The organism is Legionella steigerwaltii (assembly GCF_001468065.1).
Taxonomy (GTDB): Bacteria; Pseudomonadota; Gammaproteobacteria; order Legionellales; family Legionellaceae; genus Legionella; species Legionella steigerwaltii.
Genome location: NZ_LNYZ01000001.1, coordinates 57,672 through 115,342 on the forward strand (window position 1 = coordinate 57,672; position 57,671 = coordinate 115,342).

The window sequence follows — 57,671 nt, forward strand, 5'->3', positions numbered from 1 at the left end:
TAACCAGTACATCAAACTATAGCTTATATTCAATCAGAATTAAGTTTTTTGGGAGAAATGAACCCTGAGCCGAACGACACATCGGCTCAAATAACCCTATGTTAATTCGTAAGTGATATTGATTCGGAGCAATACTCATCATAGAACTCCTCCATACCTACATAGAGTTCTTTTAATTCTTCTATATCATAAATTCCCTTTTGAGCTTTTTGAGTTAGCTCATCGTATTCATTAATATATTCCTCAAATAGATCCTTTACTGCGGGATCATCTTTTTTTCGAACTCTTTGGATTTCTACAATGAAATCGTCTAATTTTGTTTTTATTTTCACATACTCTTCTTTGCTTCCTAGAATTTTCACTTTAGTTTCTGGCTTATTTAGAGATTTATATAACAAATAAATCGCAATTAATCCGATAGGGATTAAAACAATGGCTGCTATATATACACCTGCGTTAGATGTCTCTGTCTCCTGAATAGGGCATACATCCATATCCTGATTTCCAGCACATGGAGCTATGGCTTGTGGCGGCTCTGTGGGGAGTCGATATCTGGGTGTTTCATAAGACCAGTTGGGCTGGTGATAATCATCATCAACAACAAGCAGTTTTTTATTATGCTCGAAAAATGACGGGCGTGATTTAGGTTGTGGATGAGACTTTTGCTGGGAACTTGGTTGTGGTAATAATGGCAATTTATCCGGTTTTTGAGGCGGTTTAAGACCTTTAAGTTCATATTGGAATTTGATCCAACCATGCATCGAATCCATCAATACATTTAATTCTTGAGCTTGTCCGACAAGCGTAGCAAAATCAGAACCCTGTATTATAGGACCATTCAAATGACCAATAACTTGATTTACTTGTTGTTTGAGGACTTGGTTCGTTTTTGCAAGTTCTGCAGTTGTAGAGGGAAAATGCGCTAAATTATCTTGATTGCCTATGAATGTATTTAATTTTTCTCGTTCCGATGTGATCCATTTTTTTATACCAGACAAACTCATATAGGAGAAACTTTGTTCCTCTTGAATTGCTTTGTGATAGGCTTGTGTATTCGCCTGAATTATTTTTTCAATGTGTACAGATGATTCATCAATAAAGGACTCAGTTTCTCTTAGTAGTAAAGATAATTGCTCCTTAAATTGAAAAACGGTATACACTTCTCCAGCTTGTTCTAATAATCCTATGGTTTGAGTAATGACTTTTTGAAACTGGTCTAGTTCATTTAAATCCGTTACTGCTTTGGCATAATGGTCGAGTACTTCTTCCTGCGTAGTAATTAATTGGAAATCAGGACAATCTTTGAGCTGCTCACCTGTTAATTGTAATCCAGGCATAGAATTCTCTACGAGGGAAGTGGAACCTTTGCTACACTCTTTTGCGGCTTGTGTAGGATAGGCTTTCAGATCATCAGTAGGTGGCGCAATTGAGAACGTATAAGGGTGAGGATTAACTTGATTTGTATTCAGAGCAAAATGTAAAATTCTGTTGCGCTCGGTGGATACTTGATCAATAGTTTTTGATAACTCACCAAGCCGATCTCTTAATAATTGTGACTCTATTTTATGCGTTAATTGAGGGTGGATGTCATCATCAATAGTACTGCGAAAATTGGCTAAAAACATTCGATCGGAGCCTGCAAAAGGGGAAATGTCCTTTTCTATAGTCCGTACGTAACGAGCAACATGCTCCAATTGTTCTCTTGTTTGTTTCGCGCTGGGATTTTGGCTGATTCCTTTCAGGATATGATTCAAATCCAGTAAGAAAAAATTCATGGGCTGATTTAAATGTTCTTTGGGTAACTCCTGATTTCTTACTAGTAAGTAATCTCCAGTTTTTTGCATTAACTCATACAAGATAGGCCATTGTAAGAGTTGGCTATCAATGGGTTGGACGTGAAAATCATCTCGGGTTAACACGTGACGCGTTTTATATGCATTGGAGTAAAACCAAGAGCGTTCATAGACATTAATTAATGCTTGCGAATCCTCGGCGAACCAAGAACTTGAACTGGACAAATAATCAGGATGAATTCCTGAATTGGCGCGAGTTTTAATTATCCATTCTCTTTTGGCTAATTCCTCTTCGGTATAACAGGATGCTGAATGGAGCCAAGAACGATAATGATATTGCTGGGGTTGATATGGGGTGTATTCCTTCTTTTCCTTTGTCATACTTCTCACTCCTTGAGATAGAATAACCAGAAGCTATTGTGCGGTTGCTAACTAAATAGAATATTTTTGAATCAATTTAATTTGATAACATGCTTTAGGCGAATATGCAACTGCATACAATCGATCAAGGGAGATGTGGTTTAAACTTTTCTTTTTTGTTAAATTATATTTTTTAACCTGAATGAGTCGCTTATGCCTTCTTTTGATATTGTCTCTGAAACCAATATGGTTGAATTACGTCACGCGGTTGATAATGCTGTACGTGAAATGGGTACCCGCTTTGATTTTCGTGGAGTTGAGTCAAGCATAGAACTTAAAGAGCTTACGGTGACGTTACGCTCCGAATCAGATTTTCAAGTCAGACAATTAGAAGATTTGTTTCGAAATCACTGCAGTAAACGTAATCTCGATGCTTCTGGAGTGGATATAGAAGATGAGCCGGTACACAGCGGAAAATTTTATTCCCTTAATATGACGTTTAAGCAAGGAATAGATCAGCCAACAGCCAAAGACATTGTGAAATGCATTAAAGATTCCAAGGTTAAAGTTCAAGCATCCATCCAAGGAGACAAAGTTCGTGTTACTGGAAAAAAACGGGATGATTTGCAAGAAACAATTGCGCTTTTAAAAAATTCAAATATTAAATTGCCATTACAGTATGAGAATTTTCGAGATTGATTTTCTTAATTACCCTCATCCGCCCTTCGGGCACCTTCTCCCCTGAGGGGAGAAGGGAATTAATGCCATTAAGAATCCCCTCTCCTACTTGTGGGAGAGGGTAGGGGTGAGGGTTGTTTCTAATTCACAATTTCATCAATTTTGGCGGAAATCCTTGCTGATAAATAAGGATCTTTTTTTGCAAGACTACGGGCAACTTTCAGTTGAGCGACTGCGGCTCTTTTTTGTCCTTCAAGAAGCAAACATTGGGCCTGAGTAAAATAGGCGTAGCTCTTTTGATGTGATTGAGCCTGTGCTCGAGCTAATTCACGACATAAAGGCAGATCTTGTTTGTACTTTCTACTTCCTTTAAGTAAGAGGCTTGTTGCTTTTTCATTTTGATTCGCAGCTAATAAACCCTGAGCATAGGCCATCAGAGCTGCATAATTATCTGGATAATTTTTTTGCATTTCCTCCAATCGAGAGAGTGCTGCTTTATGCTGGGATAATCCTGTTTCAGTTTGTGCCATAGCAATTTGAAAATAAAGATTATTATTTTGTGCCAATAAAGGGCTTAAAATAGCAGATGCTTTTGCATAATTATTTGTATTGATTAAGGCAAGGGCATGACCGTATTGGCAGGCCTGGACAGGGGTCTTTTTACTGCATTGATGTTCATAATAATCCAGCAATGCTTTAGGTTCTCGAGTGACCGAAGTACGAATCAATTCTTTGACTAATGGATAATCAAGGGAGTCTGTGTATTTTTTGCGCGAAAACTGCGTCGTACGGTTTTCTGCTTCGGCTATCCTGTCTCCGTCCAGAGGATGGGTACGCAGAATTGCTGGGACATTTGCAGTGTAATAATAGCGCGAATTTTCCTGCATTTTCTTAAAAAAAGCAGCCATACTGTGAGGATTATATCCTGCCTTAATCAGCATATCGATTCCAATTCTATCTGCCTCCTTTTCTTTGGAGCGCGTAAAATTGATGTTATCTTGAGAAAATCCTGACAATGATCCCATCATTCCAGCCATTCCAACTGTAGGATTGATGATACCTAAGGCAGCAGATGCCAGTAAGGAAGCGAGCATGGGAATACGCATTTGTTTTTGATGTTCGATGGCTCTGTACAGGTGATGCAAACGCACATGCGCGATCTCATGCGCCATTACTCCTGCAAGTTCACTTTCACTATCCGAAGTTAAAATAAGTTGTGAATTAATACCTATATGCCCACCAGGACCTGCAAACGCATTGATTTCATTTGATTTAACTATAAAGAAATCGGGTGATTTAATATGGCCGGCACGAGCAAGATTTTTTCCAATACGATTAATGTATTGGCTTGCTAACGGATTTCGCTCCACACTTTCTGACTGATTGATCTGCTGTACGAATTCTTTTTCTAATTGCTCCAGTTCACTTGTTGAGTATGGAGACAACCCCTCAGCAAAGGAGGGTTGGACAAGAATACTTGCTAACAGTATCCAACAGATGTTTTTCTTAATTTTCAATTTAATCATTAGGCTACTCAAAAATTGAATAATTTGTTATCATTCACGCATCGTAACTACTCATCCCCTCTCGTTATCCCATGGCTTGCCTTGGGAAAACGGCTATTAGTGCATGAGCGGTTACCATGCATCTTTAGAAAGGTACTAAAACAATGCACAAAACGTTTTTGCTCGCAGCTCTTGAACAGGCCCGTCTTGGACAAGGCCACTGCGCCCCTAATCCTTGTGTTGGCGCCGTTGCTGTGCAAAATGGAGCTATTATAGCACAAGCATGTCACAGAGGTGCAGGGACTCCGCATGCAGAACAATTATTGTTAACACAGATCCCTCCTAAAATGCCAGGGATCAGTCTATATATTTCTCTTGAGCCTTGTAATCATTGGGGGCGAACGCCGCCTTGTGTCGATGCGATTATTCAACATGGGGTAGATGAAGTTGTTTTTGCTTATTTGGATCCCAATCCAGTAGTAGCTAAAAATAATTCAACAGAAAAATTACGCGCCCATGGGATAAAAGTGACACATTATCCTGTAGATGAAATTACTGAATTTTATAAAAGTTATTCTTATTGGACTTTGACTCAAAAGCCAAGAGTAACAGTGAAAATAGCGCAAACATTAAATGGTAAAATTGGTCGCACAGTAGGGGAGCGTGTTATTTTGTCTAATGCCTTATGTAGCGAATTTACGCATCAAATGCGCGCTGCAGCAGATGTGATTCTTACAACTGCCAGAACAGTGCAACTGGATAATCCCAAGATGAATGTACGTTTAGGCCAGGAAGAGCAGGCAAAGCCTGTTGCAATTGTTGATAGACAGTTAAGTCTTAATAAAGAGTCTAAAATTTTTTCGGCGGCTGCTCATTGTCATGTGTATCATTGTAATGATCGAGAATGCTCCTATCCCAATAGTACTTTGCATTTTATGCCCATGAAAAATGGAGAAATGGATTTAAGTGCTATAATCAGCCACCTAGGAGAGTTAGGATTTCATGATGTTTGGGTAGAAGCAGGTGGTGCTCTTTTTAGCGCACTCCATCAAGAAGGGTTAGTTCATCGAACTTATTTATATATTGTTCCAAGTATTTTGGAACACAATGCAGTTTCAGCATACCAGCAAAGTGGGATATTTAACCGAGCGCATACAGTTTCTTGGCATGCTATGGGCGACAATATGATAGCATGTCTGGATTGGCTGGAAGATTAAATGAACACTGGATCAAATGAGGTCGCGTTATGAAGTATTCATTAGCAACAATAGAACACGCAGTGGAAACACTCAAAGCCGGTAAAATGGTTATTTTAATGGATGATGAAGATAGGGAAAATGAAGGAGATCTGGTTGTGGCGGCAGAACATGCAACTCCAGAAGCAATCAATTTTATGTCTCGTCATGGTTGTGGGTTGATCTGCTTGTCTATGGCTGATGAACTGATTGATAAATTACATTTGCCAATGATGGCACAAAATAATAAATCGCCTTATGGTACGGCGTTTACTGTATCCATAGAAGCGGCACAAGGCGTATCGACGGGTATTTCAGCGAAAGATAGAGCTCAGACGATTCAAGTTGCCATTAATCCTGAAAGCGGGCCAGCCGATGTTATTTCCCCTGGGCATGTTTTTCCTTTACGTGCTAGGAAGAAGGGCGTGTTGGAGCGACCTGGACAAACAGAAGGTAGTGTTGATTTGGCAAAACTTGCTGGTTTAACACCTGCGGCAGTGATTTGTGAAATTATCAATGAAGATGGTACCATGAGCAGGCGCGACGAGTTGGTTTTATTTTCTCAAAAACATAATATCCCTCTGGTTACAATCAAGGATTTGATAGAATACCGAATTCGTCATGAAGTTTTAGTCAGCGCTGCTGCTTCAACACGTATTCCTTTGCAAAACAAAGGCGATTTTAATATGACTGTGTTTGCAAATGAACTTGATTGCGCGGAGCATTTTGCTTTAGTAAAACCACCTATATTTGCCAATCGAGTGCCTTTAGTGCGCATTCATTCAGAATGTATTACTGGCGATATTTTTGGTTCTTGTAAGTGTGATTGTGGCAAACAATTGGAACAGTCTCTGTCACTGATTGCAGCTGAGGGAGGCGTTTTAATCTATTTACGCCAGGAAGGGCGAGGAATTGGTTTAGCGAATAAACTAAAAGCTTATGCCTTGCAGGAGCAAGGTTGGGATACTGTTGATGCGAATCATCAACTGGGTCTTCCTGTTGACAGCAGGGATTATGCTATTGCTTATCAAATACTGAAATATTTTGGTATTGATGCAATAAGGTTATTAACGAATAACCCATCAAAAATTGCTGCTGTTGATCGTTATGGAATAAAGGTTATGGAGAGAGTGCCTTTAGAAATAGAACCTACTAAGGAAAGTCACAGATATTTAAAAACTAAAAAAGAGAAAATGGGACATTTGTTGGCAATAAGTTAAGTTGGTTTTTGATTTATTGTAGCCTGGGTGAAGCGAAGCGGAACCCGGGACATCTGTAGTAAAAACCCTGGGTTCCGCTTCGCTTCACCCAGGCTACAGTAGAACCTGAATTTCTTATTTCTCTATTGAACAGTACTTAATTAGCAGGATAAAAGGTCAATTATGACAAATTTTATTTTTATTACAGGTGGTGTGGTCTCTTCCTTAGGAAAGGGTATTGCAGCTGCGTCTCTCGCCGCTGTTCTTGAGGCACGTGGTCTTACAGTAACACTCATTAAGCTTGATCCTTATATTAATGTTGATCCTGGAACTATGAGTCCATTCCAGCATGGCGAAGTTTTTGTAACCAATGATGGTGCAGAAACAGATCTGGATTTGGGACATTATGAACGTTTTGTAAATACAACGATGACAAAGCGTAATAATTTTACTTCTGGGAAAATTTATGAAACTGTCATTAAAAAAGAAAGAAAGGGTGATTATTTAGGGGGTACTGTTCAGGTTATTCCTCATATAACTAATGAGATCAAGCGATGCATCAAATTAGGTGCTGATGGTTTTGATGTGGCAATGGTTGAAATTGGTGGAACTGTTGGTGATATTGAATCATTACCTTTTCTTGAAGCAATTCGTCAAATGCGTATTGAATTAGGTTCGCAAAGAACTTTATTTATACATCTGACATTAGTGCCCTACATTGCAACTTCAGGCGAAACAAAAACAAAACCAACACAACATTCAGTGAAGGAATTGCGTTCAATAGGTATCCAACCTGATATTTTGATTTGTCGCTCAGAAAAAGCGTTACCTATGTCTGACCGAGCTAAAATTGCATTGTTTACCAATGTGGAAAAAGATGGGGTTATTCCTCTTGAGGATGCACCAAGTATTTATCAAATTCCAAGGATATTACACGAGCACGGACTTGACGACATTGTTGTGAAGAAACTCGGGCTAAATGCCAAACCAGCTGATTTAAGTGAATGGGATCGTGTTGTAGCGATGCAAGCCACACAAAATATGACTGTAAAAATTGCTATGGTCGGGAAGTATATTGAGCTGAATGATGCATATAAATCAATTAATGAGGCTTTGCTGCATGCTGGTCTTCATACCCAAACTAAAGTTGAAATTGTCTATTTAGATGCTGAGTTGATTGAAAAACATGGCGCCGAGCTTTTGGAAGGTATTGATGCCATTCTTGTTCCAGGCGGCTTTGGGGAGCGCGGTGTGGAAGGGAAAATTAAGGCAATCCAATATGCTCGAGAGCATAAAGTTCCTTTCCTGGGAATTTGTTTGGGAATGCAAACTGCCGTGATTGAATTTGCCAGAAACGTTGTTGGCTTAAAGGAAGCAAATTCTACGGAGTTTAATAAAAATACAGCATATCCTGTGCTGGGATTAATCAGTGAGTGGATGGATGTGGATGGCTCAAAACAACTTCGTGATGAACATGGCGATTTAGGTGGTACGATGCGTTTGGGAGCCCAGATGTGTCAATTGGCAGAAGGTACATTGGCGCGTAAGGTCTATGGAACATCACAAGTAATCGAGCGTCATCGTCATCGTTATGAAGTCAATAATAAATATGTTGAAAGTCTGGTTGAGCATGGATTAATTATATCTGGCCGCTCGGCAGATAATTCTTTAGTTGAAATGGTGGAGTTAGCAGACCATCCTTGGTTTTTAGCCTGTCAATTTCATCCAGAGTTTACATCAACTCCGAGAGCAAGCCATCCACTCTTTAAACAGTTTGTGCTTGCTGCTCGCGAGAAACATCAAGGAAAAAATTAAAAATGAAATTATGTGGATTTGAAGTAGGTTTAGATAAGCCTTTATTTTTAATTGCTGGACCTTGTGTCATTGAAAGTGAAGAGTTGGCATTGGAAACAGCTGGGTATTTAAAAGAACTATGCAGCCAGTTGCAGATTCCTTTTATATATAAATCTTCATTTGATAAAGCAAATCGTTCTTCTATATCCAGTTATCGAGGCCCTGGTTTTGAAAAGGGATTGTCGATTTTGGAAAAAGTTAAAAAACAGGTGGGAGTCCCTGTTTTAACTGATGTTCATGAAGATACACCCTTACTGGAGGTGTCTAGTGTTGTTGACGTGTTACAAACTCCGGCGTTTTTATGCAGACAAACCAATTTTATCCAAAAAGTAGCGTCAATGAATAAACCCGTTAATATCAAAAAAGGGCAGTTTCTAGCTCCTTGGGAAATGAAACATGTTATTGCCAAAGCAAAAGCATGCGGTAATGAACAAATTATGGCGTGCGAGCGGGGTGTGAGTTTTGGATATAATAATCTGGTTTCAGATATGCGTTCATTAGCGATTATGCGCGAAACAGAGTGTCCTGTTGTTTATGATGCAACTCACTCAGTGCAATTGCCTGGAGGAAATAATGGTGTTTCCGGTGGTCAGCGCGAGTTTGTTCCTGTGCTTGCTCGAGCTGCAGTAGCGGCGGGTATTTCAGGATTGTTTATGGAAACGCATCCTGATCCAGATAAAGCTTTAAGTGATGGTCCTAACAGTTGGCCTTTAGCTAAAATGAAGTCTTTGCTTGAATCATTAAAAGCGCTGGATGCGGTATATAAAAGTATGGGAGAAATTGAGTAATCAATTTCTTCCTCATCAGTTCCATGCCTATGGACTATAATATACATAAGGTGTTTTTCTCGAGAATATTATGGGACATCCTAGATGGCAGGCCATTATAGACAAATTTAAGCTTGATCCAAATGACACTCCAGAAGAAGCAAATGCGATTGGGGTTAACGAACCTCAAATGGACGCTCCTTCGAACTCTGGACTAACGGAATTACCTGATCTTGATCCATTGAACCGCAATAAGTCCGATCCAATTGATACAACTACGGAAATTCAAGAAGCTGGGCTCCATAATAGTCAGAAATGAGACATATAGTCAGGACACTTTATTCCGATTTTTTTTGTCAGCTTTTAATTTCTCGCTTTTTTTAAATTTTGCAATCACTTCTCTCTATACACGTTAGAATAGTAGGCTATAGAGCACAACAATACTAATCTTACAGAGTGAGTTACGGTGACAATTTACTTGTTATTGCGTCTGAAATGTCTAAGTGGTTGGAATATTCCGCCTCTTCTGCGGCAGTCATCCCATTTGCATCTCTTATTTCTAGCTCTACCGTTGGTTCTTCAATCAGCGTATCAACCGTATTAGCATGTCCTTTAGCTGCAGCCATTATGAGTGGTGTAAATCCTGTTCTCTCAGTCGTAACATTCGGATTAACACCAGGTATCTTAAGCAAATATTTTACCAAACTGTCATAGCCTCCAGCGGCAGCGGCTGTTAGTGCTGTATCACCAAAATGATCGCGTTGGTTTAATAGCGGGCCACGAGCCTGCTCATTGACCTTTCTTAGAATCGCTGTTACGCCCCATTTATGCCCCTTCCTACAGTGTTCAACTAGTTCTGATATTATCTCTTCAGGAGCACCTAAACTACCATTTCTCGTAGGCTTCATTGTCTTTCTCCTAGAATTAGTTTATTGATATAACTTGTTTGTAAAATAATTAGCAATATAACTTAATTTTACCAAGAAGTTCAATATACTAACACTCATTTAATCATTATGTGTTAGAGTCCAAGCTTATCCATTGCTTCTCCTCGCAAGTCTTTTGGTCCTTCCGGTATATTTACTTTAAATTCCTCTATCAAATCATAGAACTCCATAATTTTAAAATCATCTACACTCGGTTTATTCTTATACTGGGATTCTTGTTCTTCCAGGTACACATCCACCACATGCGGCGGATATTTTTTTCTCGTATACTCTTCTAAGCTTAGCAATTGAAAAAGCACGTCATTAAGTTTATTTATCAATTCGGGGTCTGTACCGTCAGGCAACCCATGAAGTGAATCGACGATTTTTGCCATAAGTTCGATGTGATTCGCGGCTTCTTCGTAAAGTTTTTTGATCTTTTCCTTGTGTTTTTCTTGCCTGTATGTTTTGGGATGTTTTTTATCAAAGGCATCAATTTCACGTTGCATTTTTTTAGGTAGGTCTGATAAACATTTTAGGCCACTATTCATCACATCAAGAATATGCTTCTGACGACCCGGTGTTATAGGTCTGTGCGACTCGTGTTTCTTACCCTTCCACATTCCAACATTCCTTAAGTGGGATGTACGTTCTGCTCTAGATAATTCTTGAGCTTTATAAGCCGACTCACTTTGTACCGCCAAACCTACAGATTGTGTTTTGAGCAAAAGGAGTTGTTGTTTTGGATTATCGAGTAGATTACGTAATTCATCATCTGTACGTTGCATTAATGCAGCACTTCCTCGTTCAGGATGATGGAGTTTGCTGTGAATAACACGACGTCGTTCAGCAACATCTCCTAGTAAGCATATTTTTGCACTTTCTTTCTCTGCTTTAATGCCGCACATAGCTGATCCCACACCACAAGCTAATGCTAACACACCTAAAGTTATGCCTGTTGCGAGTCCGGGTACGGTTGTTCCTGATTGCCCCAATTCAACTGTACTAGGTGCTTCTGGATTTAGTACATATGGACTAAATGTGGTAGTACCGATTGCGTAGATTCCTAATGCAGGCCCAACTGTAACATTCATGAAATAATCAGCTCCCTCGAGTGCTTTTTCTAAGTGTGGTCTATCCATCAGTTGGGACGGTTTCAGATGGTGAAATGAGGATGAAAACATATTTAAAGCGTCACTTCTCAGATATTTAAGTGTCGCAGCTCCTGAACTGTATATCTTTTTTTCTTGTTTACTTTGGTTGTCTGATGCAGTAATTTCTTCATTATCCACTGTGATTTTTAATCCTTTGTTCTTTATATCTGCTGATATTCCTGTTTTTAAGGCTTCGACCAAATCTTTTTGTAAGGGCAAATTGTGCTTGGTCACCAGCTCATTATATGTCTCAATGGTGTAAGTCAACGCAACATGTACATCTGCTAACATTTCTGTTTTTATCTCGTGTTCTATATTTGTACTGATATTGATCTGATGCGCAAGTGATATTAAACATTCAGCATTTGAAGCTAACCCGGCGGCTGCTTTATGCAGCAGATCTTTGTTATTATCCACGGGTATATGTCCTGAAGGCATTCCTTCGAGAGGCTCAAGATTCGCCATGGCGCGAGCTGTTCCTATTTGAGCAGTGCACATTATTGTAAATTGTGATGAGATGAGTATTGCGGTATAAGGATCGAATGGTGATGCTGGAGTGAGGCCAGCAGCAACTTGTAAGGCTGCATCGGCGGCGTTCTCACGAATCATATCTTCCAGCATAAGAAAATAAGCACCTCTAGTCTCTGCAAATTTACTTTGTAACATTATATCCATCGGTTTTTTAAAGCTTTCTTCGAGTTTTTCGCCAGGTTTTGTGTACTTTTTATGCATTCTTTGATAGTCAGCTCCTCGAGGTCCTCCGAACAGCCAAGCAAAAGTTTCTGGAGATTTAAGCTGTGCTATGCCTGGATTCATATGTGTCGACGTGTTTAAACTAGAGTACTCAGTTATTACTCCCAGTACTCTATCCACTCTCTCTTGAAGTTTTGCTTTAGCGATCTCATACCCTCTATATGCTCTTATTCCACCATAAATTCCGCCTGCTATGCCTCCTACGATCCCTGCAGTGATGGTTCCCCACACAGGCACAACACTGCCACCCGCGCCACCAATAATCATTCCTAAGCCTGCGCCAGCTAAAGTCAGTCCAACTCCAGCAAGTGCTTCCTTAGCTAAACTGAGTTTCCTTGCCTTTTCTGCTGCTGTTGTCGCTTGCATTGCTTGAATTACATGTGCTTGTACTATTTTAAGTTGTTTTTCTACTTCTGCTTCCATAATTGGATCATAAAGTGGATCACCATTTTTATCTTTCTTTTGCTTCCATTCTTCTCTTTCTTGCTCCAAGGCTTCGAGTTTTTTATTGTATGCATCAATAAATTCATCCGCTTTTTTCTTTTGATTAGGTTCCTTAAAATACGAGCAGAATTTTTCTTTTATCGTCTCATCTATTTTAGGTTCTTTAAGTTTTTCTACAATTTGGTCATATTCCTGCATATGCTTCACCCAACTGGATGATTTGCTATCCAATACCTGACCTGATCTTAGATCTTTACCCGCTGATATAAGTTTTTGTTCTGCGAGCTTAAAGGCATCTGGCTCGAGTATGAGCTTCCATTCAGAGTTTCTTTTTAGTTCACCTAATTCGTATATTGCTTCATTGTATCTTTTAACGAGAGAAGTTAAGTTTATTTGTCTCTGTCTATCATAAGGCATTTCTTCGAGCATTTTATCCAAAAACACTTTTTTGATTGGTTCTAGTGGCATAAATTGTTCCTTAAACTCAATCTTGCTCAATACTGAAAATATAAAGCTGCATGAGTTTTGTTTTTCATAAGTTTATTATACTACCTAAATGAGTATTTTTTATTCTAAATGGTGATTAAGTATCATTTTGATGACTTTTTAACGCTTTTGGATAAAATTGAATTGATAGCGAATATGCTATGAGCAGAACTTTATGATGATCTTTTCGGGGAGGTGGACATGAAGGATGGGGGCTATTATTTAAAAATAGGTTCATCTTTAGACTGAAACTGGTGTTCAATCGATAACCAATGTCTTTCTATTGAATGAAACCTCTCCTAATTGTAGGAGAGGTCAATAAAGATTAGCTGATATCGCTCATAGTTGAGACCGCGTGATAACCAGCATCAACGTGAACAACTTCACCAGTAATCCCTGAGGCTAAGTTAGAGCATAGAAATGCTGCGGTATTTCCAACTTCCTCAATAGTAACGTTTCTATGGAGTGGGGTAATGTTGGCATAGGCACTCTGGATTTTACGAAAATCCTTAATTCCAGCAGCGGCGAGCGTCTTGATTGGTCCAGCTGATATGGCATTAATACGAATGCTTTTTTGGCCCAAACTTGCAGCTAAATAACGTACAGATGCTTCAAGACTTGCTTTAGCGACACCCATAACATTATAGTTAGGCACTGCTTTTTCTGCGCCATAGTAAGATAGCGTTAAAAGGGAGCCCTCAGTACCTTCCATCATGGGTAAAGCAGCCTGCGCCAGACCTATTAGGCTGTATGCACTGATATCATGAGCAATTCTAAAACCTTCACGTGTGCAGGATTCTACAAAGTCTCCACTAATTTGATCTGCCGGGGCGTAAGCAACTGAATGAATTAAGATATCCAAGTGGTCCCAATGTTTGCGGAGGTTGGAAAAAAGGGCTTTAATTTCTTCATCGTGAGCTACATCGCAAGGAAAGGTCAATGTAGAGTTGAATTCAGCTGCCATTGATTCTACGCGATCTTGCAAACGCTCATTTTGATAAGTAAACGCTAATTCAGCTCCTTGCTCATGAAACGCTTTGGCAATGCCATAAGCAATAGATCTATTGCTAGCTAGACCAATAATGAGTGCCTTTTTACCTGCTAAAAATCCCACTATTCTCTCCTCAATTAAGTAGTGTGTGATGCTAACAATTCACGCATCTTCGCTTGAATCATTTCGATAGCAATCCTATTTTCTCCTCCACGAGGAACAATGATGTCAGCGTAGCGACTGGATGGTTCAATAAACTGCAAGTACATAGGACGTACAGTTGTTTCATATTGATGCACTACTGACTCAAAAGTTCGATGCCGTTCAACCACATCTCTTTTTAAACGTCGGGTTAAACACACGTCTAGAGGAGTAGACATAAAAATCCGAATATCCATTATTTCTCGTAACTCTTTATCGGTGAAGAGTAAAATGCCTTCAAGAATAATAATGGCATGCTGACCAATGGTTCTGGTTTCCGGCAAGCGCATGTGCTTGGAGTGAGAATAAATTGGAATTTCAACCGGCCTACCTTCTCTTAATTGCCTTAAGTGCTCACAAAGTAAAGTATGGTCAAAAGAATCGGGGTGATCGTAGTTTATTCTTTCTCTTTCAGTGAAAGGCAAATGGCCATTATCTTTGTAATAGGCATCTTCAGAAATAACTACTACCTGTTCTGAGCCAAGCTCATTAACAATAGTATTTGCTAAGAGACTTTTACCTGATGCAGAAGGGCCTGAAATCCCAATAATTATAGCTTGTTTATTCATGATGATATCGTTAGAAATTTCGTGCAAATACTAAAGGTTTTTTGTGTTAAATTCAATCTTTAATTAGGATTTACTTGTTAAGCTGCCTGGTTTTTGAAGGCTAAACACATCAATCTTCTTATATAAGTTTAGTTGATTTTGATAGATAAAATGTAGCCTGGGTGAAGCGTAGCGGAACCCGGGATCCGAGATTAATTATTCCCGGGTTCCGCTACGCTTCACCCAGGCTACATTTCTGATTTTGAGGGGTAAAAATATAATCACATTTTAATTAAAAGCAGATACTACTTCTGGTAAAGGGTGACCAACAGCCGCAGATGGATTTTTAATCATGAGCACTGCAGATAAAGTGGGTGCAATATCTGTTGTATAAGTCGGTCGAAAAATACGTTGCGCTTTAAAATATGGGTGTACAAAGAGTAAAGGCACATAACTATCGTATTGCCAAGGACTGCCATGAGCAACGCGATCCTTACTTTTTGTGCCATACGATTGATTTGGTGGTTGAATGAGGTAGATATCCCCAGAACGCTCTGGAAAATACATTTTGTTCACTTTAGTGCTCAACCAATCCTTTTCAATATCAGTAACAGGTAACGCATACGCTTTGAATATTCCTGGTCTTAGAGTTAAAGCTTGCGCAAGAGAATGTTTCACTTCATTCAGTTTCAATTTATGCTGATTTATTACTTTATGATTAAGATAGATATATGGCGGCATGATGGACATCAGGGTTTGCTCTGGAAGCTTATATTGTTTTTTCAGTACAGTGCGGATGTATTGTTCCATTTTAGGGATATCAATGGGGTTAATTTCATTTATATGATGTGCTTTGAGATAAGTTGGTCCATCATTTACACCATGATCTGCAGTAAGCACAATGAGGGTATTATTTAGACCCACTTGTTTGTCAATGGCAGCGAAAAGATGGGCTAGTGTTTTATCTAATTCCAATAAATTGTCTTCTGATTCAAGACTATTGGGGCCAAATTGATGGCCGATTGCATCAACACCAGAAAAACTAATACCTAAATAATCAGTTTTTCCAACGGATTGACCTACCCGTTCTTCGGTTAAAAGTTGCTCCGCAAACTCTGCAGTTAATTGATCCGCTTTAGGGGTTCTGGATAGTGCTTTAAAATATTCAGGGCTCGGAGATTGCGTTATATGGTGTGGGAAGGTTTGACCAAAAAGCTCATCTTCATGATGGAAGATTGGGGAATTGGCATTTTGATATTCAGGCCTGGACCGGCCAAGATTCCAATCGTAGTCTTTGGGTTGGTAGTTTTTGTTCCAATTTTTAACCCATTGAGGATATTGAGCATAGTAATAAGTACTGGTAATAAAGCCACCATTGGTCGTATCAAACCAAAACGCTTTGCCAGCATGCCCCGCAAGGGCTATTGCTGAACGATCTTTTAAGGATACTCCGAAGACTCGTCCTTTTTGAGAGAGTATCACTTCATCGCTTAAAGTTGAGGCATATAAATTCTTTGGAGAGCGTCCTGGAAGAGCAATACGTGTATGTGGTGTACTTAATATATTGGTTTTCAAATCTTCCATGCAATAAACCGGCTGTTGTGATTTTCGGTCATACCATTCATTATTAATAACCCCATGTAAGGCAGGGAAGCTTCCTGTTGCAACAGTTGCGTGTCCGGCACACGTTGTCGTATTGGCATGTGGATGATGCGTATTGCGGAAATCAATGGCATGACTTAATAAATAATTAAATCCGCCATTCCCAAATTGTTGTTGATGTTGATAAATTAAATCGCCTCGTAATTGATCGACTACCAATTGAACGACTAATTTGGGTTGACTGATTTGTGCATGGGTGTTCAAACAACCTAGAAAAAGACAAATGGAACCAATGTATTTTTTCATAACTATCCTGACAACGACAAAAGATTTAAATTAATCAACAGTACATAAAAAAGCAATCTAAAAAAGGATCCAGAGTCTTCTCTATTTCTTTTTAGATGAAGCTTCGACATTCATTCAAGAAAAATGACATCAAATAACTCGTTCTCTTTGTCCAGCCTAAGTTCAAAATTGTTGTGTTATCTTATTGACTTTAAAAGATAAAAATTAATTAAGTAGTAAAAAGAAAATGCATGACTGGCATTATGAATTAGTTTAAACTGCTCACGTTGAAGTAAATTTTACTAATCCCGATTCATGGAGTTTAAGGAGAGCAGAAATGGGTTTCAAGTATGTTGAATATGATACATTATCAAAATACATCAGGGAGAGTATAGCAACTGAAGTAAAAAGACATAAATTAGATGAAAAAAATTTACCAAAGGCATTAAAATCTCTTTCCATTAGCCATCCTGAACGAGCAATTCAATGTAAATATCTACTTGCAGTTCTATCGTGTCTTGATAACTCCAATAGCCCAGATAAAACATGCGTACTTTATGCAGCAGCTTTCTATATTCGTGATCAAATTTTCGCAAGCTATCAAGGAACTGTAACCTCATTTTTTTTGTCTCCCGAGAACAGTACGTTATATAACGCATTAACAACGTCGCTTAATCTTGATAAAGAAAATTTCCCCGATTCCAAAAATTTGCTTGAAATGTATAAGGCGTTAAGCAGCTTTATGAATACACAGGTATATATAGATGCGGATCCGAGCAAAGGTTATCTACACCCAAGTAAGCAAACTTTTTCAGGTAAAAAAATTAAGGATTATAAGGTAGAAAAAGTTTTGCAAGATTTAGTCAAAAAAATAGCGGATCTCGAGTTGAATCAGATTGAGAAGGCTAAAGAACAACAATTGAAAGATTCTGATAGTAAAATCAAAAAAAGAATAGGATTATTTGCAAATGGTGATGTTATTCCTCCTGCCCCTGCTCTTAGTAAAGAGTTTGTTGAAGATCCCAGGGAACATATATCAGTTCAATGTACCTAGTTCGAGCTTTCTGAATGCAGTGAATTGGATCAGGAAGCTTAGCGAATAGCCCGACTTCTGATTCACTGCATCCAGACAGCAATAGGATTTGGATTATAATTGCGGTTCCGAGATTTTTTTCTGTTGCTCAATAGGATAACCTGATACGGCCCAATCAATTATGCCACCATCCACTGAATAAATTTCTTGGTATCCCAAATCCATTAAAATTTGAGCAGCGAATAAGGATCTTACTCCTCCTTTGCAGTGTAAATAGATAGGATGACTTTTATTTGGAATTTTAGCTGCAATAGATGATGCAATAATATCTTTAGGGATGTGCAATGCTCCAGGTATATGAAACTCTTGCCACTCGTCCAATTCTCTAACATCAATTAAACAAATATTGGGATTATTGTCCATCATTTCTTTTAGTTGATGTACATTAATGGTTTTAATGTTAGGGTTGATCATAACGAACCTCTCTTATTGTTGGTCGTGTAAATGTGGAGTGGTGCAGCAACCAATAAATTGTTGCTGTGAAAACCCCACCAACTAAGGTGGCAAATGCCCAGGTAGCGGCGGAAACTAAAACAGTTTTTTGACCGGTTCGATTCATATTTCCTGCATCGTGGGCCACTGCGCCAGCAAAAATCAGATGCAAAATGCCATTGATAAGCATCATGATAAATAAAAAAGTTTGTATCTGTGTCGAAAATTGTTGTACCAGTTCATTGATCATGAATGTGTTCCTTTAGTTTGTTAATCAATGTTGAGTCTAACAAATCCATTTTCTAACAATATCATTTGCAATTAAAGGATTGTGTCAGGCATAAAAATCTAACTTACAATATAATAACAGAAAATGAATAAGATCTTTTATTTCTGTGTTAACCCCGGTAACATCGTCAAAAAAATTATAAGAGAAGAAAACATGAATGTTCATGAAATCCCTGTTCCTCATTTGACCACAGCACATTCAGGACCGTTGTTTCATGTGGAAAAAATTGTTTTAAATCAAATAGCTGCTATTGAGTCTTGGTTTAGGCACCAATGGAAAGACACTCCTCCACCATTAACCTCATCAGTCGATTTGCGGCATGCGGGATTTAAACTGGCGCCTGTAGATACTAATCTGTTTCCTGCAGGGTTTAATAATTTAAATCCGGAATTTTTTCCATTGTGTGTTCAGGCTGCTCAGTCTGTGCTAGTCGACTATGTTCCTGATTGCACTAGAATCTTACTGGTCCCAGAAAGTCATACACGCAATAAGTTTTATTTAAAAAGTCTCAGTGTGTTACGAACTATTTTTGTCAAAGCTGGATTTGTAGTGCGTATTGGCAGTTTGGACCCTGAACTTAAGGAGCCTACTGAAGTTTTTCTTGAAAGCGGAGAAAGTCTATTATTAGAGCCTATAGAACGTCAGGGTGATCGAGTGGGGTTGAGTGATTTTAATCCATGTTTCCTCATGCTCAATAATGATTTGTCGCAAGGAATTCCTGAGATTTTGCAAGGAATAAAACAAAAGATAAGACCTACAGCGCAATTAGGTTGGTTTTCACGATTAAAATCCAGTCATTTTAATTTTTATGATGAGGTTGCTACAGAATTTGCTGAATTTGTAGGTATGGATTCCTGGTTAATTAATCCATATTTTAGCGCTCTAGAAGGCCTGGATTTTATGGCTCAAGAAGGTATAGATAGATTAGCAATCGAAGTAGATAAAATCTTAACTTTAATGGGCGATAAATATGCAACTTATGGAATAAAGGAGAAACCATTCGTTGCGATTAAAGCGGATAATGGTACCTATGGCATGAGTGTCATGATGGTACATAATGCAGAAGAAGTGCGCCAATTAAACAGAAAACAAAGAACTCGAATGTCGGCTAGTAAAGGTGGTCGTAAAGTGGATAGGGTAATTATCCAAGAAGGTGTGTATACCTTTGAAACCATGCCAAATGGTTCTGTTGCTGAACCTGTTGTCTATATGATTGGCCAGTTTGTAGTGGGTGGCTTTTACAGGGTTCATAAAGAACGCGGGATCGATGAAAATCTAAATGCACCAGGAATGCATTTTGAACCATTAGCTTTTGCCCAGGCGTGTAACATGCCTTGTGATGATTTAACTGAGGTGGATGAGTCAAATCGTTTTTATGTTTATGGAGTTATTGCTCGATTGGCTGCGCTTGCTGCAGCAAGGGAAATAGCAGCTATTGGAGGTGAGTAATGAAACTTGGTGTGCTGCTGGATCCTCTAGATCAACTAAAACCTTATAAAGATACAACGCTTGCTATGATCAAGAGAGCGCAAGAAATGGGGTGGTCATGTGTTGTATTTACTCAGGAAGATTTATTTTGTAAGGAAGGTCATGCGTTCGCGCAAGTTTATGATTTAAGTATCGGCGATGTACACAGTAAGGATTGGGCTACAATTAAAGTGTTAGGTGAAATGCCTTTGAGCGAACTTGATATCATTCTGATGCGCAAAGACCCACCCTTTAACATAGAATATATTTACACCACATATTTCTTGGAACTCGCAGAACGCGAAGGTGTTCTTGTTGCAAACAAACCACAAAGTCTCCGTGATGCGAATGAAAAATTTTTTACATTGAATTTTCCTCAGTGTTGTCCAACTACACTTGTATCCCGAAATATAAAACGATTGAGATCTTTTTGGGAGGAACACAAGCAAGTTGTTTTCAAACCTTTGGAAGGGATGGGAGGAAATTCTGTATTTCATGTTGAAGAGCAAGGGAACAATTTGTCAGTTATTTTGGAAGTTTTAACTAAGAATCAAACACAAACGATTATTGCCCAACGTTATATTCATGAAATAAAAAACTTGGGTGATAAACGCATTTTATTAATTAATGGTGAACCTGTTCCTTATGCCTTAGCACGTATTCCTGCGGAAGGTGATTTGCGAGGTAACTTGGCTGCAGGTGCTCGTGGTGAAGTAGTTCCTATTACGGCAAGGGATAGATGGATTTGTGAACAAATAGGACCTTCTCTTAGGGCCAAAGGTTTGTATTTTGTTGGCATTGATGTGATCGGTGATTATTTAACCGAAATCAATGTGACTAGTCCAACGTGTTTGCGGGAAATAGAGGCAGAAACAAAACTTGATATTGCGGGTGATTTCTTACGTTGCCTTGAGAAGCTATGCCGCACTTAGATCTTACACTCAACCTGCACTCAAATCTGACTTTTCCCCGAGATTTTATATTTGTGTCTACGTCCCGCGACTTGTTCGCGGGATCCAGTTCTGATATGAATGTACTTAATCCCTGGGTTCCGCTGCGCTGCACCCAGGCTACATATTACTCATCTACGTAGTCACTACCTGCTTCAGCTGCAGCTTCTTGATCTGCTTTTTTATCATCAACATAAAGAGCGCCAGTATCCGCATGGTTACCTGCAATGAGATGATTACGATATTGTAAGTATGCATCCCTCATGAAGCTATATTTATCCAAAGCTTCATCCATTATGCGATCTGTGTCTAACAGTTGTGAGCGTAGATCTATATAACGCAGCGCTAACAAACTATAAACGACTGCATCGTCATGAATGTAAACATAAGGGCTGTATAATGCGAATTGGAATAGCCATCCTGCACCATCTCTAAGAGTACTTGGCCCTAGTAATGGAATAACTAAGTAGGGCGAATTTTTATCTCCCCATTTTGCTAGAGTCAGGCCTAAATCATTTGAATGTGGTGGTAAACCAAAAGTTTTTGCAACGTCAAATAAACCACCCACACCTAAAGAAGAGTTAATAATAAATCGCCAGGAGTCTCTAATTGCCCATTTCCCTTCAGCTTGTAGAAGATCGTTGCCTACGGTTGGTATAAGATCCAGGTTGTTGTAAAAATTATTGACGCTTTTACGGACAGGTGCGGGTATCACTGCTCGATATACTTTTGCTGGAGGTTTTAAAAATACATTGTCAAAGGCCGTATTAAACTTATATACCTTTCGGTTAAAGGGTTCAAAAGGATCGACGGGGTTAGTTCCCTTACAGACACAACCAGTTAAAACGAGACTACTGGTAAAACTGATAACTAGTGAAATTAATCGCATGATTTTTTTTATTATTCAACTTATTGGAAGATGTTACACGAGTTTAATGTTCTTGCAAACAATAGTAATCCAGACTGCCACTGATATTTTTTTTAAAATATTATAGCCTGGATGGAGCGCAGCGAAACTCGGGTTCCGCTTCGCGTCACCCAGTCTACAAAAAAGCAATTCATTTTTAAATTTAATACGCTGACCCCAATTATTTATCAGAACTTTAACAGAAAAGTTACTGGGCCGTCATTGCATAAATGAACCTGCATGTCGGCACCAAAACATCCACTTTGTGTGTGAGGGTATAACTGAGATGCTTGCGTCAATAGATTATCAAACAGTTGTCGACCAAGCTCTGGCGGGGCTGCATTGGAAAAGCTAGGGCGCAATCCTTTTTGAGTTTCGGCCACTAAAGTAAATTGTGGCACTAATAATAAACCACCTTGAACATCCTTAAGGCTTAAATTCATTTTGCCTTGGCTATCACTAAAAATGCGATAGTTGATGCATTTATCTAACATTTTAGTGATGTTATGTTCCGTATCATCAGGTTCAAAACCACAAAGAATCAAAAGACCCTGATCGATTTTGCCTACAGTTTCACCACCAATATCTACTCGGGCGTGCGTCACCCTTTGAATTACAATCAACATGCATCAAGCCCTTGTTTGGAAATTTCTTTACTTGCATAAATTAGGGCATCAATTATACCTGATTCTCTATCCGAATGTCCCGCATCACGAACTATTCTTAAATTGGATGCGGGTATGGCTTGATGCAGTTCAAAAGCACCAGCCAATGGAGAAATCAAATCAAAACGGCCATGTACGATATAAGTTGGAATATGTCTTATTTTATGTACATTAGTTATGACTTGATTTTCTTCAATGAAAAAGTGATTGTTAATGTAATGAGATTCTAATGTTGCAAGAGCCAGGGCGAAATGTGGATCGCTGAATTGATCAATAACATATAAATGGGGTTGCAAACTACTGCAACGTGCTTCCCATAAGGCCCAAGATTTTGCAGCACTCATACGTGCCAGTTCGTTGGGGCCTTGCAAACAGTTGGCATAATATTGGGGAATTTGAGCCAACATATCTTCAGGGACACTACTAATAAATTCCTCCCAGTAATCAGGATAAACCAGGTTTGCCCCTTGTTTATAAAACCAATCAATATCTTGTTGTCTTCCTAAAAAAATTTGATGAAGCTGTAGCGCTTTAATTTGTTGAGGGAATTTTTGAGCGTAAAGCAAAGCCAACAAAGAACCCCAACCTCCTCCAGATAATACAAATTCAGATAACCCTAAGAAATCCCGGATGGCATCGATGTCATCCAACAATAAACTGGTCGTATTTTCACGTACTTCCAAATGAGGAGTAGAGCGCCCGCAGCCGCGTTGATCAAAAATTATGATCCTATAATGTTGTGGATCAAAAAAACGTCTAAGATAACCATCTCCAGAGGAAGCGCCCGGGCCTGGATGTAACACGACAACAGGCAGCCCTTCAGGATTTCCTGTTTCTTCAATATAAAGTGTATGTAGTGCACCAACTTTTAATTCATGTTGCGCATAAGGTTTAATAGATGGATAGAGCGAGTGCATTTTAGTCCTTTAGGAAGTTTGTTTTACCTTATTGCATTATTTTGCGCTGTGAAGCGCTTGAAAGCAATAAGTATTCACTTAAAACAAGTTTATACTTAAAGTTAGTATAGCTTCTATTTTTCTTTCACTTGCGAGAGAGTAGGATCTATTAATAGAATACACCATCTTTTTTTCCTGGAATTTATTTATGACTCTTGCTGCAATTCTTAAAGGACTGAATGAGCGACAACGCGAAGCAGTTACCTCTCCGCTTGGTAATACGCTGGTCCTTGCTGGGGCGGGGAGTGGCAAAACGAAAGTTTTGGTCAGTCGCATTGCCTGGCTTATTGAAGAAGAGCATATTTCGCCCCATGGAATTTTGGCAGTAACTTTTACTAACAAGGCTGCTGGTGAAATGAAAGCGCGATTAAATGGGATGTTGAGTACTCCAGTACAGGGGCTTTGGGTAGGGACTTTTCATGGCTTGTGTCATCGTTTACTTCGTCGACATTATAAAGAGGCCAATTTACCTGAACTATTTCATATTCTGGACTCTGAAGATCAAGCACGTATGATTAAGCGTGTTATTGCCTCATTAAACCTTGATCCAGAGCAATGGCCAGTGAAACAGGCACAGTCTTTTATTAATGGGCGCAAAGATGAAGGAATACGACCCCAACATGTACATACTTTACCTTATGGACCAGGTAAAACATTGCTCAACATTTATAGTGCGTATGAACAAGCATGCCAGACTGCAGGGGTAATTGATTTTGCGGAATTGTTATTGCGAACCCATGAGTTATTGCGCGATAACCCAGAGATTCTTAATCATTACCGTCAACGTTTTCAAGCCATATTGGTCGATGAGTTTCAAGATACAAATACGATTCAATATGCATGGATACGCCTTCTTGCCGGTGAGCATACAGTTGTTTTGGCAGTTGGCGATGATGATCAATCTATTTATGGCTGGCGTGGAGCCAAAGTTGAAAACATTCAACAATTTTCTCATGATTTTAAAAACACGCAGATTATCCGGTTGGAACAAAATTATCGTTCCACAGCAACCATTCTCAACGCTGCAAATGCACTGATTACACATAATAATTCGCGGATGGGAAAAGATTTGTGGACGGATGGAGCAACTGGAGAAAAAATTCTGGTTTACGGTGCGTTTAATGAGTTGGAAGAAGCACGCTTTGTCTGCGAACGCATTATGATGGAAATTAATCAAGGGGGCAGTGCTGATGAAATTGCTATTTTATATCGTTCCAATGCCCAATCTCGAGTTTTAGAGGAAGCGTTATTGCGTGCCGGGATTGCCTACCGTATTTACGGTGGGGTTCGTTTCTTTGATCGCGCAGAAGTAAAAGATGTATTAGCTTATTTGCGTTTATTGGTTAATCCACACGATGATACAGCTTTTGATCGCGTAGTGAATTTCCCAACTCGAGGTATTGGTGAAAAGACGCTCGACGATTTGCGCCATTATGCAAAATCAGAACAATGCTCATTATGGCATGCTGCTAAGACCTTGTTACAATCAGGTGAGATGGCCCAGAGGGCTGGTTCTGCATTATCAAAATTTATCGAATTAATTGAACAATTGAACCAAAATACTTTGTCGATGGAACTGGACGAGCAGTTATCTGTTGTGATTCAGCTGAGTGGATTGCATGCTCATTTCAGCAAAATCAAAGGAGATAAATCGGAGTCCCGCCTTGATAACATACAAGAATTAATCAATGCAGCCAAACAATTTCGTTATGAACAAGAGGAAGATGAAGAGATTCCTTTAATCAATGCATTCTTAGCGCATGCTTCTTTGGAGGCAGGAGAAATGCAGGCGGGAGAACATGAGCGTTATGTCCATTTAATGACCTTACATGCGGCCAAGGGCCTTGAATTCCCTATAGTGTTTTTAGTAGGGATGGAAGAGGGGGTATTTCCAGGAAAACAGTCTTTGGAAGAACCAGGACGTTTGGAAGAGGAGCGTCGTTTATGTTATGTGGGTATGACACGTGCTATGCGTAAGCTGGTTTTATCTTATGCTGAAATAAGACGGCAATATGGAAGAGAGGAATATCATAGGTCTTCACGATTTTTAAGAGAACTGCCCCAGGAATTACTTGAGGAACTTCGTGTCAAAGCGAAATTTCAAACTCCTGTTATTTCTAGGAATAAACCTGCTGCTGTTCCAGAAACGTCGGGGTTGTCTTTAGGACAAAGTGTCACCCATGCAAAATTTGGTCAGGGTGTGGTCTTGGCTGTCGAAGGGAGTGGTGCCCATACTCGTGTTCAAGTGAAGTTTAGAGAGCATGGTGTGAAATGGCTCGTATTAGCCTATGCAAATTTAGCGGTAGAGGCGCAGTGATCTAATGTAAAGAAACGTAGGCAAAGTGGATTTAACTCGATATAATTCTCGAGTTATGCCTCATTTCATCTAGGCTATGACGATCCATTATTTAACCTTTACAATTCTGCGATACAAAAATTAATGTAATAGCAGGCTAACTATTGAATTTTATTGAAGCGGATGCTAGGGTGCCGATTGGAAAGTTGTTGGTATTATGTTAACTATTAAATAAGGGGAACTGTGTGAAATTTACAAATTTATTAACAGTAGGAGCGCTGGCAGCATCTTTAGTATCACCTGCAATTATGGCAGCAGATACCAATAATACAACTCCTATGTCTGATGCACAAAAAAAGGAAATTGAGAAAGTAGTGCATGACTATTTAGTAGCTAATCCAGAAGTACTTCTGGAAGCTTCACAAGCACTGCAACAAAAGCAACAACAAAATATGCAGCAACAAGCACAATCCGCCATTAAAGAAAATACGGATCAATTGTTCCAAGGTAAAACTACCATTGCAGGCAATCCAAAAGGTAATGTGACTATAGTTGAATTTTTTGATTACCAATGCATCCATTGCAAAAAAATGTCACCTATTATTGACAGTTTGATTAAGAAAGACAGTGATTTACGTGTTATTTATAAAGAGTTCCCAATCTTCGGTAAGAGCTCTGAGTTGGCTTCAAGAGCTGCTTTGGCCGCTGGTATGCAAGGCAAATACCAAGCAATGCATAACGCGTTGATTAATATCGACAAACGCTTAAACGATCAAATCGTTATGGCTACTGCTAAGTCTTTAGGTTTGGATATGAAGAAACTTAAGACTGATATGCAAAGCAAAGAAGTTACTGCTGTTTTAGATGCAAACCGTGAATTAGCAGAAAAATTACACTTGATGGGTACTCCTGCATTTATAATTGCTTCAACTCCAAGTGGGCAATTTAAAGAAGGCACTGAACCATCATTTATACCTGGTGCTGCCAGCGAAGAGTCGTTACAAGAGTTAATTAAGAAAGCAGCAGGTAATTCGTAAGTAATCAAAGTAAGAACAGAAATAGCCCGGGTGAAGCGCAGCCGAACCCGGTTTTTTTAGTAGTAAAAGATCCCTTCTCCCTATGGGGAGAAGGTGCCCGTTAGGGCGGATGAGGGTTTGATTTTGGTTAATGAGCCCTCACCCCTATCCCTCTCTCACGAGTGGGAGAGTGGATTCTTAACTTCACCCTGGCTACATTGAGATTTTCATGACAAAACCATCTACATTTCAGGACATTATTCTCACTTTGCAGCAATATTGGGCTGCTCAAGGATGCGTAATTTTACAACCTTTTGATATGGAAGTTGGTGCGGGTACTTTTCATCCGGCTACTTTCTTACGGGCAATAGGACCTGAGCCTTGGTCGGCTGCTTATGTACAGCCTTCTCGGAGACCCACAGATGGTCGTTATGGGGACAACCCAAACCGCGTACAACATTATTATCAATTTCAGGTAGTACTTAAGCCATCTCCTTTAGACATACAGGATAAATATCTGAATTCATTACGTGCCCTAGGTGTTGATCCTTTGGCTGATGACATTCGTTTTGTTGAGGATAACTGGGAGTCGCCGACTTTAGGTGCTTGGGGCCTAGGTTGGGAAGTTTGGCAAAACGGTATGGAGGTATCCCAATTTACTTATTTTCAACAAGCGGGGGGGCTGGCATGTAAACCAGTAACCGGTGAGTTGACTTACGGTTTAGAGCGTTTGGCTATGTACATATTAGGAGTAGATAATTTATTTGATCTACCCTGGAGTAATACAGCAAATGGCATAATAACTTATGGAAATGTGTTCCATCAAAATGAAGTGGAAATGTCTGCCTATAACTTTGAACATGCTAATGTAGACGAATTATTTAAACAATTTGATTATTATGAGGCTGAGGCACAAAAATTAATTGCTTTGCAATTACCGCTTCCTGCTTATGAAATGGTAATCAAAGCCTCACATTCATTTAATTTACTCGATGCACGCAAAGCGATATCCGTTACTGAACGGCAACGCTATATTTTACGTGTAAGACATTTATCAAGAGCAGTAGCGCAAGCATATTATCAAGCGCGCGAAGCTTTAGGCTTTCCAATGCTTAACCAAAAGGTGTGTGATGGTCAATGATTTTATTTTTGAATTAGGTTGTGAAGAACTACCTTCTGGTTCGGTTTGGCCTTTAGCAGATGAGTTTGCGAATCAATTATTGGCTGCGTTGGATAAAGCACAATTAGAATATGGACAAGTTAAGCGTTTTGCTACGCCGAGGCGTATTGCAATCGCTATTTTTGATTTGCAAGAAGAGCAAAAAAGCCAAAGTGTTACACGTCGAGGTCCGGCATTCGCTGCCGCATATGACAAAGAAGGCAAGCCTACGCCCGCGCTACTTGGTTTCGCGAAATCATGCGGTGTAGAGGTGGACAAACTATCTCGAATCGAAACAGATAAGGGCGATTGGATTGTCTATGAAATGCAAAGCCAGGGGGGTAAAACTAAAGATTTATTACCGGTTTTAATTAGCCAATCTCTAGCTGCCTTGCCAATTGCTAAACCCATGCGTTGGGGAGCTGGGGATGAAGAGTTTGCTCGGCCTGTTCATTGGGCAGTAATGCTTTATGGTGATGCGGTAATTGAACATTCGGTTTTGGGAATCAAAAGTGATCGCAACAGTAGAGGCCATCGTTTTCACGCACCACAACCCATTACAATTAACTCAGCACAAAGCTACGAGTCACAAATGAGCGAAGCTTTCGTTGTTGCTGATTTTGCAATTAGAAAGCAAATGATTAAGAAGCAGGTCGAGGAGTTAGCTGCGTCCATTCAAGCTATAGCAATTATGCCGGAAGATTTACTTGACGAGGTAGCTTCAATAGTTGAATGGCCCCAAGCTTTGTTGGCAAATTTTGAAAAAGAGTTTCTCGACGTTCCTGCTGAATCATTAATTGCTTCGATGCAATCACATCAAAAATGTTTCGCATTAAAGGATAAACAGGGAACGTTACTACCTCATTTTATTACAGTTTCTAATATTGCCAGTTCAAATCCTAAACAAGTTGTTTTAGGGAATGAAAAAGTGATGCGTGCTCGATTAAGTGATGCGGCGTTCTTTTTCAGACAAGATAAAAAGCTGCCTTTAAGTCAACATATTGCAGGAACTGAACACGTTGTTTTCCAAGCAAAATTGGGAAGCTTGCAGGACAAAGCGTTGCGGATTGAAGCAATGATGACGTATTTGAGTCCTGCGTTACATTTAAATTTACATCAGGCACAACGTGCTGCTCAGTTGAGTAAGTGTGATTTGCTAACGGGAATGGTTGGTGAATTTCCCGAGCTGCAAGGATTAATGGGGTATTATTACGCACTGAATGATGGTGAAGATCAATTTGTTGCTCATGCTTTAAATGAACAATATATGCCGCGTTTTGCTGCAGATAACCTCCCTGAATCTGATTTGGGTCTGGCTTTATCTTTAGCAGACCGAATCGATACTCTGGTTGGTATTTTTGCTATAGGCCAAAAACCTTCTGGGGTAAAAGATCCATTCAAATTGCGCCGTCATGCTTTGGCTGTTGTCCGTTTATTAATTTCAACATCAGCACGGCTCAACTTGAGTACATTAATTGAACAAGCAATTGTTCATTATGGAACACGAATAACTATTGAACCCAATTTACTGGATGAATTGAAATCTTTCATTCTGGAGCGTTTGCAATCTCATTACCAAAGCCAAGGCTTAAGTGTTGATTTGGTTCATGCAGTGCGAGCACGTCAGGATGACTGGTTGTATGATCTGGACAAGCGTTTGGCTGCCTTACAATTATTTGTAAAACTCCCCGAAGCTGCTTCTCTTTCTGCCGCCTGCAAACGCGTGAACAATTTGCTTTCCCAAGCAGGAAGACAAACCTTGTCACCTGTAAACGAGCAAATTCTTGAGGAGGGCCCAGAGAAGTTTTTATATGTTCATATCAATCAGGTTGCACGAGCTGTAGAGACTTTATACCGTTCTACGGACTATGGTCCATTACTCAAATTGCTTGCTAGCCTCAAAGAACCGGTCGATCTGTTTTTTGATAAGGTAATGGTAATGGTGGAGGATCAAGCAATAAAAGCCAACCGCTTAGCACTTCTGGCAAGTTTACAGGATTTATTGCAAGGGGTAGCTGATATATCTTTGTTGCAGATTGGATAATACATGTAGCCTGGGTGAAGCAAAGCGGAACCCGGGATTTTTAAGTTTTATTTCCCCCGGGTTCCGCTACGCTTCACCCTGGCTACGGTTATAAATTCTATTGGTATCATATGATCAATATTTCAGCAGTAGGCTACGAGCATGAAGGTTTGCACGATAAAGCAAAAGCTCTTGCAGAACAACTGGATTTTGTTTTAGATAAAAATGCAAATCCTTGTCTCTTTGTTACTGAAGAAAGACTGTCATTGAAAATACCTGGTTTTTCACCAATCTTCGCTGAATTCAGTGTCAATTTTTGGAGTAAAAGAAGATCTGAAGGAAAAAAACAAGGATTAGTACGAGCTTGTAAACCATCTGCTGGGGTTAAAATTATTGATGCAACCGCAGGTTGGGGGCGTGACTCTGCTATTTTAGCCAGTTTTGGGGCGGAGGTACTAATGTTCGAGCGCAATCCTGTTATGGCATCCCTATTATTGGATGGCTTATCACGCAGAAATGAGTCTGATCGACACCAATTGAATTTGAAGTTTCAAGCCGAAGATGCCTATTCGTACTTAAGTTCGTTAGATACACAAAACTACCCTGATGTTATTTATATTGATCCCATGCATCCAGAGCGCAATAAATCAGCGTTGGTGAAAAAGGAAATGCAAGCATTACAACAAATAATTGGTCCAGATGAAGATGCACAGAGATTAATTCAATTGGCGATAAACCGCACGAAACAAAAGGTAGTCGTAAAATGGCCACAAAAAACAAAACCTTTATTGCCTGCAAATGCTACCGTAGAAGGGAAAACAGTGAGGTTTGATATTTATTTTTCTAATTTGGGTAATTTAGCCTAGAATGTAGCCTGGGTGCAGCGCAGCGTAACCCGGGTTTCTTAAAATCCATGAGTTCTCAATCCCGGGTTACACTGCGCTGCACCCAGGCTACATTTGTTTAACCGAAGTCTGCAAGTTCTTCCCGAAGCCGTTTTTCTTCAAACAAATCTTCTATTCGTCGTCTTCTTTCCAATTTGGTCGAAGGATTGGTTTCTGGGGTCAAGATTTTATCGACGCCGAATTCTTCCGTTTCGTTTACATCTTCATCAAATTCACGAGTATTCATAGCTATCTCCTTAGCCCAACCCGTAGTTAATCTAATAAAATAACAGAAATTGGGTTTGAGGAGTAGTGGAATTTTTTGAGCATCACTTAGGGAGAGGATAAAAAGTGGAGTAGATAACTGGGCTTTAATTTCTAGAAAGTAAAAACCCAGATTGGTATTTGAATTAAGATCCGGTTCCGAGAGTAGTTTTTACTTGTTCATTCATTACTTGTTCTGCTTCGAAATTAACTGGCGCTTTTCCTGCTTTCACTCTTCGCTCACTTCTCCCTTTATCCAATTCTTCACGGTATTGCTTAGCGATGTCTGGTGTAGTTTCTTTTGGAGGTTCTTCAACTATACTCTTAAGTTTTGCACGACGTTTTGCAGCTTCATCATGAAGTAATGCCAACTCATTAGGGGAGAAAATATCTTCAGGCTTTATTTCATTGCCTGCACCATCTCTAAGTACAATGCCTTTTAATGCATCTTTCCCCTCTTGTCCAGGTAGTGGGTCTGGAGAAAAACCACATTCAAGACATGCTTCATAGGCTTGTCGGGCTCTCTTTTTTCTTTCAGGCTCCTCAAAATTAATCTTCATTGTAATTGAGTCAAATCCTTCAGCCCTTACCGCTTGAGCCATGGTCAACATATCTACTTTGGGATTTTGTTTATTGCTTAAATAGTAAAATGGAGAAAGTATACGGGGACCCATCTCAACAGTCCAACTGGCTTGCTCGCCTGGTTTTGCTGTGTTCTTTATCTCTTGTCCTGTTAATGAAATAATAAAACGCAAATCTTCTGGATGTATGGCAGATATGGTTTCATCTTTAACGTTTATTGAAGCACCTGTAAACTGGTCTTCATCCGTCAACCCTCGTTTTTTACGATTTTCTGCCCTCGCTCGCTCCATTTCCTCGAGCATTTTTTCTTTGTTTGAGTCACTTAGTTGCTCCGCCCAGTTTTCCAGTTGGTAAGAGAAAATGACACGTTTTCGTTCAAGGGCAGCCGCTTTATCTAGTGTAGTCAGATTTTCTTTAGTAGTATTATTAAATTCTTCAAGTTGTTCTGAATGTGATTTTTCTAAATCTTTTACTAATGTTTCTTCTATTGATTTGATTTTTCCATCATCGGCAGGAGAGGTTAAAGGAGGCGTTAAAAGAGCTCCGATTTTTTTCGCTAACTCCGGAGCTTCAGCTTTCAATTTATCCAGTTCTATTTTCTGCTGGGCTTTTAAAGCATTTCTAGCATCTTGAGCCGCTACTTCAAGGTACCCTCGAATCTGTTCTACTGAAAGTTCTGGAACTTCTTTGAGCCGCTCCTGAAAGGTTTCCATTCGTTCTTTATATATTTCTTGAGCCTTATTAAAGAATGTTTGGCGTTCTAATATTGTGCTGAGTGCGGTTCTAACCGCCGCTTTCTCAGGAGGTGCATCACCTTTAAGTATTTTCTCAAGAGTATCTTCTTTTTCTGCGCCGATTTGTGTTTTAAAACCGGTATGATCTTTAATTCGCTTCTCGATATGCTTATCAAAGGCCTCGGCTCCAAAAGTAAGGTCTTCGGTTAACCCAATAGAGTCACGATACTCTTGATAAATCTTTTCTTGTTCTTCGGGCGTAAACTGTCCTGTTAGTTTTTGAGAGTTGAGAAAGTTGAAAAACGCTTGTCTAAACGAAGGCATAGAGATGTACCTCAAGATCTATCTTTTTTCAAAGTATAACACTTTTTCATTAAGATAGAATTAAAAGTCCTAAATCTAAAGGATCGTTGTTCAGGTTAAGATAAATTTTTCAACTTTATGAATTCTGAGGTTGTGGAAATTGTAGCCTGGGTGAAGGCGCAAGCCGTAACCCGGGATTAAGAGGTTCATTGATGTGCTGAAACCCGGGTTTCGCTATGCTTCACCCAGGCTACAAATCTTAAATAGGATTTTACCAGGCAGGTATAGCCGAATCTCCAAATAAAGTTTTAGCCTTTTCTTTAACTTCTTCGGAATTTAATGCTTTAACAAATAGTTCCAATTGTGCTTTTTTGGGAGAATCACTACGAATAACAATTATATTGGCGTAGGGTGAGGTCTTATCCTCAGTAAATAAAGCATCATGTGCAGGATTTAAGCCCGCAGGTAAGGCAAAGGTTGTATTGATTATCGCTGCATCTACATCAGGCAAAACTCTTGGTAGTTGTGCTGCATCCATTTCCTTAAATTGCAGATCATGCGGGTTTGATGCAATATCTTTTAAGCCCGTATTGTCATGGGTTGCTTTTAATGTAATCAGTTGCGCTTTTTCCAATAACTGCAGGGCACGCATTTCATTGCTGGGATCATTAGGTAAGGCAATTACTGCTTTTTCAGGTAATTCTTTTAATGAAGTATGTTTTTTGGAGTAAATCCCCATCGGGTAAACAAAAGTTCTTCCTATTGCTTCTAGAGTATATCCATGCGCTTTAACTGCTGCATTAAGATAAGGTAGATGTTGGTAGACATTAGCATCCAAACTTCCATCCTGTAATGCTTCGTTGGGTAAGTTATAGTCATTGAACGTTACAATTTTTATGTTTAAACCGTATTTTTTCTTAGCGACTTCTTTTGATGTTTCAACCAATTCAGTTTCTGGCCCAGCAATGGTTCCAATTACTAAAGTATCCGGTGAGGGTTTATTGCATGCAACAAGACTCAATAATAAAACACAGTAAGCTAAAATCCGCATTGAACACTCCAAAAAAAATAATATAAATCAGTTATGTAAAAAACGCTTTGCTAAATAATCTCCGAGCATTTGGGTCAGTTGAACCATCACAATCAAAATAATGACAGTTGAAATCATGACTCCAGCATCAAAACGCTGATACCCATAATTAATTGCCAAAGTTCCCAAACCACCAGCACCAACTGTTCCTGCCATTGCAGAATAATTGACTAAAGTAATGGCTGTAACGGTAATCGCATGGATTAAAGCAGGTTTTGCTTCGGGCAATAAAATATGCAAAATAATTTGTCGGGTGTTGGCCCCCATTGCATAACCGGTTTCGATGAGCCCAGAAGGTAAACTACGGTATACATTATCTACCAATCTGGCAAAAAAGGGTGTCGCACCTAGAGTAAGTGGTACTATAGCGGCATTCATTCCTATTGAAGTCCCTACAATAAGTCGGGTAAATGGAATAATTGCCACCAATAAAATAATGAAAGGGATGGATCGTGCCATATTAATTAAGGCGGATAATGCTTTGTGAACTCTAGGTTTGGGTTTGATTTGGCTCGACGAATAAAGCCAAGTTCCTAATGGTAGACCGAGTATCACCGCAAATACAGTGCTCGTGATGACCATATACAGTGTTTCGCTTGTTGCAATGAATAAATCATATGCCATCGGGAAGGACATAACCTAAAACCTCCACAGTTAATTTGGCTTGTTCACAGCGTTCAATGAATGTTTCGAGTAAAAATTGATGTGCGGTTAATTCAACAACTAAAACGCCACAGGTTACCGTATCATAACGGTCTATATTGGCGAGTAAGATGTTAATATCAAGATTTAATTCACGGCTGGTTTGGCTAATAAAAGGTACCGTTGCTTCTTCACCTTGGAAAAACAGACGTAGTAATGGTTTATCCGTTACGTAGTTTGCGAGCTTGTTCATAAGACATTCAGGCAATTGAGGGCTAAGTTGCGCGTAAAGCATGCTGCGAGCCAGGCCCTCTTTTTTATTAAATACATTGGCTAAAGCAGTTGTTTCTGCTAATTCGCCATCAACCATCACTGCCAATCGGTTACAAATACGCTTTACTACATCCATTTCATGAGTAATAAGCACTATGGTGATGCCATAAAGTGAATTAATTTTTTTGAGTAAAGCCAAAATAGAGTCTGTTGTTTCTGGATCCAAAGCGGAAGTTGCTTCATCGCAAAGCAGAATTTTAGGTGAGCAACTTAAGGCACGGGCTATAGCGACTCTTTGCTTTTGACCACCACTGAGTTGTGCCGGATATGCCAGTTTTTTATCAGTCAATTCGACTATTGGTAATAATTCTTCAATTTTATTACGAATAGATTCTTCATCTATTCCCTGAATACGCATAGGGAGCGCTATGTTATCGTAAACATTTTTTGAATTGAGTAAATTAAATTGTTGAAAAATCATTGCCATTTTATGACGGGCTAAAGCCAAATTTTTCCTTGAAAGAGTTGTCAAATCTTGGCCGTCAATCAAGACGTTGCCTTGATCAGGTCGTTCTAAAAGATTAATGCATCTTAATAGGGTTGATTTGCCTGCACCACTTTTACCAATAATTCCAAAAATTTCACCTTCTTGGATAAATAAATTGATGTCACGCAAAACCGGTTTGCCCGAAAAGGATTTGGATAATCCAATTAATTCAATCATTATTTATAACCTGAGATTATGCGTGCGGGCAGAAGACTTAGAGGAAATGCAATTCACATCCGCTTTAGCCGTATTTTCAAAAAAGAGAACTTTTTTGAGCGTCCGCAAGCTGAATTTCAAATCGACGCCATTGCGACATTATACACAAATTGTTGGTTTATACAAAGTATAACCCTGCTAATTTTAATGATATTTTTAGGTTAGAAGAGAGTTTTTTATTTATTATAGGGCTAAATGATTTATGCTATTTCTGCAGGGCACATGGAAAAAGTTGTTTATGAATTTATTGCATTGTAATATGTTTGTCTTTAATAAACATTAACTTGCTGCAATATCGCCAACGCTGAAGCATTTGCATTTTTAATGGATGCGAAAAAAGGCATGGAGCAGTTAGAGTAAATACAAGGATGTCTGATGCTTTTTGATAAATCCAGATATAGAGGATTAGTACTCATATTTTTTTCCTCTGTGAGCTCAACAGCTACTTTTGCAGTCGGTCAACCAGTAAATAATTTCTTTTTTGATTATACTAAAGGACATTTGCTGCTTGAGATTGGTGGTTTTTATGCAACTCAAGGAAAAGCTCAGGATATTCATATAAAAACCTTGGTTGGAAATCAATATACGGTTAAAAGTCATTCCCAAGGCAATGGCCTTGTAGGGGTTGGTTACTTTTTAGATGGGCCAGAGCGAGATCGATTCAACTTTTCATATGGCGCGAATGTTTTTTTCTTGGGTACCACTACAACTAAAGGGTACATTATTGAAGAACACTTAGATACTAACCTTTCATATACCTATAAAATTCAAAATATTCCATTATTTTTTATGGCAAAAAGTATTGTGCAAACCAATAACGATAAAATTAATCTCGCTTTTGATGTAGGCATTGGCCCGAATTTTATTGAAGCCAACCATTATAAAGAAGTATCACTTACCACATTCACCATTCCCGATAATGGTTTTTCTGATCATAATACTACTGCATTTGCAGCTACAGTCGGTGCAGGCCTGCGTTTTAACAATGTTGCAAGTAAAGTTCCTCTTGAATGCGGTTATCGCTTTTTTTATTTGGGACAAGGGCAATTGGCAAAAAATAATGATCTCATTATCAATACCCTTAAAACAGGGAATAATTATGCGAACGCCCTTATTTGTTCCGTCACAATTTAATAAAGGAATTTCGGTATGATAAAACGGATACTACTTGTTGGTATGACACTATTTTTCTCTTCGGTGCAGATATCTTTTGCTAATAACAATAATTTTATTCCTGGGGCAGGACAGCATTTTATCGCGACGATTCCACCTGCTTCATCAACGCTGACCATTACTACTACAACACCGAAAAAGACTTATCCTACGGCTGGAATAAAAATTCTTACCCCGGGATATCGTATTGTGGGTAAATCCCCATCTCCAAATGGGTTTTTCTTATTTTCAGTGAGTGATACCACGCCTGCAAAACTTACTTTGGACGGTCCAATAGGTTCTATAAATATTAGATTATGTTTAAATGGTACGGGTAAAACGTATTCCTGTGAAGAATATGCTGTCTCCGTATTTTCATCACATGTTATTTTTCTAACCAGTCGCTTCCAGCAAACTACTGGTGCTATAGGTGGGATTGCAGGGGCTGATGCTTTTTGTCAAAATGCTGCATTAACCTCAGGAAATCCAGCACTAAAAGGCTTATCATTTAAAGCATTGTTAGTTACCTCGACACGATCTCCTTGCTCTATTGTTAATGGGAAAACTGGTTGCGGAGGTGCTTTTGCAAACGATTGGCCCCTTGTACCTGGTTCACAGTATGTTTATGCGGATGGACAAACACTCTTTAATACAGTGAATCAAAATGGTGTTTTTGATGGCAGTAATTCAAATCTTAGAGATGACAATAATGAAGTGGTATTTGGTTTGTTTTGGTCAGGTATCCAAAGCATTTTCTCAAATGCCACTGCTACTGATATCGCTGCTTGGGCCTTTGTGGATATGAACAATACTGAAGATGGCAATGAATACACTGCGAATTTGGCCTCATGTAACGAGTTTACTGATGGAACAGCGGCTACTAACGGTTCCTTGGGTATAGCTGGTGAGATCTCATTGGCTTTTGGAGTTGTTCCTGGGGCAACTTGGGGAAATTATCTTAATTTTAATGATGCCCATACAGGTCAATTGATCAATTTATTTTCAGCAGGGCTTTCTTTACCCTGTAATGAAACATTCAGCATTGTCTGTGTCTCATAAGAAGTAGCCTGGGTGCAGCGCAGCGGAACCCGGGAAAGTTGCATGAATCAAGTACATAGATGCAATTTATAAACTGCTCCCGGGTTCCGCTGCGCTGCACCCAGGCTACCTTATTTTATTTCTGCAATTCTTCCCGATTTTTAAAATAATCTAATGCTTGAGGGTTTGCCAGAGACTGTAAGTTATTTACTGGTAAACCATGAACTACTTGTCTGACAGCAATTTCGACTATTTTGCCACTAATCGTGCGCGGAATATCTGCAACTTGCAAGATTTTTGCGGGTACGTGTCTTGGCGAGGCATTTTGACGAATTGTTAAACGTATCTTGTTTATTAATTCTTCAGTGAGCTTCATGTTATCGCGCAATTTAACAAACAAAATAATACGTACGTCGTCTTGCCAGTCTTGACCAATCACAATACTATCAACTACTTCATCAATTTTTTCTACTTGCCTATATATTTCAGCAGTACCAATACGTACTCCCCCAGGATTTAAAACAGCATCTGAGCGCCCATAAATGATTAATCCATTGTGGGCAGTAATCTCTGCAAAATCACCATGCGCCCATACCTCGTTGAAACGCTCAAAATAAGCCCGTTGATAAGCAATTTTCTCAGGATCATTCCAAAAACCAACAGGCATGGACGGGAAGGGGGCAGTACAGACTAACTCTCCGCGCTCTTCGCGAACAGGATGTCCTTGTTCATCAAAAATATCAACCGCCATGCCAAGGCCAATGCATTGTAATTCGCCTCTATAGATAGGAAGTATTGGATTACCTAAGGCAAAGCAAGAAATAATATCTGTTCCACCTGAGATGGAGCAAAGCTGCACATCATCTTTGATTTGTTCATAAACGTAATCATAGTTCTTAGGTAAAAGTGGCGAGCCGGTGGAAAGTATGCAGCGTAAATGAGTCAAATCAAACTCATCCTTGGGTTTAACTCCTGCTTTTTCTATGGAAGAGATGTACTTGGCGCTAGTCCCAAACACAGTAACTTGTTCTTCTTCAATTATTTTGAATAAACGATTGCTTTCGGGGTAGGTAGGTGAGCCTTCATATAAAGTGAGCGTGACCCCTAACGCTAGTGCAGAAACAGTCCAATTCCACATCATCCAACCGCACGTGGTATAAAAACATAAGTTGTCCTTATCCCGAAGATCAGTATGTAATCCTAATTCTTTAATATGCTGCAAGAGAGTTCCACCGGCACCGTGAACAATACATTTAGGTTTGCCCGTAGTCCCTGACGAGAACATAATATAAACGGGATGTTCAAAAGATAACGAAACAAACTCACAATGACTTGCTGGACGAAGAAAGTCATCCCAATATTGTGCTTTAGGTAACGAAGAAATATCTACAGGATCATTGATATTGGGGCAAATTACAATTTGTTTGAGCGAGCTAATGGAATCGTAAAGTTGTTTGATTTTTTCAGCCCCGCTGTGTTTTTTTCCTTGATACTGGTGCCCATCACAAATAAAGAGTACTTTGGGATCAATTTGCCCTAGCCTATCGATTGCGGCTTGCGCACCAAAATCGGGCGAACAAGAAGACCAGATTGCTCCTAGCGAAGTAGCAGCGAGCATGGCAATAATTGTATGTGAGGTATTCGGCATTAAAGCAGCAACCCGGTCGCCTTTAGTGACTCCAACTGATTTTAAACCTGCAGCACATTGTGCAACTAAGGCATGTAATTGTTCATAACTTATTACTTGCTTGATGTTGTCTTCATTAAGACTAATTAAGGCTGGATGTTTATCTTTGCGTGTTAGAAGCTTTTCGGCAAAATTAAATTGAGCACCAGCGAACCAGCGTGCGTTTATCATTTCATTTTTATGACTTAGAATCTGATAGGGCTCAGTATCAAACTGTACATGAAAGAAATCACAAAGTGTTGGCCAGAATGAGTCGGGATGTTTGATGGACCAGGTATGCAAATCATGATAATTTTCAAAAATCTGGCTGTTCTTTTTTGCAGCGAATTCCATAAATTGCCACATTCTACTTTCTTTAGGATGTTTGGGCTTCCATACGGTTTCATTCATGCTTTTTTCTCTCTTATTTATAGCACCAACGATCCCGGATTACGCTATGCTAATCCGGGCTACAAGTTGTTATAAGACACCTAAATCTTATACACAACCTGCACTCAAATTTGACTTTTCCCCAAGACTCTTTAGTTGTGACTCAGAAACAGTCTACGTACAGGGGTTTGCTAACATAGCATTTGCGACTTTTGATTGATTTTTACGCCCTAAAATCTTACAGATTAAGTCGCCTGCTGTGACAATTTTAAATATATCCACGCCTGTATTTATTCCTAAACCATGCATTAAGTATAGAACGTCTTCGGTTGCTACGTTACCGCTTGCTCCACGTGCATAGGGACAGCCCCCTAGACCAGCAACTGAGCTGTCGAAACGGTGTACGCCGTGTTGCAACGAAGTATAAATATTGGCTATGGCTTGACCATAAGTATCATGGAAATGCATTGCTAATTGGTTCAGTGGTAATAATTTAAGTACTTGTTCAAGTAATAAGTGAGTTTGATGAGGAGTTCCAACACCAATAGTATCCCCAAATGAGATTTCATCTACATTCAAGTCCAATAATTTTTGAGTGACCTCCGCTACTTTTTCTGGTGCTACATTTCCTTCATAAGGACATCCAAGAACACAGGAAATATAACCTCGTACCCTGATTTTGTTTTCTTTTGCTAAAGCAAGGACTGGTTTAAAACGTGAAATACTTTCGTCAATCGAACAATTAATATTTCGTTGGTTGAACTGCTCACTTGCCGCAGTAAAAACAGCAATTTCTTTCACACCGGCTTCCAATGCTTTGAGCATGCCTTGCTCATTAGGAACCAGAGCGGAATAGTGTATGGATGGAGCTTTATCTATAGCGCGAAATACTTCATTATGGTCCGCTAATTGTGGAATTGCTTTTGCAGAGACAAAACTAGTTACTTCAATATATTGCAGGCCAGATTCACTTAACAAATTGATTAATTCAATCTTGTGTTTACTGGACACAAAAGATGACTCATTTTGTAAGCCATCACGCGGGCCTACTTCTATAATGGTTACGTTTTGCGGATAGTCCATAATTATCTCTTTTAATATTCCCAAGGCAGATCATTACTGATTGGAGAAGTGACAAATAGGTATTAATTTCTGACACTTCCCCCAGATACATGCAATGCCCCAAACCTCTATTTAAGAATCATCTTCACCTAATGACAGCAACTCCTCTCCTTCATTCACCTGGGCGCCTACTGCATAGAATATATCCTGTAAAATGCCATCACTAGGGGCATGAATGGTATGTTCCATTTTCATTGCTTCGAGCACGATTAAACGGTCACCCGCCTTCACTTTTTCACCAATATTTTTTAAAACTGCCACTACAGTAGCTGGCATTGGTGCTGTAAGTTGTCCTTTATGGGTAGTAGTTTGTGTGCCCAGTGTTCCCCAGTTAAACCGTTCAATAGTAATTTGCCATTGACTCGTAAACAAGGTCAAAGATTGATTTTTATTTTCAATGGTAACATGATAATTTTGTCCATTGATTTCAATGCGAAGTTGATTACCGTTTAAGTGACTCTGGATCAAATAGTCTTGAGATTTTAAACGTACTTTAAATTGGTTTTTATTGATTGGAGTGATAAATGCTTCAATTAAGTCTTCATCAGCTTTATAGCGCCATATCCAATGACTTAAGATTTGAGATTGCCAAGCGAATGTTTCTTGTAATAAAGGATCCTGGATTGTATTGACATTGTTTAAATAATCAAAGCTCACAGCCATGAGTAAGGCCATTTCTGTATCTGCTTTTGGCAGTTTAATTTCTTCCTGACTTAAAAAATCAGTACTCAGCTCAGCTTTTCTGAATTTAGGGTGGCGGCAAATTGTTTGTAAAAATGGGATGTTTGTTTTTACTCCACCAATAAAATAATGGGCTAATGCTTGTTCTAATCTAAGTAATGCTTCATCGCGATCGGCTCCCCATGCAATCAGTTTAGCAATCATAGGATCATAGTACATAGTAATTTGTGATGACCGCTGTACCCCTGTATCAATGCGTATACCATCACCGGAAGGTTCTTGCAAAAAGTGGATTTGTCCTATTGATGGAATAAAATTATGATGTGGATCTTCAGCATATATTCGGCATTCTATTGCATGACCATGTGCTTCAATTTCATCTTGTGATAAGGGAAGGGGTTCATTAGCGGCAATTTTCAGTTGCCAGGCCACTAAATCAAGCCCAGTAACCATTTCAGTTACTGGATGTTCTACCTGCAATCGTGTATTCATTTCCATAAAATAGAAATGTCCTGAGCTATCAACTAAAAACTCAACAGTACCTGCACCACTGTACTTTATTGAACGTGCTACCTCGCAAGCTGCCTCAGCAAGTTTTTGTCGAAGAGAAGCAGGCAAATTGGGTGCGGGTGCTTCTTCAATAATTTTCTGATGTCTTCGTTGAATGGAGCAATCACGTTCAAATAAATGGACTACATTACCATGATTGTCTGCCATAATTTGTAATTCGACATGACGTGGATGAAGAACCAGTTTTTCAATGATTACTGTATCATCGGCAAAACTTGCCATAGACTCACGTTTTGCTCCAGCTAAGGCGGCACTAAATTCTGATTCTTGGTGAACAGCACGCATCCCTTTACCACCACCGCCATTGGCTGCTTTGATTAAGACAGGAAACCCTATTTTTTTTGCTTCAGAGAGTAACGTATCTTCCGCTTGTTCACTACCATGATAGCCTGGTGTTAAAGGAACTTTAGTTTTTTCCAGTAATTGTTTTGCTAATTGCTTGGAAGCCATTGCCTCCATAGCCTCAACTGAAGGGCCGATAAAAACAATGCCGGCTTTTTTACATGCTTGAGCAAATTCAGGATTTTCAGACAGAAAACCGTAACCTGGATGAATGGCTTGTGCGCCACATTCCTTAGCAATATGAATAATGTTAGCTATATTCAGATAGCTTTCTTTAGCAGGTGCTTCACCAACAAAATATGCACTGTCAGCGCTACGCACATGCAGGCTGTCTTTATCAACAGAGGAATAAATAGCTACTGTGTGTATCCCCATGGAACGGGCCGTTTTGATAATTCTGTACGCGATTTCACCACGATTAGCAATGAGAATTTTATTAAACATTAGTGCCTCATTAATTTTTACTTTTATAATCACTTACACAATGCAGTCCAAAAACTTCTTATAGTAGCCCGGTGCAGCGCAGCGGAACCCGGGGATCGGTAAAGCGGTACATTCCCGGGTTCCGCTGCGCTGCACCCAGGCTATGAGTCAAACTCTCAATCCCAGTTTGGTGTTTCTTTTTTTAAAAATGCATTAAGTCCTTGTTGTCCTTCAGAGGATACTCTTTTTTGAGCAATCAATGATGCAGTGTAATAAACGAGTTCTTCATTTATTTTTTTATCCGCTACATAGCGTGCCAGCTGTTTTGATGCTCGGACCGCTTCAGGTGCATTGTTGCTGATTTGAGTTGCATAATTGAGCGTGAATTCCAATAAATTTTCTTCGGGAATGCAGTGTTGTACTAAATTTAATGACAATGCTTTAGTTGCATCAAAAACTTCTGCACTCATGAATAGAGCTTTGGCATTGCGTTCACCTATGGCTTGAACAACATAGGGGCTAATGACTGCAGGTATCAGACCCAGTTTAACCTCTGAAAAACAAAAGCGTGCTGATTGGGATGCTATAGTGAGATCACATGCTGCGGCAAGACCTGCTCCTCCACCAAAAGCAGAGCCATGCACCATCGCTAAAGTAGGTTTAGGGCTCATATTTAAAGTGTACATTAGATTACCAAGCACCATGGCATCCTTTTGATTTTCTTCTTCATTATAACGAGCCATGTTTTGCATCCAGGCCAAATCAGCACCTGCAGAAAAATGTTTGCCATTTGCTTTGAGTACTATAACGCGGACATTAGAATCAGCAATGGCAGCATCAAGTTGATGTTGCATTTCACTTAAAAGCAAATTATCAAAAGCATTATGTTTACTCACTCGATTTAGAGTAAGTAAACCTAAGTGTTCATGAATTTCATACAACAAATCGCTCACCTGGTGCTCCTTACATGCGAAATACGCCAAAGCGTGTTGGTCCAATAGGGGCATTTAATGCTGCCGATAGGCCCAGTCCTAATATCTTGCGTGTATCCTGTGGGGCGATAACGCCGTCATCCCATAATCGAGCGCTAGCATAATAAGGATTTCCTTGGGTCTCATATTGGGAACGCAATTGGTCTTTAAAACGCTCTTCTTCTTCCATAGGCCAATTACTTCCTTGTTTTGCCAATTTATCTCGATTCACTTGTGCTAAAACATTAGCCGCTTGTTCCCCTCCCATTACTGAAATGCGAGAGTTAGGCCATGTCCATAGAAAATTAGGACTATAGGCACGTCCGCACATGGCATAGTTTCCTGCGCCAAAACTCCCACCAACAATTACGGTAAATTTAGGTACATTAGCATTAGCAACCGCAGTTACCATTTTAGCACCATTCTTGGCAATACCAGAGGCTTCATATTTAGAACCAACCATAAAGCCAGTAATATTTTGTAAAAATATCAATGGGATTTTACGCTGGCAACATAGTTCTATGAAGTGGGTCCCTTTGAGCGCACTTTCACTAAAGAGAATGCCGTTATTTGCAATAATTCCTACAGGATAACCGTATAAATGGGCGAAGCCACAAACTAGCGTTGTACCAAAGAGTGCTTTAAACTCATCAAATTCAGAGCCATCAACAATGCGTGCAATGACTTCACGAATATCAAAAGGTTTTCTGGAATCAGTCGGTACTATACCGTTAAGTTCTTTACTGTCATAAAGGGGTTCTACCGTTTCTATCCGCTTTAATTGCTGCGGTTTTTTACGGTTTAAATTGCTAATGGCTATTCGTGCTAGATGAAGTGCATGGGCATCATGCTCTGCATAATGATCGGCCACACCAGATTGTCTGCAATGGACTTCCGCACCACCCAATTCTTCAGCACTAATGACTTCACCTGTTGCTGCTTTGACTAGAGGAGGGCCGCCAAGAAAAATTGTGGCTTGATTTTTGACCATAATCGATTCATCAGCCATGGCTGGTACATAAGCACCACCAGCAGTACAAGAGCCCATAACTACTGCAATTTGTGGGATGTTTTGTGCCGACATTTGCACTTGATTAAAAAATACCCGTCCGAAATGATCCCGGTCAGGAAAAACTTCGTCCTGGAGAGGTAAATAAGCTCCCCCTGAATCAACCAAATAAATACAGGGCAAATGATTTGTCAGCGCGATTTCTTGTGCTCTTAGATGCTTTTTGACGGTTATGGGGTAGTAAGTACCACCTTTTACTGTAGCGTCATTCACAACAATCATGCATTCAGTGCCTGAGACCCATCCAATTCCAGTGATAATTCCAGCAGCAGGAACCACATCATCATAAACTTGGTAGGCTGCAAGCTGGGAAAGCTCAAGAAAAGGACTCCCAGGATCAAGTAATTGCTGTAATCGTTCCCTTGGTAGTAATTTACCATGTTTTAAATGTCGGGCACGAGCTTTCTCATCACCTCCTAAAGCAATATGCTGAATTCGACTTTGTAACTCATCCACCAAGGCCTGCATGACTGTTTGGTTGGTTTTGAATTCTTGACTACTTGTATTAATTTGACTGATTAATTTTGCCATGCTCGATTCCCTATCGTACCAAAATATCGCTTAAAACGATGACTGTCCAAATAACCCAGGTAATAGCAATAAAATGTGGCATGTCACCACCTTTTATGAGTCTATAGATAAGTGCTGGAATGGCAGTAATAACTATCGGTAACAAAACAAGAACTAGAATTTTGCGAACCACAAGTCCCCAACCAGTTTGACTGAATATGGGCGTTAATTTCAAATTAACGTAAGTGAAAAACATATCAACATAAACAATAATGAGATGAGCGTATTTTGCAAAGAGTACTACCAAAATACTGAGTAACAAGTAGATAAGACTGTGTCGTAGCATGAACATCCTTTTTATATAAAATCCCCAGTCATAAATGGAACTGGGGATTATTTCGTTTTTAAATTAATTCAATTGCCATAGCTGTTGCTTCGCCTCCGCCAATACATAATGATGCGACGCCACGTTTTTTTCCTTGATGTTTCAAGGCGTGTATTAGAGTCACTAAAATACGGGCACCGGATGCACCAATAGGGTGGCCTAAGGCACAGGCTCCGCCGTGAATATTAACTTGTTCTGGATTTAATTCAAGTTGTGTCATCGCTGCCATTGTAACTACAGCAAATGCTTCATTAATTTCATAAAGATCCACATCATTTTGCTTCCAAGATGCTTTATTCATCACTTTGCGAATGGCATCTACTGGTGCTGTGGTAAACCACTCAGGTGCTTGTGAGTGACTTGCATGAGCAACAATGCGGGCAATAGGTCTAATGCCGCGTTTTTCTGCTTGCCCAGCACTCATTAAAATGAGACTTGCTGCGCCATCGGAAATGGAGCTTGAATTGGCTGCAGTAACAGTTCCATCTGCTTTAAAAGCAGGTTTTAACTGAGCAATTTTTGCCAGCTTTGCAGCATCAGGACCTTCATCTACAGTTACGGTAAGGTCACCTTTGCGTGTGTTGATCGTTACTGGAGCAATTTCTTCTTTAAAAGCTCCATTTTCTATTGCTTGCAGGGCTCTGGTCATGGAGCGAATAGCGAACTCATCTTGTTGATCTCTGCTAAAATGGAAATGACTTGCAGTGGCTTCGGCAAAAACACCCATTAATTTGCCTTTATCGTAGGCATCTTCTAATCCATCGAGGAACATGTGGTCTTTTAATTCACCATGCCCAAGTCGGTATCCTGAGCGTGCTTTGCTCAATAGATAAGGCGCATTACTCATGCTTTCCATACCACTAGCAAGGACAATATTTGCAGTTCCTGCTCGAATTAAGTCATGGGCGAGCATCACGGCTTTCATTCCAGAACCGCACATTTTATTAACTGTGGTAGCTCCTGAAGAGTTGGGCAGTCCTGCCTTAATTGCCGCTTGCCGTGCTGGAGCCTGACCAATTCCAGCGGATAAAACACAACCAGAAATTACCTCATCGATTTCCGCTGGACTAATGCCTGCTTGGGATAAAGCAGCTTCATGGGCAATTGCTCCTAAGTCTGGAGCTGAAAGAGAAGATAAATTTCCTAACATGCCTCCCATAGGGGTTCTTTTTGCCGCAACGATTACTATATCATTCTGTTCCATTTTCATTTTTCCTTATGCTGTTTCTTTAAAAAGTTCTCGTCCAATAAGCATTCTTCTAATTTCAGAAGTACCGGCACCTATTTCATAGAGTTTTGCATCACGCAGTAAACGTCCTGTAGGATACTCATTGATGTATCCATTACCACCGAGGATTTGAATTGCTTGTAATGCCATTTGTGTTGCTCTTTCAGCCGTATACAAAATAACACTAGCCGCATCTTTACGACTGACTATTCCTTGATCACAAGCTCGGGCAATAGCATATAAGTAGGCTCTTGAAGCGCTGAGATCAGTGTACATATCTGCTAATTTGCCTTGGATGAATTGAAATTCACCTATGGGTTGCTCAAATTGTTTGCGTTCATGTACGTAAGGTAAAACAACATCCATACAGGCTTGCATGATTCCTACGGGACCTGCAGCCAGAATGGTCCTCTCATAATCAAGGCCACTCATTAATACTTTAACACCCCGATTTACTTCACCTAAAACTTGTTCCGCTGGAACTTCGCATTGTTCAAACACTAATTCACAGGTATTTGAACCACGCATTCCTAGTTTGTCGAGTTTTTGAGCTGTTTTGAAGCCAGGCATTCCTTTTTCAATTAGAAAGGCAGTGATTCCTTTGCTTGCAGCCTGTTTGTCCGTTTTGGCATAAACTACTAACACATCGGCATCAGGTCCGTTGGTGATCCACATTTTTGTACCGTTGAGAATATATTTGTTGCCTTCTGGACGAGCATGTAATTGCATACTGACTACATCAGAGCCTGAGTTGGACTCACTCATAGCCAGAGCCCCAACATATTCTCCACTTATAAGTTTAGGCAGATATTTTTGTTTTTGCGAATGATTACCATTTAAATAGATTTGATTGACGCATAAATTGGAGTGAGCACCGTAACTCAGGCCAATTGAAGCAGATGCACGAGATATTTCTTCCATAGCAATGACATGAGCAAGATATCCCATACTGGCACCGCCATATTCTTCACTGACAGTAATTCCTAATAATCCCACTTCACCTAATTTTCGCCATAAGTGATTGGGAAAGGTATTGCTTTCGTCAATTTGAGCAGCAAGTGGTGCGATTTCAGCACGAGTAAATTGGCGAACGGTGTCGCGCAACATGTCGTAAGTTTCACCGAGTTGATAGTTCGGTCCAGTGTACATAGCTGACTTCCTGTTGTTATGGCTACTCAGCAGACACAAGAATTTTTGATGAAGCCAGAATTTGGCACATCTTGATGCAGGGTGAGTAGTCTGTTGATTTTTATAAATGTGTTAGACTATACCCAATCAAGTTGAAGATGCAAATAGAATTTCTCAAACTATTTCATTTCTTAGAGCGCATTTTCTCTTCCTGATTGACCATTCATTTTTTATCGACGACAAATTTGATTTTAAGAAAACTCTTTTTTCATTTTGTAGTTAAAGATTATTTTTAATCAAATTAATCAATATTAACCCCCCATGAAAAAAATTTATAGTTTGAATATAAATTTTATGTAATGCGTTAATAAACTCTTAAATTTCATCGAATAGAATAAAAATTGCACAACGTTTTTAATTTGCTTTATAGATTTAAAAATATACACGATGTTAATTAGTAGTCTCATAGAGTAATGATTGAATAAATTGTGTATTTTTAATCGTTGTTAAGAGGTATAATTATGTTTTCAAAAATTAAAGACTATATATGGCGCAATCCACAAGAAAAAGATAATCAATCAAAAACCGAAACTCCTGATGAGTTCGATCTACATGGTGCTAACCGGTGGGATCATGTTGATTTTGATGATATCGATCAGGTTGGGGCTGAATTGCATAAGTTTACGATAGCTCAAACCACACAGTTTGTAGGTGGATTAGCAGCTGGGGTTTATTTTACTGCTACAAATCAACCATTAGCAAATCCTCCAGCTGATAATGTATATCAGCAAGGAAATAGACAGGAATTTGCTGATAAACTAGCTGCAGCTGCTGCGGATCCTAGGGTGCAAGCATCAGAACATGCTATGGATGCAGTTAGAGTAATGCAAGGACAAAATTATGCTCAGGAAGCGCAACAGGAGCCAATGCCTAAAAACACTCTTTCTATCTTTGTAGATGAACAAGTTTATGGACATGTGGAGTTGGATGAGAAGGCACGAGCAGAAGGAAAGCCTTGTGCGTCAGTTAATGCACATAAAAATTGGGATATTAAATGTCATCAAAAACACCAGGAAGCTTTTTGGAACGCTGGCTATATTAGTGGTAATCGTTTGCATAGAATTGCCGAAATAAAAGAGTCTTGGTCAAAAGAAGGTGAGTTTGAATTTCCTCCAACTTGTTCTAATGATGACCCACTGATTTTTCATGCGTACACAGAAGAAGACTACGATAGAATGTACCTATCTGAGAGTAGAAACAGTTCTGATTCAGATATAGAACGTAATTCTGTGGACGAGGTAATAGAAGAAGTAATAAAAATATCTGTAGAAGAAACAATCTCAAATGATTCGGGATCTGTAATTACAGAAGAAACTCTTTCGGTTTCAGGATGTTCGGCTACCTTTTTTGCTCAAAGCAGTAATGAAGCTCAAAAAGAAAAGAATGAGAAATCCAATGAGGAATCCGGTGAAAACTATTGGGGACTTGAGGAAGAGTTTAAGATAGGGGGAAATTTTGTTTAGAGCAGATTTCGCCCAAGAAAATAATCACTAAAGATCTCATGGGGTTAGTATGCACTCCACGAGATCTTTCTCTATTTTAAACTATTTCCTATAATTTGTAGCAAGAATCACTGTTTCATCCTGATCACCCAATTCTCTTATTTCTTTCGCAAGATCTAGAAACGCGTCACATGGATGTTGTTTAGGAGGGAAATTGGCGCTAAACGAGTAACATGATTGCCTATCTTTGCTTTTTCCAAATGCAATTGTGTGTTGGGAGGGCGCTGCATTTTTGACAGGGTAAGTTACAATGTGATTTGGCCCAGCTTTATCTACTAGTTTTGCGAGAGATTCTGAAGTCAGATCAGATACTTTTATTTTATCGGTACTGACAAGGTACGGGGTTTTAGAATCAACAAAAGCACTATGCAACCCATCTTTACCCTCTTTGAATAATTGTTCTTGATGTCTTCTTTCTTTTAATGCGGCATCATAAATTTCTTGTGAATTACCATTTAGGAACGTAGGTGAACCTGTATTAGACTCAGCCATCTGTTCTTTTGTATAGAGATTGGCTAACTGTGCACAAAGACCTTTTTCTCTTTCTTCAGGATTAACATGACTTAAAACATCTGATTGATTAGAGAAGCCTTTATTTGTTGTAGCGTCCTCTTTTGTATTAAAAAATAATCCATACATTTTTCCAAACATTAAGAGAGCTCCTGTAGAATAAGTTAAGATTCGCTGAAATGTTCATGCATTATTCTAAATGTCATTTATTAAGTCAAGCCATGCATCTAGAATGTGTAATCAACAAATTTGATGTACTATCAGTTTGCTGAATAAGTTGTGTTTTAAAATGTTCCTTTACCTGATTTAAAAAATCGCCTAATCTTAAGCCAAAGGAAAACTACCATCCTTGAGGTGGTGTTAACAACCAAAGTTTCAGCGTTCAGATTTATCTATTTAGGAGAGTCATTCATGCGTAAATTAGTGCTCTGGGGACATAGTGTTGATGAGTATCGTGAGATGTTTGATTTGTCTCAAGAGGACATGAATTCCAGAATTTTAGAATATGGATGTGGTCCTAGTGCAGTAAACGCCCAACAATTTCAAGAGGCACATCAAGCAGTGAGCTGTGATCCTTTGTTTGTTTTGGATAAAGACACCTTGTCCTCCAAAGCAGTCATGATTTTTGCACAAATGGCTGACGATGTGCGCAAAGAACAAGATCAGTTCGATTTCGGCCGGAGCGGAAGTTTGGAGCAATTGCTTGAACATCGACGAAATGGAATGAAAAAATTTTTTGCTGATTACGAACAAGGCAAAGCTGAGGGACGATATTATGGTGCTGCAGATTATCATTTACCTTACCCTGACTTCTCTTTTGATTTCGCATTAAGTGCGAATTATTTATTTGCTGATTTGGAAGATCAAACGGTCGAGTTTCATTTAAATGTAATTCGTGAATTAGCCAGAGTGGCTAAAGAAGTAAGAATTTTTCCCTTAAATGATATGGAAGGAAAAACATCTGAATTTTTAGGTCCAGTATTACTGGAACTGCAAAAAGAGGGTTATGGTGTAGAAATTAGGCAAGTAGATTATCATTTGCATAAGTCCGAAAATGCCATGTTGCGGGTTTGGGCCCAGAAGTGTGATATTTAATTAGGTAGCCTGGGTGAAGCGAAGCGTAACCCAGGAATTTTGCGTTAGTACTCCTGCGGTTACGCTTCGCTTCACCCAGGCTACAGGATTTTTATATGTATTCAATAGTACGTCCTTTGCTTTTTAGCATGGCTCCTGAAAATGCTCATGCTTTTAGTTTAGCCGCTTTACATTATGCTCCCAGTTTTTGTTTTAAAAAGACCAAATCAAAACCCATAGACGCTTTGGGGCTGCAGTTTCCACATGCTGTTGGTTTGGCAGCAGGGCTGGACAAAAATGGAGAGCATCTTGATGCATTGGCCAAATTGGGTTTTTCCTTTATTGAATTAGGAACCGTCACACCAAGACCGCAAATCGGTAATCCTAAACCACGATTGTTCCGTTTGCCGGATGCACACGCAATTATCAATCGCATGGGATTTAATAATCAGGGCGTTGATGCTTTAGTGGGTCATGTGAAAAAAGCGCGCTATAAAGGGATTCTCGGCATCAATATAGGTAAGAATAAAGATACTTCATTAGAGCGTGCTGCTGAAGATTACACTCATTGTTTGGCTAAAGTATATGAGTATGCCTCGTATGTAACTATCAATATATCCTCACCCAATACACCTGATTTACGTCAATTACAGCAGAAAGAATATTTTGCCAATTTGTTATCGCAAATACAGGCGGAACAAATTAAATTATCCGATAAATTTCAGCGCCATGTGCCTTTAGTGATTAAAGTGTCACCCGATGAAGATTTAGAAACATTAAAACAAATGACCGAAGTGATTTTGAATAATGGCATTGAGGGAATTATCGCGACGAATACAACATGTTCTCGTACGGGGGTGACTCATTTGCCTTATGCTGAGGAAACTGGGGGATTAAGTGGTAAACCTTTGTTTGAATTGTCTACTCAATGTTTGCGTTTGCTAAAACAATATGTAGGTGATGCCATAACCTTGATTGGGGTAGGTGGTATTGACAGTTGCAACACGGCTCAGGCTAAGTTGGATGCAGGTGCTTCATTAATCCAAGTGTATACCGGTTTGATTTATCGAGGCCCTGGTTTGGTATATGAGCTATCAAGAGGCTTGCAATAAAGATCAGACTTTAATAATCCTATGCATGCATACTCAGATACTGATTTGATAGGAATAATATTAGATGAAATGTATTACTAAAGATCTTGCTGCACAGATGGAATCTTGCATCAAACAAACCCACATCGAGGTAACCAAACAGTATCCACAAGGAAGGATTTTGGAAGTTAATGGAGGAGCTGCTTGTTTTTCAGGATTTGACTCGTATTTATCACAGGTAGTTGGATGGGGATTTGCTACAAAATTGAAGCATTTTCAGTCTGAAATTGAGTACATAGAACATTTTTATAAAACATTGAATCATGAGCGTATAGATATTGAGCTGTGTCCTTTTGTGGGGAATGAACTCACCATATTTTTAAGTCAGCGTGGCTATTGCATCAGTGAATTAAATAATGTCTCGATATTGGATTTAAAGTTATATCAGCCTCTTGATCATACTGCAGGTCCTTTGATTATCAGAGAAATAACATCAACTGAGCAGGGTGAGTGGGCCAAAAAAATAGCTTTAGGCTTTGATGCGCCTGAAGCTGAAGATCAATTTTTTCGTTATGTCCAATCTAAAGGGGTCAGTGCCTATGCTGTTTACGACGAGGATGTGATTGTAGCCGGAGCTACAATTGCTATGCATGGGGATTTTTGTGATTTAGGTGTTACCAGTACTTTACCTGCTTATCGAGGAAAAGGGTTACAAAAAAAATTATTACAGGCTCGATTAAATAGTGCAAAGCAACTCGGGTTATCTTGGGCAACGGTCACGACAGAACCTGGAAGTGTTTCAGATTGTAATGTGCAAAAAATAGGATTTCATTGTGCTTATACGCGAATCAAGATGACTTTGGAATGAATGACGCCAGGTGCAGCGGGGACGGTCCGGGACGGACCCCCACAAAATAATTTAAACAATCTGTACACTTGCTGCAGGGGTCCGTCCCGGACCGTCCCCAACATTTAAATATTAGCACTTCAATGTAATAACAGTTACAATAACCTATTTTTCGATTGAACTATTTGAGTCATGAAAAAGAAACACTCAGTTAAAACCAGCATTTTATACAAACGTTTGTTAGCTTATGTGAAACCGTTTTGGCCCATACTGGTACTAGGTATTTTCGCCAACATTTTGTATTCCCTTATTGATGCTGGTTTTACGTACATGATGCGGCCCTTTTTTGATAAAAGCTTTATTAATGTGGATATGGATTTTATCAAGAAAATTCCTTATATCGTTTTAATAGGGATTACATTGAGGGGGCTTGTCAGCTCGCTGGGTAGTTATTGCATGACTTGGGTTGCCCGATCGGTAGTTAAGGTATTAAGGGAAAAAGTTTTTAATCATATTCTTCATTTACCTGCTGACTTTTATGATGAAGCAACATCAGGGCAAATGCTTTCTAAAATTCTTTATGATGTAGAACAAGTAGCTCAGGTCAGCGCGGATGCCTTAACCGATATTGTCCAAAATACTTGTTTAATTATAGGGTTTCTCACGGTAATGATGGTGATCTGCTGGCAATTGTCACTTATGTTCCTGTTAACCATCCCCTTTGTCGGTTTTATTGTGAACTACACAAACAAACGAGTAAGACGAATCAGTCATAAAGTACAAAAAACCATGGGTGAAGTGACTGAAATTGCTAGTGAAGCAATAGAGGGGTATAAAGTGGTTCGTATTTTCGGCGGTATTACTTATGAATCTGGAAAATTTAGTAAGGCGATAGAACTCTCCCGTCAAAATGATATGAAAGTTGCTGCGAGCAAGGCACTTAATGTTTCTGGAGTGCAAATTGTCATTGCTATAGGCATTGCAGCAATCATTGCAGCAGCCATTCAATTGTCAACAGTAGTCATTATTTCTGCTGGTTCTTTTTTGGCAATTATTGCTGCGATGATACAGCTAATCAAACCAATGAAAACTCTAACTACGTTGAATGCTGTTATACAAAAAGGTTTAGCTGGCGCAGAAAGTGTGTTCAATATGCTCGATATGCCAATAGAACAAGAACAAGGTAAAATTTTACCGCAAAGAGCACGTGGTGATCTTGAGTTTAAACAGGTATCTTATGCATACAGGCAAGGGGAAAAAGTATTACATGATGTCAGTTTCACCGTTGAAGCCGGTAAAACGGTTGCATTGGTAGGACACTCAGGTAGTGGTAAAACAACTATAGCCAGTTTATTACCTCGTTTTTATGAAGTGACTCAAGGTACTATTACTCTAGATAATATACCGATCAATCAAATAAGCTTACCCAGTTTGCGTGAGCAAATGGCTTTGGTCAGTCAAAATGTAACACTTTTTAATGATACTTTGGCGAATAATATTGCGTATGGTCGTTCGGATGTAAGTCGTCAACAAATTATACAAGCAGCCAAAATGGCTTTTGCCGATGAATTTATTTGTCGTTTGCCGGAAGGTTATGAAACGCGAGTAGGTGAGAATGGTGTGTTACTCTCTGGAGGTCAGCGACAACGGATAGCGATCGCACGCGCTGTATTGAAAGATGCGCCTATTTTAATTCTTGATGAGGCAACATCTGCCTTGGATAGTGAGTCAGAACGGTACATACAAATTGCCTTGGAGGAAGTGATGAAAAACCGCACTACTCTAGTTATTGCACACCGTTTATCAACCATTAAACATGCGGATAAAATTATAGTGATGCAACATGGATCCATTGTAGAACAAGGGACCCATCAAGAATTACTTGATTTACAAGGATATTACGCACAGCTTCAAGGAATACAACACTCAGATACAGTTTATGAGGATGCAATAGTCTGATGTCATTTTTCTTTGAGAAATTATGGTATGGTGATCACCCGATGCAATGGGTATTGCGGCCATTGTCTTGGGGATATTCGGTTTTTGCTTCAGTCAGACGCTATTTCTTGCAACGTTTTAGTCAACTCGATTGTCCAGTCCCTCTAATTGTTGTTGGTAATATAACAGTTGGAGGAGTGGGTAAAACCCCGTTGGTGATTGAGTTGGCTAAGCGAGTACAACAAAAAGGATTAAAAGTGGGTATTGTTAGCCGTGGTTATGGTGCAAAACTCAAATCTTTTCCCTATGAAGTACAAATTGATGATTCTGCACTAAAGGTAGGAGATGAGCCTTTACTGTTAGCACAAAAAACTAAATGCCCTGTAGTGATTGCACCTAAACGTACTGAGGCTGTACGTTATCTTTTAGAAAAGCATCAAAGTCAAATCATTATTAGTGATGATGGATTACAACATTACCGTATGGGACGAGCTATTGAAATAGCGGTTATTGATGGAACTCGTGGCTTAGGTAATGGACTTTGTTTGCCGGCAGGGCCGTTAAGAGAACCTGTTGGACGCTTAGATCAGGTTGATTTTATTGTGGTGAATGAAGGTACATGGGATAATGCTTATTCTATGACATTAAAACCTGGGAAAATTAAGAAATTAAGTACGGATGAAGAAATTGATCCTCATTCATTAAATGGCAAATGGGAAGCGATTGCTGCAATTGGTAATCCCAAACGTTTTTATTCCACTTTGCTGCAATTAGGGATAGAATTCGATACCTGCTCTTATCCTGATCATTATCAGTTTAAGCCAGATGATTTGAGTTATTGCAACTCACTTATTATTATGACGGAAAAAGATGCAGTGAAATGTCGATCATTTAGTTCAGACACAATGCATTATTTGCCCGTGGATGCTGTATTGGATGATGCTTTTTGGGACGCATTGTGGTTACATCAACAGTTAAAAGGTTATTGCTGATTATGTTTGCTTGGATTCGCTGTTTTTTATTTTTAATCATCTTCCCCATAAGTAATGAAGTGCTTGCAGCTGAAATAAAACCAGTGGCGCAGCAACAAGTACAATCCATAGATCCAACGGTAGGCAGTTGGACTTTTTCCGGCATGGTAAAAAATGAAAGTGGTGACAAATATGGATATTTTTTCGAAATGCAGCGCCAAGGCAAAGATTTTCATACTAAAGCTGCTTTAATTGATGGAGAAACAAATAAGTTGGTGTTTTTTTACGAAGATAAGGAAAAAATGGAGCAATCAACACCGCTTGATTGGCATGTTGGTGATTCTTTTATCCGTTACAATCCCATCAATGACAGCTGGATTTTTGGAGTTAAAGCAGCAGATAAAAAAGGCTTTAATTTTAAAGTGGATATGCTAAAACAGGCAAATAATAATGAAACCTTGGTCTTACGACCTGGAGTAAGATTTCAAGTGTTGCAGACAAGCCAGCTTAATGGCCATTTACGTATTGATGATAAAGAGCAATTTGTTACTGGAAATAAAGCATGGTTTGGCAACTTGGTATTAAATGATGATCAAAAAGACACCCATGAAATCAATACTACGTTTTGTCGTTTAAATGATGATAATGGATTTTATTCTGCAAATCTCAAAGAAAAAGATGCAACTAGCGCAGCTGTTGCGGGATGGCTTGATCCTTTAGGTAATAAAGTAAAAATGTCTCAGTTTATTTCATTAAAACCGTTAGATAATGATTTGTGTATGCTAAAGGTTGGCTTACCTAAGCTCAGTTTAAAATTGATTAATTCTCTGAAAGCAAACGATTCATCATCTCATACCGTTGCAGGTTTCTCTAAAGACGGTCGGGGTGGCTTTTGTTTTGTGACTCAGCAATCATTTTTAAAGAATAAAGCTACTGAGCTGGCTGCGCATGACGTTAAGTTAAATGCTTAATTTTATTTGTAGCCTGGGTGCAGCGCAGCGTAACCCGGGAATTTAAAAGTTTATTCATGTATGAAAACCCGGGTTACGCTGCGCTGCACCCTGCTACACTAACTAACCCAGGTTACATTAACACCCAGTTTATTATATAGTTAAAGGGATAGTAGTCTCTGGCGTTAAATGTTCTTGTTTCGAATTTGTTGTTGGTTGTAAAGTCGCAGCTTCCCCGATACTAGGCTTTTTCTGCAATATTTTTTCTAATCTTGCCTCTACTTCCGGATCTAACTTAGGAGGAACTCTTTTGGGCGCTGGTTCTTGCCCGACCGACGGTCCACCTAACGCGAGCATCTTCTTATGCGAATTAGGCTCCGCTAAATGAGGATCTAATTCGGCTTCTAACTTTCGTGCATAAGCAGGATTCTCAATCCACATAGCGTCTGCTAGGGCAGGGATACACATGTTGGGTTTGCCATTC

The 57,671-nt window shown here is 39.4% G+C and carries 50 protein-coding genes (1 of these 50 only partly in view); 23 read left to right on the forward strand and 27 right to left on the reverse strand.

From position 1 onward, the window contains the following. Positions 1-101 precede the first annotated feature (101 nt). Positions 102-2,174 carry a hypothetical protein gene (locus Lstg_RS00270; RefSeq protein ID WP_058475664.1) on the reverse strand — a complete coding sequence of 691 codons (2,073 nt, stop codon included), beginning with the start codon at positions 2,172-2,174 and terminating at the stop codon, positions 102-104. 192 nt (positions 2,175-2,366) lie between these two features. On the opposite strand from Lstg_RS00270, the gene Lstg_RS00275 reads away from it, so the two are divergent. Next, positions 2,367-2,852, forward strand: coding sequence for a YajQ family cyclic di-GMP-binding protein (locus Lstg_RS00275; RefSeq protein WP_058475665.1), 486 nt, complete (start codon positions 2,367-2,369; stop codon positions 2,850-2,852). A gap of 119 nt (positions 2,853-2,971) precedes the next feature. Here the strand turns inward: Lstg_RS00275 and Lstg_RS00280 are convergent, their stop codons facing one another. Continuing rightward, entirely contained in the window at positions 2,972-4,357 is a 1,386-nt protein-coding gene (locus tag Lstg_RS00280) for a M48 family metalloprotease (RefSeq protein WP_058475666.1), read from the reverse strand. Between the two features lie 143 nt (positions 4,358-4,500). Here Lstg_RS00280 and ribD point away from each other — a divergent pair, with 143 nt between their 5' ends. The 5 genes from ribD (at position 4,501) to Lstg_RS00305 (ending at position 9,710) form a co-directional block, all read left to right on the forward strand. Next, the gene (gene ribD / locus Lstg_RS00285) at positions 4,501-5,553 is read left to right on the forward strand and encodes a bifunctional diaminohydroxyphosphoribosylaminopyrimidine deaminase/5-amino-6-(5-phosphoribosylamino)uracil reductase RibD (RefSeq protein ID WP_058475667.1); all 1,053 of its coding nucleotides are present in this window, start codon (positions 4,501-4,503) and stop codon (positions 5,551-5,553) included. A 29-nt stretch (positions 5,554-5,582) separates the two neighbouring features. Next, a complete protein-coding gene (locus Lstg_RS00290; protein ID WP_058475668.1) occupies positions 5,583-6,791 on the forward strand; it encodes a bifunctional 3,4-dihydroxy-2-butanone-4-phosphate synthase/GTP cyclohydrolase II in 1,209 nt (402 codons plus the stop codon). A 162-nt stretch (positions 6,792-6,953) separates the two neighbouring features. Further along, complete coding sequence (locus Lstg_RS00295; protein ID WP_058475669.1) at positions 6,954-8,585, forward strand: CTP synthase; 1,632 nt, start codon at positions 6,954-6,956, stop codon at positions 8,583-8,585. A 2-nt stretch (positions 8,586-8,587) separates the two neighbouring features. After that, entirely contained in the window at positions 8,588-9,412 is an 825-nt protein-coding gene (kdsA, locus tag Lstg_RS00300) for a 3-deoxy-8-phosphooctulonate synthase (RefSeq protein WP_058475670.1), read from the forward strand. 70 nt (positions 9,413-9,482) lie between these two features. Then, positions 9,483-9,710, forward strand: coding sequence for a hypothetical protein (locus Lstg_RS00305; protein WP_058475671.1), 228 nt, complete (start codon positions 9,483-9,485; stop codon positions 9,708-9,710). A gap of 142 nt (positions 9,711-9,852) precedes the next feature. On the opposite strand, the gene Lstg_RS00310 is transcribed toward Lstg_RS00305, so the two are convergent. The 5 genes from Lstg_RS00310 to Lstg_RS00330 form a co-directional block, all read right to left on the reverse strand. After that, on the reverse strand, positions 9,853-10,299 hold the full coding sequence (locus Lstg_RS00310; protein WP_058475672.1) for an ankyrin repeat domain-containing protein: 447 nt from the start codon (positions 10,297-10,299) through the stop codon (positions 9,853-9,855). 113 nt (positions 10,300-10,412) lie between these two features. Continuing rightward, positions 10,413-13,136, reverse strand: a complete 2,724-nt coding sequence (locus Lstg_RS00315; RefSeq protein WP_058475673.1) for a hypothetical protein — start codon at positions 13,134-13,136, stop codon at positions 10,413-10,415. Between the two features lie 343 nt (positions 13,137-13,479). Then, positions 13,480-14,268 carry an enoyl-ACP reductase FabI gene (locus Lstg_RS00320; RefSeq protein WP_058475674.1) on the reverse strand — a complete coding sequence of 263 codons (789 nt, stop codon included), beginning with the start codon at positions 14,266-14,268 and terminating at the stop codon, positions 13,480-13,482. Between the two features lie 14 nt (positions 14,269-14,282). Continuing rightward, on the reverse strand, positions 14,283-14,915 hold the full coding sequence (gene udk, locus Lstg_RS00325; RefSeq protein WP_058475675.1) for a uridine kinase: 633 nt from the start codon (positions 14,913-14,915) through the stop codon (positions 14,283-14,285). Between the two features lie 267 nt (positions 14,916-15,182). Beyond that, positions 15,183-16,802, reverse strand: coding sequence for an alkaline phosphatase family protein (locus tag Lstg_RS00330; protein WP_058475676.1), 1,620 nt, complete (start codon positions 16,800-16,802; stop codon positions 15,183-15,185). Positions 16,803-17,118: 316 nt separating this feature from the next. On the opposite strand from Lstg_RS00330, the gene Lstg_RS00335 reads away from it, so the two are divergent. After that, positions 17,119-17,835, forward strand: a complete 717-nt coding sequence (locus Lstg_RS00335) for a hypothetical protein (RefSeq protein WP_058475677.1) — start codon at positions 17,119-17,121, stop codon at positions 17,833-17,835. Between the two features lie 93 nt (positions 17,836-17,928). Here the strand turns inward: Lstg_RS00335 and Lstg_RS00340 are convergent, their stop codons facing one another. Together Lstg_RS00340 and Lstg_RS00345 are read right to left on the reverse strand one after the other, a co-directional pair. After that, positions 17,929-18,288 (reverse strand): rhodanese-like domain-containing protein, encoded by a 360-nt coding sequence (locus Lstg_RS00340; protein ID WP_058475678.1) that lies wholly within the window; start codon positions 18,286-18,288, stop codon positions 17,929-17,931. Beyond that, a complete protein-coding gene (locus tag Lstg_RS00345) occupies positions 18,275-18,556 on the reverse strand; it encodes a hypothetical protein (RefSeq protein ID WP_058475679.1) in 282 nt (93 codons plus the stop codon). The genes Lstg_RS00340 and Lstg_RS00345 overlap by 14 nt, the downstream gene beginning before the upstream one ends. A 192-nt stretch (positions 18,557-18,748) precedes the next feature. On the opposite strand from Lstg_RS00345, the gene gshA reads away from it, so the two are divergent. Continuing rightward, complete coding sequence (gshA, locus tag Lstg_RS00350; protein ID WP_058475680.1) at positions 18,749-20,044, forward strand: glutamate--cysteine ligase; 1,296 nt, start codon at positions 18,749-18,751, stop codon at positions 20,042-20,044. Continuing rightward, positions 20,044-20,994, forward strand: a complete 951-nt coding sequence (gene gshB, locus Lstg_RS00355; RefSeq protein ID WP_058475681.1) for a glutathione synthase — start codon at positions 20,044-20,046, stop codon at positions 20,992-20,994. Before gshA ends, gshB begins: the two co-directional genes overlap by 1 nt. A 145-nt stretch (positions 20,995-21,139) precedes the next feature. On the opposite strand, the gene Lstg_RS00360 is transcribed toward gshB, so the two are convergent. The 3 genes from Lstg_RS00360 to pip all read right to left on the reverse strand — a co-directional run bounded on the left by Lstg_RS00360 (position 21,140) and on the right by pip (position 23,501). Then, a complete protein-coding gene (locus Lstg_RS00360; protein ID WP_058475682.1) occupies positions 21,140-21,901 on the reverse strand; it encodes an MlaA family lipoprotein in 762 nt (253 codons plus the stop codon). Between the two features lie 206 nt (positions 21,902-22,107). Next, on the reverse strand, positions 22,108-22,545 hold the full coding sequence (dtd, locus tag Lstg_RS00365; protein ID WP_058475683.1) for a D-aminoacyl-tRNA deacylase: 438 nt from the start codon (positions 22,543-22,545) through the stop codon (positions 22,108-22,110). Next, positions 22,539-23,501 (reverse strand): prolyl aminopeptidase, encoded by a 963-nt coding sequence (pip, locus tag Lstg_RS00370; RefSeq protein WP_058475684.1) that lies wholly within the window; start codon positions 23,499-23,501, stop codon positions 22,539-22,541. Before pip ends, dtd begins: the two co-directional genes overlap by 7 nt. A 187-nt stretch (positions 23,502-23,688) precedes the next feature. On the opposite strand from pip, the gene uvrD reads away from it, so the two are divergent. The 5 genes from uvrD to Lstg_RS00395 all read left to right on the forward strand — a co-directional run bounded on the left by uvrD (position 23,689) and on the right by Lstg_RS00395 (position 30,900). After that, entirely contained in the window at positions 23,689-25,857 is a 2,169-nt protein-coding gene (gene uvrD, locus Lstg_RS00375) for a DNA helicase II (RefSeq protein WP_058475685.1), read from the forward strand. Between the two features lie 224 nt (positions 25,858-26,081). Next, positions 26,082-26,873 carry a DsbA family protein gene (locus Lstg_RS00380; RefSeq protein WP_058475686.1) on the forward strand — a complete coding sequence of 264 codons (792 nt, stop codon included), beginning with the start codon at positions 26,082-26,084 and terminating at the stop codon, positions 26,871-26,873. Between the two features lie 208 nt (positions 26,874-27,081). Further along, positions 27,082-27,993 (forward strand): glycine--tRNA ligase subunit alpha, encoded by a 912-nt coding sequence (glyQ, locus tag Lstg_RS00385; RefSeq protein ID WP_058475687.1) that lies wholly within the window; start codon positions 27,082-27,084, stop codon positions 27,991-27,993. Further along, a complete protein-coding gene (gene glyS / locus Lstg_RS00390; RefSeq protein ID WP_058475688.1) occupies positions 27,983-30,055 on the forward strand; it encodes a glycine--tRNA ligase subunit beta in 2,073 nt (690 codons plus the stop codon). The genes glyQ and glyS overlap by 11 nt, the downstream gene beginning before the upstream one ends. A gap of 110 nt (positions 30,056-30,165) precedes the next feature. Continuing rightward, positions 30,166-30,900 carry a class I SAM-dependent methyltransferase gene (locus Lstg_RS00395; RefSeq protein WP_058475689.1) on the forward strand — a complete coding sequence of 245 codons (735 nt, stop codon included), beginning with the start codon at positions 30,166-30,168 and terminating at the stop codon, positions 30,898-30,900. Positions 30,901-30,997: 97 nt separating this feature from the next. Here the strand turns inward: Lstg_RS00395 and Lstg_RS17840 are convergent, their stop codons facing one another. From Lstg_RS17840 to Lstg_RS00415, 5 genes are all read right to left on the reverse strand, one after another. Then, entirely contained in the window at positions 30,998-31,165 is a 168-nt protein-coding gene (locus Lstg_RS17840; protein WP_165481734.1) for a PA3496 family putative envelope integrity protein, read from the reverse strand. Positions 31,166-31,328: 163 nt separating this feature from the next. Beyond that, positions 31,329-32,822 (reverse strand): hypothetical protein, encoded by a 1,494-nt coding sequence (locus tag Lstg_RS00400; protein ID WP_058475690.1) that lies wholly within the window; start codon positions 32,820-32,822, stop codon positions 31,329-31,331. A 250-nt stretch (positions 32,823-33,072) separates the two neighbouring features. Beyond that, positions 33,073-33,852, reverse strand: coding sequence for a MetQ/NlpA family ABC transporter substrate-binding protein (locus Lstg_RS00405; RefSeq protein ID WP_082650767.1), 780 nt, complete (start codon positions 33,850-33,852; stop codon positions 33,073-33,075). Between the two features lie 27 nt (positions 33,853-33,879). Then, positions 33,880-34,527 carry a methionine ABC transporter permease gene (locus Lstg_RS00410; RefSeq protein WP_058475691.1) on the reverse strand — a complete coding sequence of 216 codons (648 nt, stop codon included), beginning with the start codon at positions 34,525-34,527 and terminating at the stop codon, positions 33,880-33,882. Then, on the reverse strand, positions 34,505-35,530 hold the full coding sequence (locus Lstg_RS00415) for a methionine ABC transporter ATP-binding protein (RefSeq protein ID WP_058475692.1): 1,026 nt from the start codon (positions 35,528-35,530) through the stop codon (positions 34,505-34,507). Before Lstg_RS00415 ends, Lstg_RS00410 begins: the two co-directional genes overlap by 23 nt. A 414-nt stretch (positions 35,531-35,944) precedes the next feature. On the opposite strand from Lstg_RS00415, the gene Lstg_RS00420 reads away from it, so the two are divergent. Both Lstg_RS00420 and Lstg_RS00425 read left to right on the forward strand, forming a co-directional pair. Beyond that, entirely contained in the window at positions 35,945-36,703 is a 759-nt protein-coding gene (locus tag Lstg_RS00420) for a hypothetical protein (RefSeq protein ID WP_058475693.1), read from the forward strand. Positions 36,704-36,718: 15 nt separating this feature from the next. Further along, positions 36,719-37,780 (forward strand): DUF1554 domain-containing protein, encoded by a 1,062-nt coding sequence (locus Lstg_RS00425; protein WP_058475694.1) that lies wholly within the window; start codon positions 36,719-36,721, stop codon positions 37,778-37,780. 115 nt (positions 37,781-37,895) lie between these two features. Here the strand turns inward: Lstg_RS00425 and Lstg_RS00430 are convergent, their stop codons facing one another. From Lstg_RS00430 to Lstg_RS00465, 8 genes are all read right to left on the reverse strand, one after another. Next, a complete protein-coding gene (locus tag Lstg_RS00430; RefSeq protein WP_058475695.1) occupies positions 37,896-39,836 on the reverse strand; it encodes an acetoacetate--CoA ligase in 1,941 nt (646 codons plus the stop codon). 153 nt (positions 39,837-39,989) lie between these two features. Beyond that, positions 39,990-40,898, reverse strand: a complete 909-nt coding sequence (locus tag Lstg_RS00435; protein WP_058475696.1) for a hydroxymethylglutaryl-CoA lyase — start codon at positions 40,896-40,898, stop codon at positions 39,990-39,992. Between the two features lie 111 nt (positions 40,899-41,009). Continuing rightward, positions 41,010-42,974 (reverse strand): acetyl-CoA carboxylase biotin carboxylase subunit, encoded by a 1,965-nt coding sequence (locus Lstg_RS00440; RefSeq protein ID WP_058475697.1) that lies wholly within the window; start codon positions 42,972-42,974, stop codon positions 41,010-41,012. Positions 42,975-43,129: 155 nt separating this feature from the next. Further along, on the reverse strand, positions 43,130-43,906 hold the full coding sequence (locus Lstg_RS00445) for an enoyl-CoA hydratase-related protein (protein ID WP_058475698.1): 777 nt from the start codon (positions 43,904-43,906) through the stop codon (positions 43,130-43,132). A gap of 10 nt (positions 43,907-43,916) precedes the next feature. Next, positions 43,917-45,524 carry a carboxyl transferase domain-containing protein gene (locus tag Lstg_RS00450; protein ID WP_058475699.1) on the reverse strand — a complete coding sequence of 536 codons (1,608 nt, stop codon included), beginning with the start codon at positions 45,522-45,524 and terminating at the stop codon, positions 43,917-43,919. A gap of 10 nt (positions 45,525-45,534) precedes the next feature. Further along, positions 45,535-45,849, reverse strand: coding sequence for a hypothetical protein (locus tag Lstg_RS00455; protein ID WP_058475700.1), 315 nt, complete (start codon positions 45,847-45,849; stop codon positions 45,535-45,537). 58 nt (positions 45,850-45,907) lie between these two features. Then, the gene (locus Lstg_RS00460; protein ID WP_058475701.1) at positions 45,908-47,092 is read right to left on the reverse strand and encodes an acetyl-CoA C-acyltransferase; all 1,185 of its coding nucleotides are present in this window, start codon (positions 47,090-47,092) and stop codon (positions 45,908-45,910) included. A gap of 12 nt (positions 47,093-47,104) precedes the next feature. Continuing rightward, positions 47,105-48,265, reverse strand: coding sequence for an isovaleryl-CoA dehydrogenase (locus tag Lstg_RS00465; RefSeq protein WP_058475702.1), 1,161 nt, complete (start codon positions 48,263-48,265; stop codon positions 47,105-47,107). Between the two features lie 500 nt (positions 48,266-48,765). Between Lstg_RS00465 and Lstg_RS00470 the strand changes: the two genes are divergently transcribed. Further along, positions 48,766-49,767, forward strand: coding sequence for a hypothetical protein (locus Lstg_RS00470; protein ID WP_058475703.1), 1,002 nt, complete (start codon positions 48,766-48,768; stop codon positions 49,765-49,767). Between the two features lie 81 nt (positions 49,768-49,848). Here Lstg_RS00470 and Lstg_RS00475 read toward each other — a convergent pair whose 3' ends face one another. Next, entirely contained in the window at positions 49,849-50,457 is a 609-nt protein-coding gene (locus Lstg_RS00475) for a hypothetical protein (RefSeq protein ID WP_058475704.1), read from the reverse strand. Positions 50,458-50,727: 270 nt separating this feature from the next. On the opposite strand from Lstg_RS00475, the gene Lstg_RS00480 reads away from it, so the two are divergent. The 6 genes from Lstg_RS00480 to Lstg_RS00505 all read left to right on the forward strand — a co-directional run bounded on the left by Lstg_RS00480 (position 50,728) and on the right by Lstg_RS00505 (position 57,208). Continuing rightward, complete coding sequence (locus tag Lstg_RS00480) at positions 50,728-51,411, forward strand: hypothetical protein (protein ID WP_058475705.1); 684 nt, start codon at positions 50,728-50,730, stop codon at positions 51,409-51,411. A gap of 95 nt (positions 51,412-51,506) precedes the next feature. Beyond that, on the forward strand, positions 51,507-52,502 hold the full coding sequence (locus Lstg_RS00485) for a quinone-dependent dihydroorotate dehydrogenase (RefSeq protein WP_058475706.1): 996 nt from the start codon (positions 51,507-51,509) through the stop codon (positions 52,500-52,502). A 64-nt stretch (positions 52,503-52,566) separates the two neighbouring features. Next, positions 52,567-53,349, forward strand: a complete 783-nt coding sequence (locus tag Lstg_RS00490; RefSeq protein ID WP_058475707.1) for a GNAT family N-acetyltransferase — start codon at positions 52,567-52,569, stop codon at positions 53,347-53,349. Positions 53,350-53,520: 171 nt separating this feature from the next. Continuing rightward, on the forward strand, positions 53,521-55,287 hold the full coding sequence (gene msbA, locus Lstg_RS00495; protein WP_058475708.1) for a lipid A export permease/ATP-binding protein MsbA: 1,767 nt from the start codon (positions 53,521-53,523) through the stop codon (positions 55,285-55,287). Then, complete coding sequence (lpxK, locus tag Lstg_RS00500; RefSeq protein ID WP_058475709.1) at positions 55,287-56,258, forward strand: tetraacyldisaccharide 4'-kinase; 972 nt, start codon at positions 55,287-55,289, stop codon at positions 56,256-56,258. Before msbA ends, lpxK begins: the two co-directional genes overlap by 1 nt. A gap of 2 nt (positions 56,259-56,260) precedes the next feature. Beyond that, the gene (locus Lstg_RS00505; RefSeq protein WP_058475710.1) at positions 56,261-57,208 is read left to right on the forward strand and encodes a hypothetical protein; all 948 of its coding nucleotides are present in this window, start codon (positions 56,261-56,263) and stop codon (positions 57,206-57,208) included. Positions 57,209-57,340: 132 nt separating this feature from the next. Here the strand turns inward: Lstg_RS00505 and Lstg_RS00510 are convergent, their stop codons facing one another. Continuing rightward, on the reverse strand, positions 57,341-57,671 hold the 3' end of the coding sequence (locus Lstg_RS00510) for an SGNH/GDSL hydrolase family protein (RefSeq protein WP_058475711.1). Its footprint extends 1,655 nt past the window's final position; only the last 331 of its 1,986 coding nucleotides appear in the window; its start codon lies beyond the right edge, outside the window; its stop codon occupies positions 57,341-57,343.

Bases quoted from the DNA above. Each gene is read 5' to 3' on its own strand.
- Lstg_RS17840 (WP_165481734.1), bottom strand. From the start codon at position 31,165: ATGAATACTCGTGAATTTGATGAAGATGTAAACGAAACGGAAGAATTC.
- Lstg_RS00340 (WP_058475678.1), bottom strand. From the start codon at position 18,288: ATGATCAACCCTAACATTAAAACCATTAATGTACATCAACTAAAAGAA.
- Lstg_RS00505 (WP_058475710.1), top strand. From the start codon at position 56,261: ATGTTTGCTTGGATTCGCTGTTTTTTATTTTTAATCATCTTCCCCATA.
- Lstg_RS00425 (WP_058475694.1), top strand. From the start codon at position 36,719: ATGATAAAACGGATACTACTTGTTGGTATGACACTATTTTTCTCTTCG.
- Lstg_RS00275 (WP_058475665.1), top strand. From the start codon at position 2,367: ATGCCTTCTTTTGATATTGTCTCTGAAACCAATATGGTTGAATTACGT.
- Lstg_RS00345 (WP_058475679.1), bottom strand. From the start codon at position 18,556: ATGATCAATGAACTGGTACAACAATTTTCGACACAGATACAAACTTTT.
- uvrD (WP_058475685.1), top strand. From the start codon at position 23,689: ATGACTCTTGCTGCAATTCTTAAAGGACTGAATGAGCGACAACGCGAA.
- Lstg_RS00395 (WP_058475689.1), top strand. From the start codon at position 30,166: ATGATCAATATTTCAGCAGTAGGCTACGAGCATGAAGGTTTGCACGAT.
- glyS (WP_058475688.1), top strand. From the start codon at position 27,983: ATGGTCAATGATTTTATTTTTGAATTAGGTTGTGAAGAACTACCTTCT.
- Lstg_RS00330 (WP_058475676.1), bottom strand. From the start codon at position 16,802: ATGAAAAAATACATTGGTTCCATTTGTCTTTTTCTAGGTTGTTTGAAC.
- msbA (WP_058475708.1), top strand. From the start codon at position 53,521: ATGAAAAAGAAACACTCAGTTAAAACCAGCATTTTATACAAACGTTTG.
- lpxK (WP_058475709.1), top strand. From the start codon at position 55,287: ATGTCATTTTTCTTTGAGAAATTATGGTATGGTGATCACCCGATGCAA.
- glyQ (WP_058475687.1), top strand. From the start codon at position 27,082: ATGACAAAACCATCTACATTTCAGGACATTATTCTCACTTTGCAGCAA.
- dtd (WP_058475683.1), bottom strand. From the start codon at position 22,545: ATGTTGATTGTAATTCAAAGGGTGACGCACGCCCGAGTAGATATTGGT.
- gshA (WP_058475680.1), top strand. From the start codon at position 18,749: ATGAATGTTCATGAAATCCCTGTTCCTCATTTGACCACAGCACATTCA.
- Lstg_RS00490 (WP_058475707.1), top strand. From the start codon at position 52,567: ATGAAATGTATTACTAAAGATCTTGCTGCACAGATGGAATCTTGCATC.
- Lstg_RS00410 (WP_058475691.1), bottom strand. From the start codon at position 34,527: ATGTCCTTCCCGATGGCATATGATTTATTCATTGCAACAAGCGAAACA.
- Lstg_RS00295 (WP_058475669.1), top strand. From the start codon at position 6,954: ATGACAAATTTTATTTTTATTACAGGTGGTGTGGTCTCTTCCTTAGGA.
- pip (WP_058475684.1), bottom strand. From the start codon at position 23,501: ATGCACTCGCTCTATCCATCTATTAAACCTTATGCGCAACATGAATTA.
- Lstg_RS00485 (WP_058475706.1), top strand. From the start codon at position 51,507: ATGTATTCAATAGTACGTCCTTTGCTTTTTAGCATGGCTCCTGAAAAT.
- Lstg_RS00305 (WP_058475671.1), top strand. From the start codon at position 9,483: ATGGGACATCCTAGATGGCAGGCCATTATAGACAAATTTAAGCTTGAT.
- Lstg_RS00440 (WP_058475697.1), bottom strand. From the start codon at position 42,974: ATGTTTAATAAAATTCTCATTGCTAATCGTGGTGAAATCGCGTACAGA.
- Lstg_RS00450 (WP_058475699.1), bottom strand. From the start codon at position 45,524: ATGGCAAAATTAATCAGTCAAATTAATACAAGTAGTCAAGAATTCAAA.
- Lstg_RS00280 (WP_058475666.1), bottom strand. From the start codon at position 4,357: ATGATTAAATTGAAAATTAAGAAAAACATCTGTTGGATACTGTTAGCA.
- Lstg_RS00470 (WP_058475703.1), top strand. From the start codon at position 48,766: ATGTTTTCAAAAATTAAAGACTATATATGGCGCAATCCACAAGAAAAA.
- Lstg_RS00405 (WP_082650767.1), bottom strand. From the start codon at position 33,852: ATGCGGATTTTAGCTTACTGTGTTTTATTATTGAGTCTTGTTGCATGC.
- udk (WP_058475675.1), bottom strand. From the start codon at position 14,915: ATGAATAAACAAGCTATAATTATTGGGATTTCAGGCCCTTCTGCATCA.
- gshB (WP_058475681.1), top strand. From the start codon at position 20,044: ATGAAACTTGGTGTGCTGCTGGATCCTCTAGATCAACTAAAACCTTAT.
- Lstg_RS00420 (WP_058475693.1), top strand. From the start codon at position 35,945: ATGCTTTTTGATAAATCCAGATATAGAGGATTAGTACTCATATTTTTT.
- Lstg_RS00480 (WP_058475705.1), top strand. From the start codon at position 50,728: ATGCGTAAATTAGTGCTCTGGGGACATAGTGTTGATGAGTATCGTGAG.
- Lstg_RS00290 (WP_058475668.1), top strand. From the start codon at position 5,583: ATGAAGTATTCATTAGCAACAATAGAACACGCAGTGGAAACACTCAAA.
- ribD (WP_058475667.1), top strand. From the start codon at position 4,501: ATGCACAAAACGTTTTTGCTCGCAGCTCTTGAACAGGCCCGTCTTGGA.
- Lstg_RS00460 (WP_058475701.1), bottom strand. From the start codon at position 47,092: ATGGAACAGAATGATATAGTAATCGTTGCGGCAAAAAGAACCCCTATG.
- kdsA (WP_058475670.1), top strand. From the start codon at position 8,588: ATGAAATTATGTGGATTTGAAGTAGGTTTAGATAAGCCTTTATTTTTA.
- Lstg_RS00415 (WP_058475692.1), bottom strand. From the start codon at position 35,530: ATGATTGAATTAATTGGATTATCCAAATCCTTTTCGGGCAAACCGGTT.
- Lstg_RS00430 (WP_058475695.1), bottom strand. From the start codon at position 39,836: ATGAATGAAACCGTATGGAAGCCCAAACATCCTAAAGAAAGTAGAATG.
- Lstg_RS00360 (WP_058475682.1), bottom strand. From the start codon at position 21,901: ATGCGATTAATTTCACTAGTTATCAGTTTTACCAGTAGTCTCGTTTTA.
- Lstg_RS00465 (WP_058475702.1), bottom strand. From the start codon at position 48,265: ATGTACACTGGACCGAACTATCAACTCGGTGAAACTTACGACATGTTG.
- Lstg_RS00475 (WP_058475704.1), bottom strand. From the start codon at position 50,457: ATGTTTGGAAAAATGTATGGATTATTTTTTAATACAAAAGAGGACGCT.
- Lstg_RS00455 (WP_058475700.1), bottom strand. From the start codon at position 45,849: ATGCTACGACACAGTCTTATCTACTTGTTACTCAGTATTTTGGTAGTA.
- Lstg_RS00315 (WP_058475673.1), bottom strand. From the start codon at position 13,136: ATGCCACTAGAACCAATCAAAAAAGTGTTTTTGGATAAAATGCTCGAA.
- Lstg_RS00270 (WP_058475664.1), bottom strand. From the start codon at position 2,174: ATGACAAAGGAAAAGAAGGAATACACCCCATATCAACCCCAGCAATAT.
- Lstg_RS00335 (WP_058475677.1), top strand. From the start codon at position 17,119: ATGGGTTTCAAGTATGTTGAATATGATACATTATCAAAATACATCAGG.
- Lstg_RS00435 (WP_058475696.1), bottom strand. From the start codon at position 40,898: ATGGACTATCCGCAAAACGTAACCATTATAGAAGTAGGCCCGCGTGAT.
- Lstg_RS00400 (WP_058475690.1), bottom strand. From the start codon at position 32,822: ATGCCTTCGTTTAGACAAGCGTTTTTCAACTTTCTCAACTCTCAAAAA.
- Lstg_RS00310 (WP_058475672.1), bottom strand. From the start codon at position 10,299: ATGAAGCCTACGAGAAATGGTAGTTTAGGTGCTCCTGAAGAGATAATA.